The sequence below is a fragment of the Rummeliibacillus suwonensis genome, assembly GCF_007896435.1.
In the GTDB taxonomy this organism is placed as follows: Bacteria; Bacillota; Bacilli; order Bacillales_A; family Planococcaceae; genus Rummeliibacillus; species Rummeliibacillus suwonensis.
In genome coordinates this window covers 1-57,671 of sequence record NZ_VCBL01000006.1, presented here as the reverse complement: position 1 = coordinate 57,671, position 57,671 = coordinate 1, and the positions used below count along the sequence as shown (strand labels likewise).

Genomic DNA, 57,671 nt, shown 5'->3' with positions numbered 1-57,671 from the left:
TTCAGAAGCATGGCAGTTTGAAGAATTAGAAAAAGAAACATATGACTAGATTAAAACACTGAAGAGGGCGAAACAACAGAAAACAAAGAATAGGGGAGGGGCATACCACAATGGTAAATGAAAAAACAAGAGTTGGATATATCCAAGAAAAAATACTAGATTTATGCCCTTCTGATAAGGTTACGCTTATTTTAAACCAACCTGTTTTTTATTAGTAAGGGTAATGAAGATCACATTAAAAGCGAGCACCCCACTGAATACAATCAATATTTTACTGAATTAAGTAATATTCTTGCCAATCCAGATTATTTAGGTATTCATCCAAGTGGTCGTTCCGTTCAATACTTTAAATTTTTTGGTAATAGACCAGATAGAATATTAGTTGCAGTCAGAGCAACGAACGGGGAAACACTTCTTGTTCGCTCACTCTATTCGGTAACTGAAGAAAAGTGGTTCTGTGCCAAATGTTGGGGTTAGGTTATTTAAATATCTAACCAATATAAACTTCGATATCCTTATATTTACTTGATAATAATATTTTTGCTCTAAAACGTTCAAAACTGCGGAATCCAAATGCATTCCGTTTTAATACTTTTGTGCAATTATTAATTCCTTCTAAAAAGTCATTTGAATCTCTTTGGTCTTACTCATTTCAGTAGGATCGTTTTAAACCATTGACGGAAGGATTCTTTTAGTTCATAAGCTTTATGAAGTCCAGATAGAAATGTTCAATAATGTTCTAAATACCAACGTTGCTTTTCATTTAATTTTGTACGGCCTTTATAGAATACATGACGCATTTTCTTAAATTTCTTTCGATCATAGGGGTGCCAATCATTTTGAATCTGTTGGCGTACTTGATCCATTGCTCAATAAATAGAACGACAAAAATGAAAATGATCGGCAACAATGACAGGTCCACCTAAGGCCTCATAAACGGTCGATTTAAACAATGGATTCAATATCCATTACAACTAGCTGTACCTGTGAACCATGGTGTTGTCAATGATGTTTAATGGTGATTTTTCTACGATTTGGTAAGATATCAGTGGGTTCATGCGTTTTTGCATTTACGATAATGAGCTGATACGTTCCTTCGTTTGTATCTCCTTTGTGTTCATCTATCGCCGCTATAGCTGGTGGGTGGCAGTTCTTTGACGGGTTCCATCGTCTTCTGAGCCAATTGATGGAATCGACGTATAACAGTCGAACTAGAAGTCCCCGATAATTCCGCCACTTTCTTAAAGGTTTTCCCTTTACACTACGTACAGAAACCATTTGATTCCATTTCCTCGAGAACCGTTGATAGCGATTCGCAAAAGAGTACTTTTCATCAAATCTTTTATGACAATGCACACATTCATATCGACATTTTCGATACATCAGAATCGTAATTCGCTCAAACCACTTTAAATACTTGATCTTTTGTATTCGATCATTATGTACTTTCTTTGTTTTCTCACCACAATATGGACAAGAGTGAATCACTATTGGAAGTTCTACATGAAGCACTACTTGTTCTTCTATCTTAGTAATCCTTACATTTTTTAATCCTGGCATATTTATGTTAGAATTTCTTTGCACGATACTCGCTTCCTTGTTTCTAGTCAATTCAAGTATATAAGAAATTGCAGGTATCTGTTTTATTATGATTTAAATTGTTTCAAAACCCTAATATTTAGTATAGAGCCTTTCTTTCGTGCGGGTGTATACTCAGTGGAGCAAATTCAATGTCCCGCAGGAAAGCGAGCAAGCCGTAGCGGAAATCAACAAATTCTCCCCCTTTTTATGGACAAAATTGGATAATCAGCATAACTGGCAAAAAATATTGAAATCATTTTGAACAATTCTTTTTTATGATAAAATTCGTCTATTTTTTATACATAATCATTGTCTCAGAGCACAAGCTAATAGAAAAAGAAAGGAAGTAAAAAATGGAAGAAAACAAATATGCTAAACTGGATGATGAACAGCTAAAAGAACTACAAGAGTTAGAAGAAAAGTTTGGTTATACATTGATCGCATTTGATACAGGGAATGATCAAGGAGTCAATCAAGACGGTATATCATAAAGTGAAACTCCATCAGTGGGGTTTTCTTCATCCTCCACTGAGCTAGAGGAACTTAAGTGAAAAGCGCCACGTCCTGTGGCAACACCTGAGGGACCAACATCTTGTTCGCCCAAACCAATCGGGCGCATGCGGCAGTTGATCCCCTACCTATCTTTCTCATTTCTCTCTAAATCTTGAGATGGGGTCTTACTGCCCGTTAAAAGCGGGATAAAAGATCCATTGAAGCCTTGCAGGTATGCAGGGTTTTACTTTTGAGCATGAATGTGATTTACCTTGAAGTTATTAAAAGTGAAACTTCATCCGGTAGGGAGTTCCTTATTCCACACTAGGTGTTTGTTTCATCAATTTGGTTTTTACAGATAGGCAGGATCTCCAGCTTATTATCTACAATCACGAAAGTAGGGGTTCTATTACGCATCAATATGAGATAAAGGAAGTGGGATGCTTTGTTGAAAGATTTTTATACAGATTTACATATTCACATCGGACGTACGTGGAAAGGAAAGCCTGTTAAGATAACAGGTAGTAAAACATTAACACTTGAAAATATTTTGCATACAGCATCAGTGAAAAAAGGATTGGATATTGTCGGTGTTATTGATTGTCATTCTCCTGAGGTTTTGGAAGAAATGGCTTCTTTAATACAAGAACAAAAATTGATACAGCTAGATGGTGGAGGATTACGTTATAAAAACACTACACTTATTCCGGGTGTAGAAATCGAAGTGAATGATGATCATTGTTTAGGGCCTATACATGTTCTGGCATTTTTTAGATCTTGGCAAGCAATGCGAGAGTTTTCTGCATGGATGCAACATTATGTGAAGAATATGAACCTGAGCACACAAAGGATAAGGTGTGATGCAGTCACATTACAACATAAAGTACATGCGCTTAGTGGGATTTTTATCCCTGCACATGTTTTTACACCATTTAAAAGTGCATATGGTAAAGGAGTAAAAAAGAGCTTATCAGAAGTTTTTGATATGGAACAAATCGATGCGATCGAATTAGGATTAAGCTCGGATACAGATATGGTAAAGGGAATTAGCGAACTAGCAAAGTACACATTTGTCACAAATTCAGATGCACACTCACTTGGAAAAATGGCTCGTGAATATCAAAAAATCCACATGCAAGCGCCTACTTTTGATGAATTGCAAAAAGCTTTGAAGGAAGAAGAAGGACGTGAGATTCTCACTAATTATGGGCTTAATCCGCTTTTAGGAAAATATCATGAAACGGCCTGTGCAGATTGTGGATATCGTACTTCTCTATCGCCATGCCCAAATTGTGGTGGCAAGCATCTTGTAAAAGGTGTAGCGGTGAGGGTAAAGGAGCTAACAGACACTCATCAAAATTTACGAAAACGCCCTCCTTATATTCACCAAGTTCCTCTCGACTTTATACCTAGTATCGGTAAGAAAACGATCGAAAAACTATTACTGACTTTTGGTACGGAAATGAGGATTTTACATGAAGTGTCGAAAGAGGACTTAGAGGAAGTAGTCCCAACGAAAATTGCTGCATTGATCGACAAAGGTAGGAATGGACAGCTCTCACTCATTACTGGTGGCGGTGGAGTATATGGCAAGGTGAAAACGGAATAGAGGGGATGCCGAGAAGTGGCTCAAGCCCCTCTATCATTTATTTTCTATTCTACATAGCAGACATTAAGATCTCGCTAGATGAGGGCTTCATTTCATGAAAGCGGGATTTTTTTATGACAATATAGTGCAAGATAAATACAACTAATACCTATGAAAATAATAGCTGAAAGTAATAATGACATATGCCAAGGTACTAAAAAGGTACCGATAATCAGTGCACCGTGGCTGATTAACGTGGAGCCATTATAAGAAAAAGAGGAAAATGCGAGATAAGCCCCTCTTCTGTCCTCTGGAATTCGATTCGCTTGTTCCGTATAGTAAACTGGCGAATACATTAGTTCACCTAGGGTAGCAATAGCCCCAAGTATCAATAAATAATAAAATTCGTTACCGCTCATCATTAAACTATAACCAATGCCATAAATGAATAATCCACCGATTAAAGCTGTCTTATTATTTATCCGGTTGGTCATTTTGGAAACAAGAAAAGTTGTACATACCACAAGAAGTGTGTTTTCAAGGCTTAAAATACTGAACATTCTTACACCTTCAATGGTAAAGCCTAAAATTGTAATAGGTTCAAACGTGTCGGACAGTCGGACACTAATATAGCTCGATAGCATAGATTCTGCGGAAGAAACACACATTGCACCGATTATTAAGATAACAAAGTGTGAATCTTGAATCGCAATTTTATAGCTATTCCATAAATCCTTGAACATGTTCTTATGTACTGGGCCCTTTGTTTTTTGTCCATCATCTTTTAATAAGAAAATATAGCAAAATGCTAAACTCCAATTGATCAATGCTAATAGGATAAATAATGCAAATTGATGTTTTAAATAGAGAATTCCTCCAAGAATTGAGCCGATACTAAAGGACATATTGACCAGCCAATATTCCAATGCGTAAATATTTTTTCGATTTTCGGGTGTTGTGGAATCTAATACAATTGCCTCCATGGCGGGCATACCAAAATCACTTGAAAAAACGAAAAATAAATAGAAAACAGTGAAGAGAGTAATAGGTGTGTGAAGTGGTATTAAACAGAAAGTCATACCTGTTACCATGAAAGCGGCCGATCCGGCACTCATGATTAATACATGTTTACGTAACCATCGATCTGCAGCATATCCACCAAAGATATTTGCCAAAATACTGATCCCAACTGAAATCATTAATATCGTGCCAGCATAGATCTTCCCTTTTTCATGAGTAAAGAATAATGCCATAAAAGGGAGCACAGCATGCAAGGCTATACGATTGAAAAATGATGAAATCAGTCGGACTCTTAAATTTTGTGGGAGTTGAGTAAATGTCAAATAGTCACCTTCTTTGGCTATGCTAGAAGTAAATAGTATCATATAGTTATGAGAAATACAGGAAAAATGGAGTTCTTATGTTTCTGTATTATAAGGGATAAAAAGTATAGTTTGCTTAATGGTTTCACGACATTGGTAACTTGTGATTCTTTCTAAATTCCTGCACAATAGAATATGTGACAATTGAACGAGTTTTGTCAAAATAAGCTATATTTTCAGGTGTGTTGATGATAATAGTATTTTTGAAACTAAATTTGTAAAAGAAAGTCGTATGAAATTAGTAGATTTTCTTTTTTTAAATTATATGAATGAAAAAAGTTTGTTTAAAAAGATTCAGAAAAATTCTCTCACTTCGAGCGACAGCTAAGTGGAGAGAGTTAACATCTAATAGGATGGATCTATAGATAAGCTTTTTGTTGCAAGTAGGAGGGTATCTTTTATGCCGGAACCGGTGAAAAAAGATCACAGATACATAAGTGGCTTAGACGGTCTGAGGGCTGTATCGGTAATTGCAGTTATATTATATCATTTGCATGTTAGTGGAATGGTAGGAGGCTATTTAGGAGTTACCGTATTTTTTGTATTATCAGGTTATTTGATTACAGATTTGTTGATCAATGAATATGAAAAGTATGGAACCATTGATTTGAAAAATTTCTGGATACGGAGATTTAGAAGATTAATCCCTGCCTTATTCATTATGTTGATATTAATAGGCTTTTGGATTACGTTATTTCAACGATCATTTCTAACGGGACTGCGGTCAGAAATATTGGCTGCTGCTTGTTATGTTAGCAACTGGTTTTATGTTGTACAAGATCATTCTTATTTTACGAAGTTTTCAACGCCATCTCCTTTACAACATCTGTGGTCATTAGCAGTAGAGGAACAATTCTATATTATATGGCCTCTTATCCTTATTATTTCTTTCTATTTTGTCCGTCAAAAGGGAAAATTCGCATTGTGGATTCTTGGAGGAGCATTCCTGTCGGCTATCGTGATGGCCATTATGTTTACGCCTAATGAAGATCCAAGCCGTGTTTACTATGGTACAGATACGCGGGTGTTTTCTTTACTGATAGGAGCGGCATTGGCATTAGTATGGTCAAGTAAAAAGCTTAAAGCAAATGTCACGGATGAAGCAAAGCAATTATTGAATGGTGTTGGGGCAGTTAGTTTCTTCCTCCTTTTGCTGATGTTTGTTTTCATGCACGAGGAAGGACCGTTTTTATATTATGGTGGTATGTTTTTAGCCTCCATTGTGTCGGCTATCTTGATTGCAACGATTGTACATCCTGCAAGTCGTATAGGGGATGTGTTGAGTTTTAAGCCGCTATTATGGATCGGCGTACGATCATATGGCATATATATTTGGCATTTTCCAATAGTTGTATTACTGGGAGCAGGTATAGATGGAGTGGATGTTCCACTTTGGAAATCCTTTTTAATCATTGCCTTAACACTTTTGTTAGCTGAACTTTCTTGGCGATTTGTCGAAGACCCTGTTCGAAGAGGCGAATGGAGGATTTGGTTCCATAAGTTCCAAACTCACGAATGGTCCTGGAATTGGAAAGAATGGGCATTACCTTATCGAATTGGTTCTGCATTTGTGGGTTGTATTATTATAATTTTTGTGATGGGTATGGTGTTTACTCCTACTGAAAAGCAGTCCAGTAGTGGTGCACTAGAAGAACATCTGAAAGAAGAACAAAAAAAATTAGACACAGCAAAAGAAGTAGCATCGAGCACTAAATCAGAGAAGGTAGAAAAGGAAGATGTAACTAAAAAGGGTGAAGTTACGAAACAACAACAACCAAAAGCTACAGCTGAGGCGGCAACTAAACAGAAAAAAACACGACAAGAGATTGAAGCGATGAAAGTGCCTTCATCGATTAGTGTTACAGCAATTGGAGATTCTGTTATGTTGAGTGCGGCTACTGCTCTCAAGCAGCAAATACCACAAATCGTCGTAGATGCAAAAGTGGGGCGTCAAGTATATGAGGCAACTGCTACTGTCAACAAGTTAAAGCAAAAAGGCCAGCTAGGGAGAGTTGTCGTTCTAGGATTAGGATCTAATGGAGATTTCAGTGGAACACAACTGAATGATTTACTGAAAGCCATAGGGAATGACCGTCATATTTATCTTGTGAATACACGTGTCCCACGCAATTGGCAGAATAATGTCAATCGTAAAATAGCCATAGCAGTCAAGCATCATAAAAATGTGAAGCTTATCGATTGGTATAGTGTGACGGATGGGCAAGATGATTTATTCTATGACGATCATATTCATCCAGACAAAGAGGGCGGAGAATACTATACAGCTTTGATTAGTAGAGAGATTGTCAAAGGTGAAAAATAATTCGGAGATTTTATGAGAATTACCATTACAAAAAATAAGAATAGTACAGTAAAAATTTGATATTTGAAATTGAATAAACAGAGAACCATTCAAAAAAGCCTTTTATGGTTAAAAAGGGATATGATATAGGTGAAGACCATATATATCATATCCCTTAAATTTTGAGGTTGAAATCTCATAAAGCTAAGTTTCGACCTATCTATCAGCATGTTCAACTCATTTTGTCTGTAGAAAATGCTTTTCTGTAGTAAAATCAAATGTATATCAACTATATGATGAAATAGAATAGTCCATTCTACTTTAAAATTCACATATTTCTTATAAACGTTGTGACCAAAATCATGGCGTCTATTTTTATGAAAGATTATACTGAAAAATGTCAAAAAGCGCATGATGTCGCTAAATGAAGGAGTTGAGCAACTTGAAAACAGTTGTCGTTGTCGGTGGAGGTATTACGGGTCTTTGTACGATGCATTATTTACAAAAGCAAAAAAAAGAAAAAAATTTAGATATAAGGCTTGTATTAGTTGAAAAAAATGAATTTCTCGGCGGTAAAATACATTCAGAACATGATCAAGGTTTCATCATGGAAACAGGTGCCGACTCCATTGTTGCTCGCCACCAAAGTGTTATGCCGCTTGTTCAAGAATTAGGTTTAGAAAATGACCTAGTTTACAATGGAACAGGTATTTCATATATATATACAAATAATACTCTGCATGCTATTCCAGCCGATAGTGTGTTTGGTATTCCAACAAGCATTGAATCGCTTAACAGTAGTACACTTGTATCACCGCAAGGCAAAAAAGAGGCTTTAAAAGACCTAGAGCTGCCTAATGACCGTTTTACAAAAGATAGCTCCATTGGTGAATTTCTTGAATATTTTTTAGGCAAAGAATTAGTGGAAAAGCAAATTGCACCAGTATTATCTGGCGTGTACTCAGGTGATTTATACAAATTAACGATGGCTTCCACACTACCATATCTACTTGACTATAAGGAACAATATGGCAGCATTATCAAAGGCTTCGGTGCAAATCGCGAGCAGTTCCAAAAGTCAGCCAATAAAAAGTTCATCTCTTTTAAAAATGGTTTGTCACAATTGATTGATCGTTTAGAGGAAACGTTAACGGATGTAGAATTCATCAAAGGTGTTGCAACGACAAATATAGAAAAACAAGGTGAACAATATATCTGTTCATTTGATAAGCATGAAGATATTGTTGCGGATTTTGTTGTGTTATCCACACCACATGCCGTGACGAGTGAAATTTTGAAGGATAAAGCAATAGATCAAGATTTAAATACGATCCATAATGCGTCTATTATAGCCGTCTATGTTGGTTTTGATATACCGGATGAAAACCTACCGGCGGATGGTACAGGTTATATTGTTTCTGAAAATAATGATGTAAAATGTAATGCCTGTACGTGGACAAGTCGTAAATGGAAGCATACATCGGAATCAGGCAACTTGTTAATTCGTGTATTTTATAAAAGTGCTAACCCCTTATTTAAAGATTTAAAACATTTAAGCAAAGAAGAAATAACAGCGATCGTATTGGATGATATCAAGAAATCATTAAAATTAAATGGAAAGCCAACTGTTGTAAATATTACAAAGTGGAATGATTTAATGCCGATTTATGGCATGGAACATGCGGCAATGGTCAAATCTTTAAATGCTCAATTAGAAGAAAAATATCCTAATATCCTTTTAGCTGGCTGCTCATACTATGGCGTTGGTATTGGTAGCTGTATCCAAAATGGTCAAGATACAGCACAGAAAATCGCTAGCCAACTAGTATAGAAAATTTATCACAAAAATATTCATATATGACAAAGTTCAAATGAACCAAGAGGGGATTTTCCATTCTTGGTTTTTTGTTTGTCAAAATAGATGCGGGTATGTAAGATGAAAAGACAGAGAAGATGAAAGAGGTTCATAAGATGATCAGAAAATTATGGCTAGTGCTTGGGATCTTATTCCTTTTTATTGGATTCGTATTCATTTTTCAGAAACCAATAATGGGCTATCTAGTGGACAATATGTCTGAAGAAACCATTCAAAAGTCGAATATGAAAGAAATAGAAACATCACCTGATACAACATTTGATTTTAAAAAAGTGAAAAATATCAGTTTACAAGATGTCATCAATGCCCAAACAAAAAAGAAAGATGTTCATGCAATTGGAGCAATTAGTGTTCCAGATGTTCACCTACAGCTACCCATTGTTTATGGTATTTCGAATATCAATCTTACTATTGGCGCAGGAACGATGAAACGAGATCAAGTAATGGGACAGGGCAACTACGCTTTAGCTGGACATAACATGAATAATGGAAAAACTCTATTCAGCCCATTAACAAAAGCAAAAAAAGGTATGATGGTTTATATCACGGACTTTAAGAATATATATGAATATCAAATTTCAACGATGTTCATCGTTACACCTACACAAGTAGAAGTGATTGAAGATCAACAAGATGAAAAGTTGCTCACATTAGTGACATGTAATTATAATGGTGAAAAACGTATGATTATTAGAGGAAAACTGATTAATAAACAAGCATACACAGATGATACAAAATATTTCAAGATAAGCAAATGAGTTAAGTGTGCTGATGGAGGAAAAATGTGCAATTATAACTCTATTTTTCATATTGTCTTGACGAAAATAATATAAAGAGGTATGATTCTTTTAATTATTCTAACAATTAGATAACATTTCTTATCAAGAGAAGCTGAGGGACTGGCCCGAAGAAGCTTCAGCAACCAGCCAAATGGTCAGGTGCTAATTCCAGTGGAGTAATCCTGCAGATAAGAAGGGAATTAATAAATGACCATTCTAAAACCTTCTTATTTTGTAAGAAGGTTTTTTATTTTATTCTGCATAAATAGGTAGTAAGCTTTGCCACTCAGGGCTGCAAATAACAGCCGAGTATGTGGGGATTCTCTGCCTGTAAAATGCCTGATCCGTCAACAAATATTCATTGGGATAGAGATACATCTCCCATTGTGGAAAGTTGTGCTTTATAGTGACGGACTATTTAGAAAAAGAAAGGATGGACTATATGGGACTTTTAGAGAAACTTCAATCCCAAGTGTTAACTGCAGATGGTGCAATGGGGACATTATTATATTCGTATGGTATCGACTATTGTTATGAGGAATTAAATGTTACAAAGCCAGAAGTTATTGAAAATATCCATCAGCAATACATTGATGCAGGTGCAGATATTATTCAGACGAACACTTATACGGCGAATGGCATCAAATTAGAGCGTTATGGACTAGAAAATTCAGTGAAAGAGATTAACGAGGGTGCCATTCAAATTGCCAAAAGAGCAGCTTCAAAGGGTGGACAGTTTGTCTTAGGTACAATCGGTGGTATTCGAGGAATACGAAAAAGTGATGCAACTTTAGAAGAAATTATTCGATGTTTGGATGAACAAGCAGGTTATTTATTAGCGGGTAATCCAGATGGACTATTGCTCGAAACTTATTATGATTTTGATGAACTTGCAGCATCCGTTAAGCATTTACGTAAAATAACGGATATTCCTATCATTTCTCAAGTATCTATGCATGAACCAGGGATATTGCAAAACGGTTTGTCTTTAAACGACGCACTCCATCAATTAGAAGCGATTGGTGCAGATATCGTTGGAGTCAACTGTCGCCTTGGTCCCCACCATACCATTCAAGCGTTCGAAGATGTAGAGCTCCCTACAGAGGCTTTTCTTTCGGCTTATCCAAATGCAAGTTTACTGGATGTTGAAGATGGAAAAATTGTTTATGAGTCTGAGGCAGATTATTTCGGACGTTCTGCAGTTTTGCTAAGAGATCAAGGTGTACGCCTAATCGGCGGATGTTGTGGAACAACGCCTAAACATATAGCTGCCATGAAACATCGATTAGCAGATCTACCACCCATTTATCACAAGGTAGTCAAACATAAAGAAGTTATTCAAATTAAAGAGGCAGCAAAAGATCCCTATAAACCACTTCATGAAAAGGCCAAAAACGAACGTTCCATCATTGTAGAGCTCGATACACCTAAAAATTTAGAAATCGAGAAATTTATAAAGGGTTCAAAGGCTTTATACGAAGCTGGAGCAGATGCGATCACAATGGCGGATAACTCGCTTGCTTCACCGCGCATTAGCAATATAGCGATGGGCTCCATCTTAAAAATGAGCCATCATATTCGTCCGCTTGCTCATATTACTTGCCGTGACCGAAATTTAATTGGGTTGCAATCACATTTAATGGGGTTAAATGCTTTGGGGATTCATGATATTTTAGCTGTTACGGGAGATCCATCAAAAATTGGAGATTTTCCAGGTGCAACCAGTGTTTATGATGTATCAAGTATTGAACTTATTCAATTGATCAAACAATTAAACGAAGGTATTTCATTTTCAGGAAAGCCATTGCGGAAAAAAGCGAATTTTTCCATTGCTGCGGCATTCAATCCAAATGTTCGTGTCGTTGAGCGTGCAGTGGGTCGCTTGGAGAAAAAAATTGAAGCGGGGGCAGATTACTTCATCACACAGCCTGTTTATAGCAAGGAAAAAATAATCGAAGTATATGAAGCAACGAAGCATTTAGATACACCTATTTTCATTGGCATTATGCCCCTTACTAGTTTAAGAAACTCTGAATTCCTTCATCATGAGGTACCGGGCATCAAACTTTCAGAAAGTGTATTAGAACGTATGAGGGTAACAGGAGAAGATAAAGAAGCTGCAAAGGTAGAGGGAATCGCTATTGCAAAAGAGTTGATCGATACAGCGGCCGAATTGTTCAATGGTATTTATTTGATCACACCATTTATGCATTATGATATGTCAATTGAATTAATAAATTACATTCGCGAACTAGATTACAAGAGAGAGGAAGAAAGCAACTATGTCAAAGCATCTCATTGAGGAACGACTTAAAAATCATATTTTAGTATTAGATGGTGCTATGGGAACAATGTTGCAAAATGCAAATTTAACAGCAGCGGATTTTGGCGGAGAAGAGTATGAAGGCTGTAACGAATATTTGAACATCACACGCCCTGACGTTGTTGAATCGATTCACCGCGCATATCTTGAAGCAGGATCAGATGTTATTAGCACCAATACATTTGGTGGTACACCAGTTGTTTTAAACGAATATCATTTAGGAGACCGAGCAGAGGAAATCAATAAAAAAGCCGTTGAAATTGCGAAGAAGGCGGCAAATGAGTTTTCAACTCCAGAATGGCCACGTTTTGTTGCAGGCTCTATGGGGCCCACAACCAAAACATTGTCTGTAACAGGTGGCATTACCTTTGATGAGCTACAACATGATTTTTATATACAAGCAAAAGGGTTGATCGAAGGTGGAGCGGATGTTTTATTACTTGAAACAAGTCAAGATATGCTAAATGTAAAAGCTGGTACGCTTGGTATTAAGCAAGCTTTTGACGAGCTACATAAAACAATTCCTGTGATGATTTCGGGTACGATTGAGCCAATGGGGACAACGCTTGCTGGTCAGGGAATTGAAGCATTTTATATTTCCATTGAACATATTAAACCACTATCTGTTGGCTTGAACTGTGCGACGGGACCAGAATTTATGACGGACCATTTACGATCACTATCAGAGATTGCGGCAAGCTATATTAGTTGTTATCCGAACGCGGGATTACCTGATGAAGAAGGACATTATCATGAGACACCTGAAACTTTATCTAAAAAACTTGCTGGTTTTGCAGATAAAGGTTGGCTAAATTTAGTAGGCGGATGTTGTGGCACAACGCCTGCTCATATTCGAGCAATACGCGAAGTAGTAAAGGACCGTAAGCCACGCAAAAAGCCGGATCACGAACATGGTCATGTGGTTTCTGGTATTGACCCATTGATCTACGATGATTCTATGCGTCCATTATTTGTGGGTGAACGGACGAACGTCATTGGTTCTCGTAAATTTAAAAGGCTTATTGTGGAGGAAAAGTATGAAGAGGCCTCTGAAATTGCACGTGCGCAAGTAAAAAATGGTGCGCATGTTTTAGATATTTGTCTAGCGAATCCAGATCGTGATGAGTTGGAAGATATGAAAGAATTTATGAAAGAGGTTGTAAAAAAAGTAAAAGTGCCTTTTGTCATCGATTCAACCGATGAAAAGGTGATTGAAGAGGCCTTGAAATATTCACAAGGTAAAGCGATTATTAACTCGATTAACCTTGAAGATGGGGAAGAACGTTTCGAAAAAGTACTACCAATCGTTAAAAAATACGGTGCTTCTGTCGTAGTCGGAACTATTGATGAAAAAGGAATGGCAGTTGATCGTCATCGTAAGTTAGAAATCGCTGAACGTTCTTATGAATTATTGGTTCACAAATGGGGTATTTCACCAGAAGATATTATCTTTGATCCACTTGTTTTTCCAGTTGGAACAGGTGATCAACAATATATAGGATCAGCTATTGAGACCGTTGAAGGAATTCGTCTCATTAAAGAAAAATTGCCAAGAGCTTTGACCATACTTGGTGTAAGTAATGTTTCATTTGGATTGCCCCCAGTAGGACGTGAAGTATTAAATGCCGTTTATCTTTATAATTGTACACAAGCTGGTCTCGACTACGCGATTGTAAATACAGAAAAGATTGAGCGTTATGCTTCTATTCCTGAAAACGAAATCAAACTAGCGAATGATTTGTTATTTCATACAAATGATAAAACATTGGCTGTATTTACAGACTTTTATCGTGATAAAAAGAAAGAAAAAACAGAAGCAGACATTCCAAAAACTGTTCTAGAACGATTATCTTATTATATTGTTGAAGGAACAAAGGAAGGTCTCATCCCTGATCTACAAGCGGCCTTGGAAATGTATGATACACCGTTAGAGATTATTAATGGGCCGCTAATGGCTGGTATGGCTACGGTTGGTAAGCTTTTTAATGACAATCAATTGATTGTTGCGGAAGTACTACAATCTGCAGGGGTTATGAAAGCTGCGGTCTCATTCCTTGAAGATTTCATGGAAAAAAAGGAAGATGATACAGGAAAGGGAAAAGTAATTCTTGCAACTGTAAAAGGCGATGTCCATGATATTGGGAAAAACCTTGTGGATATTATTTTAAGTAATAATGGCTATAAAGTGATTGATTTAGGTATTAAGGTATCGCCTCAAGAACTTATAGAGGTCATTCGTACTGAAAAACCAGATATCGTTGGGCTATCAGGGTTACTTGTAAAATCTGCTCAGCAAATGGTTGTTACTGCACAAGATTTCAAAGAAGCGCAGATCAAGACACCTATTCTCGTGGGTGGTGCAGCATTATCTCGGAAATTTGCGGATACAAAGATTGCTAAAGAATACGATGGTCCTGTGTTATATGCTAAAGATGCTATGCAAGGGCTTGAAATAGCAAACCGCCTGCAAAGTGCTGATAAAGAAAATCTATTATCCGAGTTGCATGCAGCACAGGAAAAACGAATGGCACAAGAAGCAAAAAGAGGAGAAAGAACAGCGGTTGCTGTAGCACCAAAACCAACTAAAACAGTACGCACAGATGTGCCAGTTTTTGTGCCACAGGATTTAACAAGACATATATTAAGAGATTATTCTGTTGCTTATCTACAACCATATGTGAATATGAGAACATTGATTGGCCACCACCTTGGTTTGAAAGGCTTTAACGAATCGATGCTTGAAAAAGGTGATGAAAGAGCCACTGAGTTATATGAATTGGTGACAGGATACTTGAATTCAAATATTTTAAGTCCTTCAGGCATATATCAATTCTTCCCTGCACAATCAGATGGGGATGATGTTATTATTTATGACCCTGCGGATGCTAAAACGGAAATAGAACGTTTCACATTTCCTCGTCAGCAAAAGGCACCATTCTTATGTTTAGCCGATTTCTTGAAATCAGTGGATAGTGGAGAAATGGATTATGTAGGATTTATGCAGGTGACAGCGGGACATGGTGTTCGAGAAGCAGCTACACGTTTAAAAGAACAAGGAAAATTCTTAGAGAGCCATGCATTACAAGCAACAGCTTTGGAACTTGCAGAAGGCTTTGCTGAACGCCTTCACCAAGAAATGCGTGACTTCTGGGGATTCCCTGACGACACCGATTTTACGATGCGAGACCGATTTGCAGCAAAGTATCAAGGGCAACGTTTCTCATTTGGTTATCCAGCCTGTCCAAATTTGGAGGATCAAGAGAAATTATTTAAATTGATTAGACCAGAGGATATTGGTGTCCATTTGACAGAGGGTTATATGATGTCACCAGAAGCATCTGTTAGTGCTATTGTCTTTGCACATCCAGATGCACGATACTTTAATGTAGAATAAAGTGAAGCTTCCATCAGTGGGGGTTTTCTTCATCCCCCACTGAACTAGAAGAACGGAAGTGTAAAACGCCACGTCCTGTGGCAACACCTGAGTGACCAACATCTTGTTGGCACGAACCAATCGGACTTTTACGAGCAGACCTATCTTTCTTGTTTCTCTCTAAACCTTGAGGTGGGGGTCTTACTGCCCGTTAACGCAGGATAAAATAAGGCAAAAACATATTAGCAGGAGTAGTACAAACTGGGGTTTGTGCTACTCTTTTTTGATCTCGTTTTATGACAAGTTACTGCCATTTCCTCCGCATACTTGCTGTTGGGATTTTCAATTCCTCACGATATTTACTGACGGTTCTCCTAGCTATTCGTATCGCATATTCAGTATTTAAATACTCTGAGATTTTTTGATCTGAATAGGGTTGATGTTTGTTTTCCTTTTGAATAATTTGTTTTACTAATGTTTTCACTTTTTCTTGCGAAATTTGCTTCCCATCATTTGTTAAGACTTTAGATGTAAACAAAGCTTTCATTTCAAATGTTCCAGCAGGTGTTTGGACATATTTGTTCGATGTAGCTCGGCTGACAGTCGATTCATGCATCCCGATTTCATCAGCAACCTCCTTCAAAGTCAAAGGCACTAGGCTAGATAGTCCGTTTCTAAAGAAAGGTAGCTGTTTTTTGATTAGGACATGCATAATTTGAGTGATCGTATGTCGACGTTGTTCAATACTGCTTACTAGCCATCGATAGTTTTTGTAATGATTATGGATATAGTGTTTATCTTCAAGATTTGTAAATGAAGTATTTAAGTAGTACTCATTTAGATGAATCTTTGGAAGATAATGCTCATTTAAATAAAAAATAAGTTCATCTTCTTGGTTTTCCACAATAATATCAGGATGTACATATTCAGTGGTTTCGGAATTTGATAGGATGCATGGTCTTGGATTGAGCCTTTGAATGAGATCATTATATTTTTGGATCTGTGCGACTGAACAGTTCATCTTTCTAGCAATAATTTTCCACTTGTTTTCGGCAAGGAGCGGTAAATAATGGCCGATGAGTTCTTTCAGCATAGGATATTCAGGATCATGGCTGTTGATCTGCAATAGCAGACATTCTGCAATGCTCCGTGCCCCGATTCCTGCTGGGCAAATTTGTTGAAGAAGTTTGATACCTTTAGTGAGTTGCTCCGTCGAGTAAGGTGATTCTATCCCATCTATTTCTAAATAGCCCTTGTAATCTAAATGACTAATAATATATTCTAATAATTTTTTGATCTCATTTTCTTTAAACGATAAATGTACCAGTTGTATCAATTGATCTCTAAAATTTATAGTAGTAGCTTGAAATAATGGTGCTGAATTTCTTGCGGATTGAAAAGAAGGTAGCTTTTCAATTTGTGCCCATCTATCAGACTCTTGAAGCTCAATTAATGGATTTTCTAATTCTTGTTGGCGGATCAATTGTTCTAGATCATTTGTTGAATATTGGAGTAATTCAATAGATTGTCTAAGCTGAGATGTCATTAACAATTTAAGTTCTTGTCGTTGTTGAAGAATAAGGTCCATACAATATCCTCCTTCATGAATCCTCTATCCTTTTGAAACACATAAATGGATTCTTGCCAATCTAATTTTCATAGTGCAGTGCATTTTTCGTAGGAATAATCATCTCTGTCTTTTCGTTAAAAAACAGTAAAAGAATTTCTTTGTATGTTTTTACCATAATCATTGCAGATAAGAATAGGGTGGAGATTTCCGCCACAGAAAATGTTTTTCGTGAGCACAGAGCTCCTGCAGGTTGAAAAATCGCCACCTATGACAGTCCCTATATATTCCATTATTATACTTTAAGCATTGCCTAAAAGAAATGCTAGAGGGTCTTGGCTTGAACGATGCTTTATTATTTAATGTATGAATGAGCCGCTTTTATTTTTCCATAATTAGTAGAAGTTTGAAATCGCTTTTTATGATGAAATTCTTAGGCGTTGAACTTTCTACTATGTGGGTTTCACATTGTTTCATCATTCATGTTGAGGTGATGGATCTGCTTTTGTCATTTGCTGAGAATCCATTATTACCTGTTTTTAATATTGGGTAATATGATAGTTGTCATATGATCATCATGACATCTATCTCTATTGGAAAGATAAAAAGGAAATTATGATAAGCGTAGCTATAAAAAGGCTAGGAGGGTTTTTTTGACAAATCACGAAAAAACAAAACAGTTGAAAAAAGCGGTTATGACATATGCAACTTCTGATACGAGAAAAAGTATCATGCAAATAATTAATACAATATTGCCAATGCTTCTATTGTGGGTCGCTGCTTATTGGATCATCCCTTATACAGTACTAGGTGCTATTGGACTTAGTATATTAGCAGCGGGCTTTGTAGTACGTACATTTATCATTTTCCATGATTGTACACATGGATCTTTCTTTAAAAATAAAAGAGCCAATAATATTGTCGGATTTTTAACGGGCGTTCTGACATTCTTTTCATACGAAAAATGGAAGAGAGAGCATATGATTCATCATGCAACAAGCTCCAATTTAGATAAACGAGGTATAGGCGATATTTGGGTGATGACGGTTGATGAATATATAAATGCTTCTAAGTGGAAACGCTTTTATTATAGGATTTATCGTAATCCATTCGTAATGTTCGGATTGGGCCCATTATATTTAGTATTAGTTTCAAACAGACTTAATCGCAAAGATGCGAGAAAGAAAGAACGTTTGAACACTTATTTATCTAACATCATTATCGTGGCGATTATTTCAGGAGTAATTTTATTAACCAATATTCAGTCGTTTTTAATCATCCACGGTACGACAATGTTTGTTGCCGGATCACTCGGCATTTGGCTATTCTTTATCCAGCATACATTTGAGGATTCTTATTTTGAAAATGAGTCAGAATGGGATTATGTAAAAGCGGCTGTTGAGGGAAGTTCTTACTATAAGTTACCATTTATTCTCCAATGGATAACGGGTAGTATTGGCTTTCATCATGTGCATCATTTGGCACCAAGGATTCCTAATTATAAGCTAGAAGAAGCGCACGAACAAACACCTCCATTACAACGTGCAACAACGATTACACTTAAGACAAGTTTGCAATCATTACGATACAAATTGTATGATGCACCACGTAAACATTTTGTTGCGTTTGAAGATGTGAAGAGGCTTAAGACAACATATGATTACAAAATAAAATCATCTTTAAAATCAATGAAAAAGTCTATTAACCCTGCAAACAAAGTTTAATAAGTCGTATGTAAAGGATAAATTGATTTATAATATGATGGAAAGAGACGTGCATTACTAAGAATTTTAGTGTGTACGTTTTTTTAATCCTGCATTAACGGACAGTATGCCCCACTTCAAGAATCCAATTTTCATGAGCGATTGATTCCCAATCTGTATATGAAAAAGTTTAAGAGGATAGGAGGGGGATCACTATAAAATCCAGCTTGGTTTAACTCATACCCAGTAGAATGAGAAAGCTTTGGGTGAGATTTCATTTAAGTTCGATCTCATGTTATCCAAGCGTTGAATGATCACCTCAGTTCTTCACATTTGTTATAATAAATGTAACTAGAGTCGGATAAGTTCTGCAAAGGAAGTGGACAAGATGATTAAGATCGTAATTGCTGAAGATCAAGGAATGCTTCTAGGCGCTTTGCAATCATTGATCAATATGGAAGAGGATATGGAGGTTGTTGGCGTAGGGCATAATGGCGTGGATGCATTAAAACTTGTCGATCAATATCAACCAGATATCGTTATCATGGATATTGAAATGCCTGAAAAAACAGGTTTGGACGCTGCAGAAGAATTGAAAGAAAAAGATGTAAAGGTCATTATTTTAACGACATTTGCTAGACCGGGCTACTTTGAAAGAGCTAGAAAAGCGGGAGTCAGAGGCTATTTGTTAAAAGATAGTCCTATCGAAGAATTAGTAAATGCTATTCGAGTCATCATGGATGGTCGTAGAATCTATGCTCCTGAGTTGATCGATATTGTATACGAAGAGGAAACAGAAAATCCATTAACAGATCGTGAAAGTGAAGTATTGGGACTTGTAGCAAAAGGAAGAACTACGAAAGAAATTGCCAATGAATTATACCTATCACCCGGAACCGTTCGTAATTATATCTCGGTCATTTTAGATAAACTAGAAGTGAGCAATCGTATTGAAGCCATTGCAAGATTTAAAGAAAAAGGTTGGAATAAATAAAGATAGAATCTGATTAAGATCTATGAGTGCCATGTATCCCCTTTGTCTTGCATGATGAATTGCTATTTTAGATGGTCGTCAACTTATCTTCATAGAAAAATAGTATGCTAGCATTATTCTACTAGCATACTATTTCACTTTAAAAAATTGCTTTTATCCCACTTTAATGGGCAGTAAGACCCCCATCTCAAGATTTAGAGAGAAACGAGAAAGATAATGGGGAATCAACTGCCCGTAAAACTCCCATTGGTTTGGGCCAACAAGATGTTAGTCACTCAGGTGTTGCCACAGGACGTGGCGCTTTACACTTCCGTTCTTCTAGCTCAGTGGGGGATGAAGAAAACCCTCACTGATGGAAGCTTCACTTTATTTTTTTCGCTTTGTTAGGCGACCTATTGTAAAACCAGCGGCTGCGACACCAATGAGGGCATTTGTACGCTTATTGAATATTTGTTTTACAACAAGCTCGATATTTTGTGGGCGTTCCGCTAAGCGACGCATAAAGTAACCATACCAGTCTTGTCCAAATGGTACATATGTGCAGAAATTATAGCCTTCTTTTGCCAGTTCAATCTGCATATCACGACGAAAACCGTATAGCATTTGAAATTCATATTTTTCTTTTGGAATCTGATGATCGGCGATAAATTTTTTAATATGGTTGATGATGTTGTGATCATGTGTTGCGATGGAAGTAAATTTCCCATTCAATAAATGGTACTCTACTAAGTCTATGTAATTGCGGTCGATTTCCTCTTTCGTTTGATAAGCGATGTCGCTAGGTTCTTTATATGCGCCTTTCACGATACGTAAACGGTAGTTTTTGTATTTTTCGATATCTTCTTTTGCACGGAAAAAATAAGCTTGAATTACCGTACCGACATTTTGGTAATCCTGAGATAATTCTTCAAGTAGATCAAATGAAGGTTGTAAACGATCATAGTTTTCCATATCAAAATTGACGAAAATATGATATTGATCTGCTAAGGCTATTATTTCCTTCAAATTTTCATAGCAAAAGTCATAGTCAATATCTAAACCTAATTGAGAAGGCTTTACAGAAATATGTGCATTCACACCATTTTGATGGATCGCTTCAATCAAATCTAAAATTTGTTCCTTTGCTACAGTCGCCTCAGATTTATCATGAACAAATTCCCCCAAATTGTCCACTGTACATGAGATGCCATGAGAATTTAATTCCTTAATACTTTCGATGACTTCTGGAATATTCGTTCCAGCAACAACGCTAGCTGCTCCCATTTTCAGTCCATACTTTTTAGCATTGTTATTTAAAAATTGATTTTCGGATAAAGCGATAAAGAAATCTTTAAGTGACATATGCTATTTCCCCTTTGTTATGAAGTTGTATTTTTAACGATTATATCATAATTGTTAGAAAAAACATTCTTTTTAAATATTTCTGAATAAATCTATCGCGCGTGTTGATTTTACAAAAATTAGGGATGTTTGTTTGGCGTAATTTTGGATAATCAACACACCAATAAATCTATGTTATTTTTAAAATGCGAACGTTTAAAGTATAATGATAGCTTATTATTCAGATTTGTATGTTTCGCTCCAGTACGAACATTAATAAGCTGGAAGTAAATGAAAATATTGAATAGATTAAAATTGGAATATAGGATATTGAGTGTTAAAGTAAAATGGAAATTCAGATAGCATGTATACCATAGGCTTATTTGTGTTGAATTTTGTCGCTTTTATGAAAATAAGTTGCATTCGGTATTTAAAATCTGTAAGTTAGTACGTAGGTACAAAATTAATATTATGACGCAAAAAACGTTTTCCCAACATGGAAGGGAAAACGTTTTTTTGCATATTCGAACAGCTTCGTAAAATACTCATTCAATACTAAAACTACATGATAATATTTAGATTACTAATTTCTCAAACAAAAGGTTTTCTGATTTTCAAGTCTAATCTAACCATTTAAGTGCTAAAATTTATCTTTTAACATTTGCATGCGGTCATTAAAAAGAGTCGGATACGATAAAAATCCTAGTATACTGCTGGAAATAGCTGCAGAGGTCAGCAGTACGAATAAGATCATTAATTGAAACTGGACAGCTTGAACGGGACTAGCGCCAGCAATGATTTGACCACTCATCATCCCTGGTAATTGCACTAAACCAATGGTCTTTTGACTTTCAATGGTCGGAATCATACTGGCTTTGATCGCTGTGATCAATTGCCGATGTATAGCTTGTTTTGGTGTACCACCAAGTGACAAAATAAGCTCTACTTCATCTCTATGAGACTCTAATTCACCTTGAAAACGATTCAAAAATAGAATGGATAATATCATAGAGTTTCCGATAGCCATCCCGCTAATAGGGATAATATATTGCGCGGTAGCAGGGACAACATGAAATCCTAGTAAAATAGATTGCACGATGACTTCAACGACTATCACTGTAATAGCCACTTTCCATGTGATCCCTTTAATATTCTTTCCCTTTTTTCGAGCATTGAAAGTAGCCGTTATAATCATTAGTGCGATCATTAGAAGGACATATACCATACTGTCTGATTCAAAAACAAACTTTAAAATATAACCAATGGCAAGTAATTGAATAATGGAGCGAATTGTTGCGATCAATGTATCTTTTTCTAATCCAAGATGCAGCGTTTTGGACAGAATAAGTGGTATCAGCACAAACAGTAAGGTTAAAGAAAGTGTGGTGTAGCTCATTCTAAACACCCCTCTACAAATTGTTGGACAACGTCTTTGGTTGGATGATTCAATAACGTACTTTTTCCGGTTTCAACTACACGGCCATTCATCATTACCCATGTATAGTGGCCTATTTTAATGGCTTGCTCTAAATTATGGGTAATCCAAATAATCGTGACATTGTATTTTTGATTGATGTTGACAATAAGCTCTTCAACTTCTTTTACAGAAGTTCGGTCAAGGGCGGAAGTAATTTCATCTAATAGCAGAATATCTGATCTATTGACAAGTGTCCTCGCAATTGAAACTCGTTGACGTTGCCCACCAGATAATTCAGTCACATTTTGTTCAAGAAAGGATGGATCTAATCCAACATCTCCTAAAAAAGAAATAGCCTCTTCCCGTGATAATGACATTCCTTGTAATGTTTTAGGTAAAGATAAATTGGTATAAACTGTACCCTTTATCATAGGTGCAGACTGTAATGCGATACCTACATGGCGACGTAACGCTACGGGATTTATAGAGTTGATGGGTTTATTATGAATGAAAATTTCTCCTGAAGTGGGGGAGATCAAGCCATTACATAGTTTAAGTAATGTTGTTTTACCAGCTCCTGAAGGGCCTACGAGCGTCGTAATATTTCCTGTTGGAAAAGAGCCCGTAACCTGTTGTAAAATTCTTTGCTCCCCCACTTCAAAGCAAACATTATGAAAATGAATAGCAGGTTGATAGATTGTATTCATATACACACTCCTGTAAATGAAATCTCTTCATTAACTGTATAATAAATTAAAATTATATACTAGAAAGATGAATCTATTTCACAAGTATTCTATAATATTGTAAAAAATAATGTTGAATCGTGGAGGGGCAATCATGGAAACAATCTATTGGACTTCATTCGATCAAAAAGAATGGGAAATATTTATAGCAGCCTCTGAAAAAGGAATAGGCTATGTAGGAATATCGATGGAAGATGTGCAAGCTTGGTGTCAGAAGTATTATAAGGATTTTGTATTAATAGAAAACCAAGAGAAAATGGGTGAATACCAACAACAATACGAAGAATATTTTGCTGGTGAAAGGTCTATTTTTGATTTTCCATTGGATTTGCAAGGAACTCCATTTCAAAAACAAGTGTGGCAGGCATTGCTTCAAATTCCTTATGGTAAAACCACTTGCTATTCAGAAATAGCGAATAGTATTGATCGTCCAAAAGCCGTAAGAGCCGTTGGTGGAGCAATTGGTGCAAATCCAGTATTAATCGCTGTTCCATGCCATCGTATCATCGGTAAAAATGGAAAATTGACAGGCTTTAGTGCGGGTATCCCATTAAAAAAAGTATTATTAGAAATAGAAAGTGTACCTTATAAAGAATAGCAGGCTTGTCATAAGTAAAATGTGAGATAATGAGATGACAGTTGTCATGACACTATTGGTTTTTCTCAAGATATATTTAAATGTAAATAGTGTATACTATGATTTATGAAGAAACAGTGGAAGAAGGGACTAAGTATGAAATCAAAATATCCTGATGATAGCTTAGCGCTACATACAGATTTATATCAAATCAATATGGCAGAATCCTATTGGGCGGATGGAATACATAATCGTAAAGCCGTGTTCGAGGTGTATTTTCGAAAGTTACCATTTGGAAATGGCTACGCTATTTTTGCTGGCTTAGAGAGAGTGTTGGAGTACTTGCGCGATTTTCATTTTAGTGAGTCAGATATCCAATATCTTAAAGAAGTAGTGGGATATGATTCGGATTTTATTGAATACTTAAAAAATCTTCGTTTTACAGGTAGCATTTACTCTATGATTGAAGGAGAACTTGTTTTTGGAAATGAACCAATTATGAGGATTGAGGCTCCTTTAGGTGAAGCACAAATAGTAGAAACAGCTATTCTTAATATTGTTAATTTTCAAACGCTTATTGCCACAAAAGCAAGCCGTATCAAACAAATCGTAAAGGACGATGTGATTATGGAGTTTGGTTCACGTCGCGCACAAGAAATGGACGCGGCTATCTGGGGAACTAGAGCATCCATTATTGGTGGCTTTGATGCGACGAGTAATGTTCGGGCTGGAAAGCTATTTAATATACCTGTTGCTGGAACACATGCCCATTCATTAGTACAAGCGTATAAAAATGATTATGAAGCTTTTCATGCATATGCTCGGCGCCATAAAGATTGTGTTTTTCTCGTTGATACGTATGATACATTAAAATCTGGTGTACCAACTGCGATCAAAGTAGCAAAAGAGCTAGGGGATAAGATCAATTTTATAGGTATTCGCTTAGATAGTGGAGATATTGCTTTCTTATCCAAAGCTGCTCGTAAAATGTTAGATGAGGCAGGTTTTACAAAAGCAAAGATCGTAGTTTCAAACGATTTAGATGAATATACAATTTTAAACTTATTGGCTCAAGGCGCTAAAGTGGATCAGTGGGGTATTGGGACGAAGTTGATCACTGCATACGATCAACCAGCATTAGGTGCAGTTTATAAACTTGTTTCTCTTGAAGATGAAAAAGGTCAAATGCAAGATCGTATTAAAATTTCTGCCAATGCTGAAAAAGTGACGACACCAGGATTGAAAAAATTATATCGTATTATTGACCTTGAAAACGGCAAAGCAGAGGGCGATTATATTACGATGTTTGATGAAAATCCTGAATCCGAAGAGCGTATTAAAATGTTCCATCCTATTCATACATTCATCTCAAAATTTGTCACAAACTTTACAGCAAAAAATCTTCATACGAAAGTAATTGAAGATGGCCGTATTATTTATGAAAGTCCATCTGTACAAGATATGAGAGCTTATGCAAATGAAAATCTAGAATTGTTATGGGATGAATATAAACGTTCTTTGAATCCAGAGGAGTATCCAGTCGATTTAAGCCAAAAATGCTGGGATAATAGAATGAAGAATATAGAAGCTGTCAAAGACATGGTGAGAGAAATGGATACTAATTTAGGGAGGGATTTTTAATGACTTTGCAACAACAAATTATTGAAGAATTACATGTACTCCCCAAAATTGATGCGAAAGAAGAAATCCGCAAATCGATCGACTTTCTAAAAGAATATGCGAAAAAGAATACCTTTGTTAGAGGATTTGTACTTGCTTTATCAGGTGGTCAGGATTCTACTTTAGCAGGAAAACTAACGCAGATTGCAGTAGATGAGTTAAATGCAGAAGCTGGAGAAAATCGCTATTCCTTTTGGGCAGTCCGTTTGCCATATGGAGTACAAGCAGATGAACAAGATTGTCAGGATGCTATCCAATTTATCCAACCAACACAAGTGTACACGGTCAATATTAAACCGGCAGTGGATGTAAGTGTTCAGTCATTAAAAGAAATAGGTATCGAACTTTCTGATTTTGTAAAGGGAAATGAAAAAGCTCGTGAGCGTATGAAGGTTCAATATGCGATCGCGGCTCATCATCATGCGGTCGTACTTGGCACAGACCATGCTGCAGAAGCAGTGACAGGTTTCTTTACAAAGTTTGGAGATGGTGGAGCTGACCTTACGCCAATCTTCCGTTTAAACAAACGTCAAGGAAAAATACTACTGGCTGAACTTAATTGTCCAAAACATTTATATGAAAAAACACCAACCGCAGATTTGGAAGAACATCGTCCAGCTTTACCAGATGAAGTCGTGCTTGGTGTAACATACGATCAAATTGATGACTATTTGGAAGGCAAAGAGATCTCAGAAGAGGCTCGTCAAAAAATTGAGGGACATTACTTGCGCTCCCAACATAAACGCCACTTACCAATCACTATTTTTGATGATTTTTGGAAATGATCAATTATATGTATATGCTACACCTATCCCGCTTTAACGGGCAGTAAGACCCCCATCTCAAGATTTAGAGAGAAATGAGAAAGATAGGTGGGGGAACAACTGCCCGTAAAAGTCCGATTGGTTCGGGCCAACAAGATGTTGGTCCCTCAGGTGTTGTCACAGGACGTGGCGCTTTTAACCTGAGTTCCTCTATTTCAGTGAGAGGTGAAGAAAGCCCCCACTGATGGAGTTTCACTTTATCGTAAGCCATTGAAGAAGAAAATAACATTAAAATATGCTCTATAGAGTAGAAAATGAAAAAATCTACTTTATAGAGCATTTTTATTTATAAAAATTCCATCATAAGAGCACCATAACATCAATAAGTCAAAATATAGACATATGAATTTTGAACTTTTTTCACAACTAATCATTAAAGTAATAATTAGTAAGAAGGGAGAGAAAATGATGAAAAGACAACTAGGGTTAATCGTTATTTCGGCAGCGCTATTACTTGCAGCATGTGGACAAGACAATGCCAAAACAACAGATTCTAAAAAAACAACAGCAGAAAAAACAGAACAAACTACAAAAACAGCGACTTATAATAAGGTGAATTCTAAATTACAGGAGCCAACAGAAGATACGAAGTGTGCATTCTGTAATATGAAAGTCTATGAAGCTAATCATGAAATGGGGGCATTCTCGGCACAAGCTATTAAAGAGGATGGATCCACTATTTTCTTTGACGATATTGGCTGTATGCTCAACCAAGAACGCAAGGATAAAGTTCAATATGACAAATATGTTCGTGACTATGATTCGAAAGAATGGTTAAAACTTGGGGATGCTGTTATTGTCAAAGCAGCTATCAAAACACCAATGAATTATGGCTATGCATTTTTCAAAGATGAAGAAAGCGCTAATTCGTTCATCAAAAAACATGATGGTGCTAAAATTGTCAAAATTTCAGATGTAGACGGAGTAGCTAATGAACGATATAAAAAGAAAATGCAAAAAATGAAAAACAATGACTCTGGTGAAAAAATGGACATGGATATGAATAACTAGTCATCATCACTAAAGATCCTTAGAAGGGCTGGGGTTACCTATGCCCTTTTTGTCGTATTATTTTCAATGAATGTTGTTATGTAAGCAGGAAAGATAAGTAGTGATTTCTCGTTAAATCTTTCTGGGTACTGAAAAATAATGATACAACGATGTCACTATTTTACTTACTTTATGAAGAAACAGCCATAAGAAAACTCAACCAAAAGCCTTATCGTAGAACGGAGGAGGGCTTATGAAACGTATTTGGATTTTCATCATTTTTTTGATCGTTTCGATGTGGTCGATGCCACAAGGACAGGCAAAAACAAAAACATTGCAACAACTGATCGACCAAACACCTGAAAATGGAATATTACAGCTCCCAGATACTATATACAAAGAAAATGTAGTGATTCGTAAATCACTAACGATTAAAGGATCTAAGCACACCATTTTGCAAAGCGCGAACCAAAAGCCTGCTATAAAAATAGAAAATGCTGAGCAGGTAACAGTTGAAAACATAACAGTGCAAAATGCTCATATAGGAATAGTAGGGAAGAAATCGCAGCACCTGCATTTTAAGCACCTTCATTTCAAAAATGTATGGAGTGGAATCCAACTTTATAATACGCAAGACATTACACTAAAGCATCTAGAAATTGCAGGAATTCATGGGCATTATGCCGATAAGGGAAATGGATTAGCTATTTATAATAGTGCCAATGTGACAGTGCAGGAAAATAATATTCAAAATGTTCAAGATGGTGTTTATATAGAAGCGGTGAATCAAATTTCACTTTCAAAAAATAAAATTCAAAATGGGCGTTATGCGCTCCATTTTATGTATACCAAAAACGGACAAGCAACCGATAATACTTTTCAGAAGAATGTGACCGGTATTATGTTGATGATGTCTGAAAATGCAAAGCTCAGTCATAATCGACTATTTGAACAAAATGGATTAAACGCCTCCGGTATGACTTTATTTCAATCAAAAAATATTAATGTTTTCAACAATCTATTTCAAAACAATCGAACGGCGATTTCAGCACAGAATTTAACCAATTCATCGATGAAAAAAAATACATTTTTGATGAACCAATCAGCAATGGAACTAATCCGATCGAATGAACAAAACAAAATAAATAAGAATGATTTTATCGGCAACATTGTGAATCTTCGTTCGGATGGAAGCGGTAGTGATATTGCACAAAATTATTATGATGATTATGCAGGAATTGATGTGGATGATAATGGGATTGGTGATCGAAGTTATGTGGCACTCCAAAGCTTCGGACAATGGATGGTTAGACAGCCTGCTTATCAATATTTTATCGAATCACCGAGTGTTGTACTGCTGAACATGATGGATCGCCAAACAAATGCAATTGAAAAAAAGCAATTAGTTGACAAGGAACCGATGATGCGAAGTGCCATAATAGTGGAAAGTAAAAGTGTGCGGACTGTTTGGAAAATAATATTAGGATTTGGAATGGTGCTTGCAATACTATGGTTTTGGAGAAAGGAAATACAATGATGAAAAAGAGATGGTTAGTAGGTATCTTTGCTGCTGTTTTATGTTTACAAGCTTGTGGCGATAAAGAATATAAACCGAGAGAAATCGATAGTGAAACAGATATTTGCAAAATATGTAATATGACTATCGTTCATAAAGAATATGCTGGAGAAATTGCTTTAAAGAATGGAGATTATGAAATATTCGATGATTTAGGTTGTTTAATTGAATATATGAAAGGCATGGATGAGGATGATCTAGGCAAGGCTTTTATCAAAGATGAAAGTGGTAAGAAATGGCTAGATGTCAAAACAGCTTCTTACGTATATGACAAAGATATTTGGACACCTATGTCTTATGGTGTAATCGCCTTTCAAACAAAAGAAGAAGCAAAAAAATATATTGAAAAAGAAGGTAAGGGAAAATTATTAAGTTTTTCTGATCTAGATACCTTTGAATGGGGTGTACACCATTGAGTAATCGCCTGTTTATCCGATTAGAGTGGAGACAAATGCTACGAAGCCGATGGATGCAATTAGTAGCATTACTTTTTGTTTTTGTCTTTGCTACGATTTCTCTTATACAACAAATTGCGCTGCCTGATGTTAATGGTTTTACAAGACAAACTGCCAGCTTTTTAAACTTACTTTTGTTTTTACTGCCATTATTCATCTTAACGATAGGTAGCATGGGGATCGCTAGTGACTTAGAATCAGGTTGGTTTTCATTGTTGAAAACATATCCTATAACAGTTGCCCAATATATTTGGGGTAAATATATCGCCTTGCTATTATCGTTCATGCTTATTTTATTATTAGCTTTTGCAGTCGTGCTTGGTATGAATGGAATATCAGGTCAAGTACATTTACCAATCCTGTTCGTAGGACTGTCGATCATGACAGTACTTATATTCTCTGCCATTGCCATACTTTGCGGTACTTTTGCTAAAAGTCGTTTACATGCATTAGCTTTGTCACTAGTCGTATGGGCGGTATCATTATTGCTTTTATCCTATGCACTAATGGCAATTGGTACAGTTGTTGCAGGGCATGTTTTGCAAAAATTGACGATTATTATGATCCACCTAAACCCTGCTGAATGGATTCGTTTTGGCTATTTTCTTTTCTCCGGGCAAACATCTGTATTAGGACCATCCTTCCATCATTTTACCGAATTTTATAGCTCAACGATGGGATACGTATTGTATGCAATTGTCACAATTTTATGGATTGTATTACCGATATTATTGGCAAAATGGCTGCTAGTGAAAAGAGGGCGTCAAGTATGATGGTAGAAGGAAAAAATCTTGTTAAGAAGTATTCAGAAGCCCAAGGAATCATTGATGTTTCATTTCTCTTACAAGAGAGGCGAATCATTGCTTTGGCTGGTGGAAATGGGGCTGGTAAGAGTACTCTGATCCGCTTATTAATTGGAGAAGAAAAACCAGATAGTGGTGAATTGAAATGGGCTACGAAACCTTCGATTCGTTACATGCCTGATGATGTCAATTTTCCACCAACTTTGACGGCACTGGAAATTTTGCAGTTACTTGCAGGATTGAAAAAGATCCAGTCAAGCGAAATCGACAAGGCTTTAAAGCGAGTAGGTTTATGGGAATATCGCAAACAACGCGTCCGTCAATTTTCAAAAGGGATGCGTCAACGATTAAACTTAGCACAAGCATTATTAGGAGAAGAACAATTACTGATTTTAGATGAACCAACAAATGGTTTAGATATTCGCTGGATCGCCGAACTTAAAACAATCTTAAAGGAACAAAAGGAAAGTGGTAAAACGATTCTATTTTCAACACATTTACTTTCTTTTGCAGAAGAGCTGGCAGATGATGTTCTTTTACTACATGATGGTCATGTGTTAAGGCATGGAAATATTCAATCTGTATTGCAAGAAACAAAAACAATGCATTTAGAAGAACTTTTTATGCATGAAATCGTGAAAAAATAGAAATATATGTAATAACATGAAAACACGACTAATCAGTAAGTCGTGTTTTTTGGGTTCTATATTATATGTAATTGAAATATCAGCGTCGGAACAAATTAAGGTTACTGGAAAACCAGCTTTCAAGAGATTATACAAAGAGCCTTTGTAAACGGAGAGATTCGTCGGTTATTTAGGGAAAAGAGAACTGAAAATTTATCCCGCTTTAACGGGCAGTAAGACCCACGTCTCAAGATTTGGAGAGAAACGAGAAAGATAGGTGGGGGAACAACTGCCCGTAAAAGTCCGATTGATTCGGGCCAACAGGATGTTGGTCACTCAGGTGTTACCACAGGACGTGGCGTTATTAACCTGAGTTCCTCTAGTTCAGTGGGGGATGAAGAAAACCCCCACTGATGGAAGCTTCACTTTATAGCATCATCATTTTTGTCAGGCGTGTTGATTATCCAATTTAATCCATGGAAATAGGGGAATTTGTTGATTTCCGCTCCGGCTTGCTCGCTTTCCTGCGGGCGAATGCTGAGCCTCCTCGCTACGCTGCGGGGTCTCATCTATTCGCTTTTCCCGCGGGAGTCGAGCAAGCCTCCGCTCCAATCTATATAAATGGTCCTAAGAATACAGGGTTTTTCAAAAATTACGTCAAACAGACACGCCTAATTTTTGTCAAATCAACATGCGTGATAAAATATAGTGTACTTGCTGATTTCCGCTCCGGCTTGCTTACTTTCCTATGGGCGAAAGCTGAGTCGGTTGGGGCAGCCGGCTTCTTCAATGGTCTTTTAGCGAAGAGGGAGGGGGTATACCGAATCAGAATCATCCGTTTTTTCTAAGTTCCTTCCCTCAACATTTAAGATAGAGCCTTTTTTATAAGCTTTAAAAACAATCATGCTATAATAATGCTAATTGAGAAAATGAACACATAAAAGGAAAAAATGACAGGGGGCCAATAAATGGAAACACACGACAAGCTACAATCCATTATTCAAAATATAGAAAAAGTGATGATTGGCAAAAAACATATTGCGGAGTTGAGCGTTGTAGCGTTATTGGCAGAAGGGCATGTTTTACTTGAAGATGTGCCTGGTGTAGGGAAAACAATGATGGTCCGCGCACTTGCTAAATCAGTAAGCGCTAATTTTAAACGAATTCAATTCACTCCGGATTTGCTTCCTTCAGATGTAATTGGTGTATCCATTTATAATCCAAAAGATATGGAATTCCATTTTCGACCTGGTCCAATAATGGGGAATATTGTGTTAGCCGACGAGATTAATCGTACATCTCCAAAAACACAATCTGCTCTATTAGAAGGAATGGAAGAAGCAGCGGTGACGATTGATGGAGAGACAGTGCAAATTCCAAAGCCCTTTTTTGTAATGGCTACCCAAAATCCGATTGAATATGAGGGCACATATCCGCTACCTGAGGCGCAGCTGGACCGCTTTTTATTGAAATTGAAAATGGGTTATCCAAGTCGTGATGATGAAATCGAGGTATTAAGAAGAGCAGAAGGAATCCGTCCAATTGAAGCTTTAACAGCTGTCGTTACAATTGATGAATTGAAGGCTTTGCAGCAAGAAGTGAAAACCGTCCACGTTGACGAGTTAGTGAAAAGCTATATTGTTGAACTAGCAAGAGCTACGCGTGAGCATCAATACGTATATCTTGGTGCAAGTCCACGTGGTTCCATTGCCTTGATGAAAGCATCACAGGCGTATGCATTGCTGAAAGGTCGTAGATATGTAACGCCAGATGATGTTCAATTTTTAGCACCATTTGTTTTTGCACATCGCATCATTTTGAAACCAGAAGCACGCTATGAAGGGATCACACCTGAAGAAATCATTGGTCGTGTTATTATTCATACAGCTGTGCCGATTAAAAGGGCTTCCAGATGATGAAAAAATATAAAGTAAGCTGGCTGTCGCAAGCGATTATACGTTTTGTAATGGTTGTTCTATTGGTAGCCATTTCTCTTTGTTTTGCATTGATGCAAGGGGGATTTGTTAGTTGGTTCGTTTTCTTCATGTTTATTCCTTTTGCTCTCTATTCGATGATATTGTTTTTTGTACCAGTAAGGAATTTTTCAATTGAAAGAACGATGTTATCCGAGTATTTGAAACAAGGAGATTCTCTACGAATGACGATAACACTAAGGAGAAAATCACGATTTCCATTACTTTATATGGTCATTCAAGAAAGTGTGCCGAGTGAGATCTTTGAAAAAGCAGCGGCAGATCAGACACGCCATTTTTTTATGGTGGGGTTGAAAAAACAAATAGCTTGGAATTATGAAATTCCTAATATGCCACGTGGACATCATCAACTAGTAGGAATCGAATTGACGATTGCGGATTTTTTTGGTTGGGTAAAAAAGACCACCTTCATACCGGCCAATCGTTCTGTTGTTGTATATCCAAATATAACCAATATGATTTATACACCATTACAAGTAACACGAAATAGTGGAATAGGCACAGCACATAATGCTATTGTACGTGATACAACAATGGTCTCTGGTATTCGAGAGTATCAGCCAGGGGATCGTATGGCATGGATTCATTGGAAAACATTTGCGAAAACCCAAAGCCTGCAAACGAAAGAATTTGAAGATCAACAATCCCAGGATATTTGTCTTGTATTAGATGAATCACCTTCAGATGTATTTGAAGAACAAGTCGAATTATGTGCTTCGATTTTAACGGCAGTTGTTCATCAGCATTTTACAATGTCCTTTTTATCCGCGGGTACAAAACCAGCCTTTTTTGATCAAATTCAAACAGAGGAACAGTTGCAAAAAGCACTTTATTATTTAGCAGCTGTACAACCAAATGCAACAGAAGAAGTTGCACGTAAGTATGATCAAAATCGTCTGCTCATTCATGCAGCCATGCTATATTTTGTGACAGGTGCATTGACGATTCAATGGATTACGATCTTAAAAAAGGTTTCTACAAAATCGCAACAAGTTATTTGTTTTATTGTGCGAGACCCTAAAACAAGCGTTTCAGAACATGAGGAAAAAGTGGAAATGATGGCAAAGGAAAATGGAATCCTCGTCTTTCCAATTTCATATAAACAATTTCCGAATGCCTTTACGGAGGTGTTGAAATAATGACTTCACCTGTAATGAGATGGATAAGTTTAATAGGTCTTTATCTCATAATTTTCTTAATGTTAGTAGAGTGGCTTGTGCCAGTAGTACAACTTACGGGTACAGGACATATTGGTTTATTTCTTGCTTTTGTCATACTTTGTTTAGGTAGTAATATTCTTGAGCTTAATGGGGCACTATCCTTTTTGATGAAGTTTGTCTATGTCGTATGGTTTTTAATGTATGTTTATATGGGAACGAAATTCTTCTCTGTAGAAAGTTTTATGAAAATTGCGGAAGAATTTGTAGTAAGTATACGCGCTTTAATAGAGGGAGATTGGAATGGCATAACAGATTCATTTCGTAGTATCTTATTTTTCGTTTTACTATGGATGACTGTCTATTTAATCCATCACTGGTTAACAATCAAGCATTCTGTATTCTATTTCTTTTTAACAACGATTATTTTCTTATGCTTAATAGATACACTGACAAATTACAATGCAGATTTTGCAATCATACGTGTGATGATTTTAGGTATTTTACTAATGGGTGTGTTATTTATAAACCGCTTATTTAAAAATAGTCAGGTGAAATGGCAGCCACAGTACTATAGTATGTTAATGATCCCGCTGATCATTATGATTATTGGCAGCGCGCTTTTTGCCTACTTTATGCCTAAAAAGCAAGCACTGATTCGTACACCGAATGCTATTGCCCATTTGATGGATTGGAAGAGTGGTCAAAGTTCGGGGATTGGAAAAATTGGCTATGTGGAAGATGATAGTAAACTAGGAGGCCCATTTGAGGAAGATAATCGTCCAGTATTTGAAGTAGCCACGAAAACGAACCAGTATTGGCGTATCGAAACAAAGAATATCTACACCGGTAAAGGATGGGAAAGAAAAGAAGGGGACATTTATGTACATACCTTCGGATATGGTGAAGAAATCCCACTGACGCTTAAGCCTGGTAAAAAGAAATATGAGGATAAGGCTACGATTACTCTAAAGAAAAACTATAAGTTTATCATGCAACCATATGGTTTAGAGACGATCGATCAGCCGAATGATGAAAAATCATTTTATATTGAAATCGATGGGGAAAAAATTCGCCCAACCATCAATGAGCAAAAGGTTTTTCTACCACAATACTCAATGACATACTCAACACCTGAGTATAGTCTAAAGGCATTAGAAAAGACGAGAAATTCAGATTTGAAGAAACTTTCTAAGGATTATAATCAGTATTTGCAACTCCCAGCATCTTTACCAAAACGGGTACAAGACTTAGCAGTAGAGATAACAAAAGATGAAAAAAATCTATATGATAAAGCAAACGCCATTGTTTCTTATTTCCAATACAATGGTTATAGGTATTCACGTACAGATGTAGCGGTTCCTTCGAAAAATCAAGACTATGTTGACCAATTCCTTTTTGAAACAAAATCAGGTTATTGCGATAATTTTTCGACTTCTATGGTTGTGATGCTTCGTACATTAGGTATTCCGGCGCGTTGGGTAAAGGGTTTTTCGGAGGGGGATGAAGTTGCCTCTGACGATGACACGAGCCATTTTATCGTGACAAACAACAATGCCCACTCATGGGTAGAGGCATATCTACCAGGAGTAGGGTGGATGTCGTTTGAACCGACGATTGGTTTTGACGGATTCGATAATGTATTAAATGATGTCAAAGATGAACAAAATGAAGCGACGATCAATCCAAAGAAAAAAGAAAATGCTCAAGCAAAAGCAGCAGAGCAAAAGAAAAAAGAAAAACAACAGCAAGAAAAAGCCAAAAAAGAAGAAAAGAAACAACAACAGCAAGAGAAAAAACAAAGTCAGGGTAAAGATAAAGCAGCAACCAGCCAGCTTGGTAAGATAGTGAGCATCATCGTACTGATCATTATTTTGGTAATCATTCTATTCTATTTGACGCGTAAAAAGTGGATGCCAAAATGGTTATTGATAAAATATCGATGGAAGGGAAAAAATAATATCCTGATCGAGCCACTTTATAATGATTTACTGAAGCAGCTTTCTTTAAACGGGTTATCAAAAGCACATGGACAAACTCTACGCGATTTTGCTAAACAAGTTGATGAAAAGTTCGGCACAGAACATATGAGTATTTTGACGCAGGCCTATGAGGAGACGCTTTATAGTAAAGAGGAACCAACAATAGATAAGGATAAAATGATCGAATGTTGGGAATATTTAATCAATCATTTAGGCGGTTGATTTTACCTCGTATAAACTGTAAGATTAAGAAAAATTATAAATATTGAACTACCCTCATATATGTTCGGAAATATGGTTCGAATGTTTCTACCAAGCTACCGTAAATAGTTTGACTATGAAGGCATAAAGGGCTGTGTTTTCGACATGGTTCCTTTTGCCTTTGAGAGAAACGAGAAACCGAACGCGGAGGAAGAACAAAACTTTCAACGCGTTCTTTTCATATTAGTGTACTATATAAGTAAGTAGTCATTTACAAAGTGGCTTTGTTATAGGAAATTGTGATTTTTGAATGTGAGCAAGGAACGCTGACTCCTGCTAGAAAGTGAAAGATAGGATTCTATAGTAAGCGTATAGCTGAGCGAGTAGTCTTTGATTCACCAGTGTAGGCGCCGATTTGCAGAAAAAGCATACAAATATACAGTATTCTAAACAGAGTCTATAAAATATAGAAGAGGTGGAACTGTTGTCAGTTAGTACAATTTTAAAAGATCAAGAAAAGATCATCGTTCTTGATTTTGGTAGCCAATACAATCAGCTTATTACACGTCGAATTCGTGAATTTGGTGTCTATAGTGAATTGCATCCCCATACAATTACGGCAGAAGAATTAAAAGGGATGAATGCTACTGGTGTCATTTTCTCTGGAGGTCCAAACTCCGTATACGATGAAAATGCATTCCATATTGATGAAAAAATCTTCGACATGGGATTACCAATTTTAGGTATTTGCTATGGTATGCAATTAATGACACATTCTCTAGGTGGTAAAGTCGAAGCGGCTGGACATCGCGAATATGGTAAGGCTGAAATTAAAGTATTAGAAGACAATGCCTTATTCGGCGATCTTCCTAAAGAACAAGTTGTTTGGATGAGCCATGGCGATCTAGTAACAGAAACACCAGAAGGTTTCATTACGATTGCTACGAGTGAATCATGTCCGATCGCAGGGATGGCAAATGCAGAACGTAAATTCTATGCAGTACAATTCCATCCAGAAGTTCGCCACTCCGTATATGGCAATGACATTTTACGTCAATTTGTATTCGATATTTGTGGGGCAAAAGGCGATTGGTCTATGGATAGCTTCATCGATATGCAAATTGAAAAAATTCGCGAACAAGTTGGCGACAAAAAAGTTCTTTGTGCACTGTCTGGCGGTGTCGACTCTTCCGTTGTTGCGGTTTTAATCCATAAAGCAATTGGTGACCAATTAACATGTATGTTTGTGGACCATAATTTATTGCGTAAAGGCGAAGCAGAAAGTGTTATGCAAACATTTGAAGGTAAATTTGGTATCCATATGATTAAAATCGATGCACGCAAACGATTCATGGACAAGCTTGCCGGCGTAAGCGATCCTGAGAAAAAACGCAAAATCATCGGCAACGAATTTATCTATGTATTTGACGACGAGGCTTCCAAACTGAAAGGAATGGACTTCCTTGCACAAGGTACACTATACACAGATATTATCGAAAGTGGCACAACAACTGCCCAAACGATCAAATCTCACCACAATGTAGGCGGACTTCCTGAAGATATGCAGTTCGAGCTAATCGAACCATTAAAAACATTATTTAAAGATGAAGTACGTGCATTAGGTACTGAACTAGGTATTCCAGATGAAATCGTATGGCGCCAACCATTCCCAGGCCCAGGTCTTGCTATCCGTGTACTTGGTGAAGTAACAGAAGAAAAACTTGCAATCGTCCGTGAATCAGATGCCATCCTACGTGAAGAAATCGCAAAAGCAGGCTTGGATCGCGATATTTGGCAATACTTCACGGTACTACCCGATATCAAATCCGTAGGCGTCATGGGCGACCAACGCACATACGACTACGCCATCGGTATCCGTGCCGTAACATCCATCGACGGCATGACATCAGACTGGGCACGCATCCCATACGATATACTCGAAAAAATCTCTGTACGTATCGTCAACGAAGTACCACACATCAACCGTGTGCTGCTAGATATTACATCTAAGCCACCAGCTACTATTGAGTGGGAATAAGATTTAACAGCTTGGAATGCTTATGTATTAGGCATTCTAAGCTGTTTTTGTTTGTAGAGATACCAGTTTTGATACCAATTTCATTAATGATATTTAATTTGCTTTGAGATTTTGGAAGTCTTCGGAGACTCATCAAATTATTCTTTCTTAATAGCTAAATGTGGAAATTACACCACCATTAATGTCAGGATATATTTACAAATGGGTTAAGTGAATGTAATATAAGTGTTAAATAAAATATAATTAAAGAGTGACATTATGAAATTTAGAAAAACTGAGAAGAATCTTCGTATAGATGTTTTTTCTAAGCTAGTGGAAATTTTTAATGATAAGTCTTGGGAAATTGAAGATGGTCCAAATGAAGTTAGTCTTTTTAATAGATTTTGCAGTACTCTTTCTGAGTTATCTGATGATCAGCAAATGTTAATCTTAGAAATGACAGAAAGATTTACAAGAATTAAGTTTGAGGAATATTTAATCTATATTAAAAAAGTATTGGATAGTCTTGTCAATGACAAAACGATAGATATAACAAGTATAAATAATATCTATATTGCTCCTTTAATTTCTCCAGATGATTTTGGGAAAAGTAAAAGTTCAACTATGGTTCAATACTCGATTAGAGGTATTATCCAGAATATACCAGAGATTGCTTTTAAAAGAATTATATATACAGATGGACTAAAAGTAGATAGTGAACATATTAATAAGGAAGATAGCATTTTATTGCTGGTTGATGATTTCGTAGGAACTGGAGAAACGGCTTATGCTGCGATTGACCATTTAAATAATGTTGAGAAAATTGATAAAAAGAGAATTGTAATCTTGACAATAGCTGCATTAGAAGCTGGTATATCCTATTTAGAAAGCTTAGAGATCATTATTTTTACTGCATTGGTTTTTAAAAAAGGTATAACTGATTTTTATCCATCAGAAATAGTCTCTGAAAAGATTACATTAATGGAATCAATTGAAAAAAAGATTAAAGTACATAAAAATGAAAGATTAGGTTTTAAAGGCTCTGAAGCACTAATCACTCTTATTAGAACTCCTAATAATACTTTTCCTGTATTTTGGAAGGAGAAAAATAATAGAATAGCTCCATTTCCGAGGTGAACTTTTTGGATCATGAAATCATATTACTTTTACAGTTGATTAAAAAGAATGGGAATATAGAAAATCTAACTAAACAAGGTTATCAATACTCTCAAGTTGCTTTTATGATTAACACTATTGTTGAAAATGGGTTCTTAGAATTTTCAAGCCAAGGAATGATTCTAACTGATAGTGGAGAAGATATATTAGCAGCATATAATAAAAAACTTAATAGAAAAAATTCAGAGGCAATAATAAGCCCTCAAAAAGAGTATATTTTGGAAGAACAAAAAAGTATTTATGATATATATTTACCTAGTGATATTAATAGCTTAAAATAGTCCAATTAGACTTTGTGTGATACTTATATCACACGTTTGGCGAGTCGCCAAGCGAAGAAGAACAGTATTTTCTAGCCTTTTGTTAATAACTTCTCCATTTCCCGGAGGTCAATTCCAAAGTTATTAACAACACTCCGGCTAACGCCTCCGTGGTCATACTGAACATTAAAGGAAGTTCACCTTTAATGTTCAGTATGAGGAAGATATATAGATTGAATTGGTAATTGGACGGATACAAATGGTGATTTTATGGAATGGGAAGAATATAAGTCAAAGTTTTACCACTATGCTAGTTTTGAAGGAAAGGACCCCGATTATATAGATAACTGTTTGAATTATGCTGAAAAACTCTTTAATAAAGGACTTCCAGTTATATATGATCAATTACATCTTTCCTTACTAGTTGGTTATGAAGAGATATACTTAATAAAGGTTTCAAATTCACAAGATTCATTCTATAGGAAATTCGATATTTTAAAGAAAAATAAAAGAGATTATAGAACTATTTCAGAACCTCTACCTAATCTTAAAAATATTCAAAGATGGATTTTAAGTGAAATATTATCTAAATTAAAGCCAAGTGAATATTCAAAAGCTTTTAGACCTGGTTTATCAATCAAAGATAATGCAAGGTTTCATAGAAAACAAAAAAAGTTACTTACTGTTGATATAAAAGATTATTTTGGATCAATAGATTTCAAGAAAGTATTTATTTTCTTTAGGAATTTAGGGTATAGTAAGCAGGTTTCAGTCATGTTAGCTAATATTTGTACACTAAATAATGGACTACCACAAGGGGCACCAACTAGTCCTATGCTGTCAAATTTGATTACGAAAAATTTAGATCAGAGAATAGCAGGTTTTTCTAAGAAAAATAATCTTAGGTATACTAGATATGCTGATGATTTAACCTTTTCTGGCGATTTTAATGAAGGCCATGTAATTGAATTTGTAAAAGAAGTATTTAAGTCAGAAGGTTTTACAATTAACGATTCCAAAACAAGAGTTCGTAAAAGAAACCAGAGACAAGAAGTAACTGGAATAGTAGTTAACGAAAAGATGCAAGCATCCAGAAGTTATAGACGAGATTTTAGACAACAAATGTACTATATTAAAAAATATGGGCTTGATTCACATGTTAATAATATTGAGGGGGGAGATACCCTGAAATATTTGTATCACTTATTAGGGATGGCTAACTTTATTATTAACATTAATCCAAATAATCAAGAAACTAAAGAAGATTATCATTATCTTAAGGATTTACTACAAAAGTTAAAATAAATATTAATATTAGAAAAACAGCAGTTCCCCAAAATGGGGACTGCTGTTTTTCTTAGTTAACTAAATAGTATTTCTTAGATTTCATCTTTCTTGTATTTGAAGGACTGATTACCTTGAAACTTAGCTTTCTTTTCATGCGAAGTTGTGTAATTAATTGAACCAGTCATACTATTAGCAATTTCGAAATTAACATTAGGATATAAGTGCGAATAGGAACTTAAAGTTGTTTTAATATCCTCATGCCCTAGGCGATCTTTAATAATAAGAGGGTTAGCATTAATTAAGAATGAAGCGTGTGAATGGCGTAATCCTTTTGCTTGAATAGGCTTTACAGCAGCTAGTTTAGCATGTCTTCTGATTATCCTTGATATAGTCGATTTCCATGTTGGTCTGCCATCATAAGAGAAAACAAAATCAATCTTTCCAAACCCTTCTTGTCTATCTTTCCAAACTTTTAAAATTTCTATTGTATCAGTATCTAATGCAATTGTACGCATACCTGCTTTTGTTTTTGTGGGTCCAAGTGTCCAATTATCACTATTTTTCAAACGCAGCGAATTACAAACTGTCAAAGTTCGATTTTCTAAATCAATATCTTGTTTCCAACGTAATGCAGTTGCTTCATTTACTCGTAGACCTGTCATAAAATACAACCAAATTATTATAAAGGAGTAATGCTCATAATAATCATCAAGATTAAAAGTTGATAGAACTTTTTGGAATTCTTCTTTTGTCCAAAATTCAACTTTCACTTTTTCTTTTGGAATTGCACCAACTTGTTTTGCTCGATTTGTTTTAATCATACCTAGGTTGACAGCTTTTTCTAATGTTTGTGAAAATAGCCCTTAAACCATTCGAGCGTAATTCTGTGAAAATTTCTCAGTTAAACTATTTTTCCAAATTTGAATATCAATATTTGAAATATTATCTATCTTTTTCTTACCAAACTGATTTATCAATTTCTTGAATACTGGTAAACGGGCTTCATAAGTTGTGATTTGTACACCTGATTTATAGTCGGGGAGAAAAAGTTTCTCCATATAAGAATCATAATCTAGACCGCTATTCGTAATTTGTCCCATATCTTGTGCTATTTTTAATTCAGTTGTTTTTGCTTCATATGCTTCTTTTTGTGAATTAAACCCTCTGCGAACCTTTCTAATACGTTTCCCAGTGATTGTATCAAAACCTAGCGAAACTGAGTAATACCATTTTCCAGTTTTCTTATCTTTATAGATACCAGTTAGTTTTGCCATCTAATCATTCCCATCTATCTGTATAGAAAAGGGACTTACTTGAAGTCCCCTTGTAACATCTAAAATATAATTCCAGTGATCTGTTCAACAACTTCTTTAGGTACACGTCCTAATCGTTTATTGTTGTAAAAATTATAACCACGCTGCACCATCAAAGCTTTAGCTTCACGAATAATGCTTTGTGCGGTACATTTTGTATAACCAATTTCTATTAATTCGTCTTTACTAACTACATTCAAAAAAATACCTCCTAAATTTCATCTTTTCCTAACAGTTCGTTTACTCGTTGTGTAATTATAGTTCTGTCTAAATCGGTCAGTTTAGAATGTCCCAAATTAAGTTCTTTACGTAAATAGGCATCTGCATATTCTATACCGAATGCTTGTTTATGAACTTCATAAATCATTGCTCTAGATTTTGTTGTAGATTTTTCAATCCAATTCTTTTTTTCTTTTAATGTGATTTTGGCCTTTGCTGATCGTAAAGAAATTTTTGGAATGTCATGAATGAAATTATCCCACCACTTCATATTTTTCCAACGAGATTTATTATGAAAATCTCTTTTTCCTTTTGGTTGTGTTTTAAAAGAATAATGACTGGCTAGAATTCCTTTAATAATAATATTTAAAGGTTTTCCTTCAGAAATAAGTTTAAAAACTTCTTTAGCTTTAGAGTCTCCAAGTTCTAATTCCCATCGAACCCATTTTTTAATATCTAAAATTTCGTCAGTATTATCTCTTACTTCTTGTTTTTTATCGTATATTCTAAGAACTTGAGGATGACTACCTATATATATAGTGAATCCGGTTAGAATACCATCTAAAATTCTGCCGCTATTTATTTCTTTAAAAGTTTGAGATTGTGATGATAATTGACCGCGTTTTACATAATCTTGAATTTTACTAACATGGGGTGTAGTTTTATCGAAAATATCTAAAGCTAAGTCGATTCTCGATGAATTACCATTGAAAGAAATAATGGTTTTAATAAATGAGTGCCAATGCCAGCCTGTGATTTGTGACATATATTCTTCGTATTGTCTACAAGCTTTACCAGATAAATTCACTAATACATTTGAGTGCTTGTCACTCAGATGTATTTCTATATTTGCAAAGCAGTGACGTATATCATAAGAGGGGAAAGGGCTTCTTTTCCCATCCATATCAAACTCAGTAATAGGTATTCCTAAAATGTGTTCTGCAACGAATGTAAAATCAGAATCGGGTATTGAAAATCTTAGCCAATCAATTAAGCAGTTATTATCCATTGATTTTAAAGTTAGTAGCAGAAATTTTTAATTCAGCAATTTGCCAGTTATCTTGAAAAGAACCGTTAATTTTAGACTTGATTATTGCCTTTTTCGGTAACACGGAAAGATTTTCGAAAGTAATTGGAATGAATTCGTCTGCTTCAAATTTATCGAAGATAGGTAGAGAATCCAAATTCGCTACTTCTATACTAATTGCAGCTCCAAATTCATTTAATTGATTAGCGATAGCGAGTTCAACTAATGTGCGATCATAAGCTTTAAATATAACAGTTAGTTTACCTGTTTCTATTTTCTCGCCAAGTGGGGTAGTTTTTTTCTCTGCTTTTGTAGTAACTTGACTAGCCAAAATAACATAATTTTGGGGTAATTTAAACTGACTTAAATCGAATTTCATATTTACTAAGTCATGTTTAGTCCCATCTGTAAGTGAAATTTTATTTGTTGAAGCTAATTTTAATTTTGCCAATTTTAATGCTCCTTTAATAGCTGATTTCCTGGAAACTCGGGATTTTAAAATGCTGTTAACGCTAGTTGTATCAAAGGTTTGAAGTAAACCGATTGAGTTTATTTCCCGTGTTACCAACGGGGTGCCCAAGTTTAAAACCTTCCACTCCGCTTTGCTTCGTGGTTGCACTCAACAGATAACAATTAAACCGGCTCCGCCTATTCTTTGCTTACGCAAGAATTTTAATTATTATCAGTAGAGCACTTGAATAGGGTGTTTCTTACTTACAAGTTTCGTCCGTAAATTCCTGTGACTTATCGTACAGGAATTTTTTTAATAAACTTCTAACATCAATTTCCTCTGTTTTTAAAATAGGCGCTTGAAATGCACGAGGTGTACTCCAACCTAATCCATCTAAGAATATGTAACCTTTGCCAATTCCTTTTTCAGCAGAAGGTAATTCATCGTAGGAATCACCGAAAACCATTCTGTAACTATCTTTAGACATTCTTCCTAGTGCGACTCTCATTCCGGCATTCTCACGAATAGTAGTTGATAAAACTTCAGCAGAGAATCGTTGAGAAGATAAAATAGCGAATATCCCAGATTGCCGACCTTTCAACATTATTTGTAAAAGAAAGGATTCAATCTCTTTAGCTAGTTTCTTGTCCTCTCCCATAGTTGCTATTAGTTCATCAAAAAATAGAAAAATAGAGCGTAGTTTATAGGTTGAAAAATTTGATCCAACAATTGCTGATTCGGAAGAAAAGTAATTATTATATCTAATATTCATACGATCATTTAATTCACGTAATAATCTACATGCCTGGTTAGGTGTTGATGCAACATGAGTTGCACGTTGTTCTTCTTAAAATGCGAATCTTAATGCAAATAAATCGGCTCTTTTGCCATCGATTAAATAAATGTCTGAACCTATTTAGCTGCGGAAAGTATTAAATAAGTTAAAAGTCTAGTTTTACCTTGTCTAGTAGGGGCTTGAATTATCGCACCTATTTGCTTATTTGAAAACTCGAAATGTTTATCCTTGTCTAGTTTTATGAATTCGTTCATTATTAACTCCATGCATCATTCGCATCTATTGGATTTAAGTTTGTAGTTGTTAAAATATAAGTCGTATGATCTGCAAAATCATCTTGCACTGATAATACAGTCATGTTTAAAGCTGTTTCGAAAATAGATGTTAATTCATTCATCTGTTTAGTGAATTTACCCCCGTTTGGGTAAACCTCTACATAAAGATAATCATCTTTCCAACAAAATTGGATCTTCATAGAGAGTATAATTTTGTTTAGTTCTTTATTTTCATAGTAGAAGTTATTAACTTCAATAATTTTACGCAACAAGTTCTTAATTCGCTGGTGCTTTGAAAATGAAATTGGACTTATATATAATATATAGAGTGAATTTAAGACTAAAAGTCCGTAACTGATAATGTATAACTCGTTAGGTAAATCAATAAATACTCCAACTTCCCTAAATATTAAAAGAACTTTTTGGATTAGATACATACAAAGAAGTGGTAAGGAACCTAAGAATAATTTTATTAGGTATGCAACTAAATCTAGTTGTTTTGTTTTGAGATATACCGTATGCTTTAATTGAGTTTTTTTCATAAAAGTTCCCCTTGTAGAATTTTTTTGAACAGCCAGTGTTTGCCGACACTGGTTTTATAATTATATATCTCCTTTCAATTTTATACGACGAAAATACGACGATATAATCAAATTAAACTATTTTAGTCTATTTTGCAAGATGTTAATTCAATTTTAAGAAAAATTTTTAATTTAAGGATGTGAACAAAGTTGAAACCAGATAAAAAAGAAGTTGGTAAAAGAATAAGGTTTATTAAAGAACATCATAATCCTCCAATAAGCTTAACTGAATTTGGACAACTCCTTAAAGATGAAAATGGAAATTCTATCTCAAAAGGTACAGTTGATTCATGGATTAGAGGGCTTGGTATACCTTCAAACTCTACAATAGAAAAAATAGCTGCAATAGGTAGTACCACAGCAGATTGGATTTATTGGGGTGGTTTAAAAAAATATATAGAAAGCTACCTTAAATCAAAACAAGAAGATGCTTTTTTAGAAAGATTTCCTGATGCTTTAGACAGTTTGGAAGAAACATTTAAAGATGGAGGATATGATGATGAAAGATTACCTTCAGTTAAATATATAGATGAATACTTCATGAAATTATATAAATTTAAATTTAAAAAGCATATTGAGGATACAATAGATCCTTATACAATTCAAATTCCAAAGTATTTGTTTACTGGAATGTATAGTGAAGGCTCAAAAGAACTTCAAATGATGAAGTTTAAAGAATCTGTTACTTTGGAAGTTAAATTAAGACAGAAGAATGAAAAAATAGATTTTGAAGATACTGATTTAATTCTACAAATAGCAAAAGAAAAATTTGAAGCGTGGGTAATACAGTATAAACACAATCATGTAGTAGGAAATCCTACAGAAGAAAATGGTTATAAATACTTTATTAAGTATACAGAGAATGAAGAAGGTATTAGAAAAATATTTTCTGACCTAGGTTTAAATACAAATGAACTCAGCAATAAAAAGCTTATAAAAGCTTTTGTAGATTTAGGTAAGAAACTTAAAAAGTTATAATTAAGATCAATTAGCTTGATACCATTTATGATACCAATCTAAATCTATTCTTTAAGAAATACATTTAATGAAATGATACTAGCCCTTGTTTTTAAAGCTTTTTGATATAACATTTCATAATATATTTATTGAGTGGGAATAGGAAGAAATTCCTAATTAAATTAGAAGGCTTAAAATGTTGATATAACAATGCTTGTTAGGGTTATTAAGAAGAATAACTTAAAATAGTACAACAATTGAGATTCAAAAAAACACTCTCTTTTATTTGCCTAATGCAGATAGAAGGGAGTATTTTTTATGACAAAAATTATTGAATTAATGGATGATTTAATCAACAAATCCAATCAAGAAAAAAAGCATATATTGAAGCTTGTTCATTGCGATTAAAAATATTTGCAAAATTTATGAAGGATAAATTTAAAATTGTTGAAGCTGAAGAAGTAAAACCACTACATATCAAAAGTATATTGTAAGCCCGTAATCAAACAACGCATATAAATCTCCAGCGCTTCCCGGTATGATGAATCTATCAAATCAAAAGGAGGTGCTTTCTATGTCCACCAACCAACAGACGATCGTTCCTGTGACACTCAATCCCATTCCTGAACCTGAACAAACTCCTTCCTCACAACCAAGTTGTATGATTACCATTCATGGTGCAGAAATTGCGCTCTTTCCTGGTGTAGAGGAGCACATCATTCAAACGATCATGAGGGAGTTGAACAAGCGATGAAGCAGGACTTCACACACGTGAAAAACATTTACATCATTTGTGGCAAAACCGATATGCGAAAAGGCATTGATGGCTTAGCAACACTTATCCAAGATACCTTTGAGCTGGATCCCTATAGTGACGCCATTTTCTTATTTTCAGGGTGGAGTAAGGATCGCTATAAATGTTTATATTTTGATGGCGATGGCTTCGCCATGCTTTATAAACGGCTGGATCAAGGAAAGCTGCAATGGCCCAGAAATGAGAAGGAGGTTCGAAAGCTCACCCAGCAGGAACTTCGATGGTTGTTAGAAGGTTTGTCTATTCAACAGCCTAAAGCCATTTCAACCGCGAAAAAAAGTGTCTTTTAAACGTGTTCCTTCCAATGGTATAATCTTTCTATCGAATAAAGAACGGAAATGGGGTGAACGGTTTGGACCACACTTCTACCAACGAAAAAGTCATTCAATTACTGGAACAGCAATTAGCTCATACCCATCAGCAGAATATGGAACTGACAAGAAAGCTAGATCAATCGCTCCAACAAATTGAAGGATTGACGGAACAAATTCACTACCTGACAAAAGCTCTCTATGGCTCCAAATCGGAGAAATCAAAATACCAATCGCCAGATGGACAGATTTCTCTCTTTGATGATGACTCATCTTTTAACGAATCTGAGCACACAGAAGAACAAAGCACAACGGTGATGACGTATACCGTTGTTCGCAAAGCTAAAAATAAAAAGCGCAACGATTCCTTTTTGGATACGGTGGAGATGGAAGAAGTGCATCATCACCCTGATCATATACAATGCGACAGATGTCAATCGGACATGCGTGAAATCGGTAGTCAAATGATCCGTGAGGAAGCGAAATTCATCCCGGCTAAAATGAAGCGTGTGCAGCATTTTGAACATGCCTATGAATGTTTACATTGTAAAAAGAATGCCACCCAAAAAGCACAAATCAAACGGGGGCAAGCTCCGCAAGCCGTCATTCAGCGAAGTATTGCAGGACCTACTGTTTTAGCCAAACTGATTTATGATAAATTTATCCAGTACTTACCTCTTTACCGTCAGGTGAAAGAATGGGAACGATATGGGCTACTCACTAATGATAAGAACTTATCGAATTGGGTCATTCGTGTTGCAGAAGATTGGCTTTTTCCTGTATATGAACAGATGAAGCAGATTCTCCTAGCGAAATCCGTTTTACACGTAGATGAAACCTATTCGCAAATCATCCATCGTTCGGATGGAAAATCCGGTCAAACGAATGCCTACAATTGGGTATTTAAAAGTATCCCGAGTCAGGGGCCCATCCTCGTTCTGTTTCAAAGTGCGCTCTCTCGAAGTCGTGCTGCCTTAGCTGATTTTACAGCAGGCTTTAAAGGAACGATCATTTGTGATGGTTATTCGGCCTATCGTCATTTACCAGATGTCCAATTCGCCAACTGTTGGGCTCATTTGCGACGTTATTGGTTAAAAGCCGATAGTCAAAATGGTCAAATCGGAGTGGATTATTGTGATCGCTTATTCCAATTAGAACGCAAGTTCAAGCAGTTTTCACCGAGTGAACGTCGAAAAGCCAGACAAAAACACTCGAAGCCCATCGTTGAAAAGTTTTTCAAATGGGTAGACGAATCCCCTTTCTTCGGGAAAAATGCCTTAGCCAAAGCGGCAGAATACACTTTAAATCGTGTCCAAGGATTAAAAGCGTTTCTATTCGATGGTCGCATTGAAATCGACAATAATCCAGCCGAAAATGCGATTCGTCCAAATGTCATCGGGCGCAAGAACTGGTTATTCTCTGTGAGTGAGGCAGGTGCCAAGGCGAACGCCATCTGCTTAAGCTTAGCGGAAACAGCCAAAGCAAATGGCATTGATTTTTATCAATACCTTGTGAAGCTTTTGACGGATCTCCCCAATTTACGGATTCATCAGCAACCAGAAATTTTACAACTATATATGCCTTGGTCGAAGAATATTCAAGCGACCTGTGCAAAATAGCCAACTATCTGAAAAAAATACTCAGCTAGTTGGCTATTCGTCGTGCGTACCATGAAGGTGCGCTTATTTTTTATATTTCGGGCTTACAGTATATTCAATATCGACAAGAATTAGGTAGAGAACAAAATATTACTATTAATAATCATTTAGCAACATTGAAAGTATTTTTAACTATTTAATTGATGAAGAATTTATAAAAGAAAATGAAAATCCAATGAGAAGAATTAAGAGTTTGAAAAAGAAAAGAAGATAAACATGACTTTTAATGATGCTGAAGTCACTCGAATAATCAATGACATTAAAGAAGAAACGTATTAACTAATTAATATAAAAAATCAAGATATTACCGGGAAATCTATAAAAATTCATGGGAAAGGTTCAAAACAACGATTAGTTTACATTAGCAAAATAATGCGAAGATATATGAAAAAATTTGAAGAAAAGAAAATTGAACACTTCAAACATAAAAATCCTGATGAACTAGAAGATTATTTTTTTAGACCAAATAGGAGAACAATTACACCGTTCACGACTTAATAAAATTTTACGTGAACATGGACGCAATGTGGGGGTTAGAAAAGAAATAAGATGTTCTCCGCATGATTGCCGCCATTATTTTGCACAAAAGCAATTAAGGAATGGTATAGATGTATATAGTTTAAGTCGTTTGGTGGGACATTATGATACACAAATTACATCTGAATATTTAAGATTCCTGATTGGTTCAAAAAAGATAATACAGCATCAACAATGGATTATGAAGCTAAATTAAAAGAAATAATGGCAAGATTAGGCTAATAAATTATAAAAATTAGCATAGTATATTATTCCTTAATATCTATTTTTTGTATAGTTAAATTGAGAGTTTAAATATAAAAATGGTATACTTTAATTGTAAATAAAGTTAAACGTTTTTATTTTAAAAAGAAGAAGGCAGGTAATAAGATGTTAAAGATAATTTTTTCTAATCGAAATTTAGCAAGTTCATCATTATTTTTAGGGTTGCTAATATTATATGATGTGTATTCTGATTTTAAAATAAATATAATAGTGGCACTGATTTTTTTCCTATTATTTCTATTTTTAAATGCTTTTTCTATCAAAAGAGATAATGATCCTAAATAATTACATTTATTTATATTTATACTAATATTTACTTATTTCTACTAAAAACCCTTTATTTCCTAATATAATTGTATTATTTTAGGAAATAAGGAGGTGATTTCATGAAGTTACTAAAAAAGTAATAGTTTCTTTGATGTTATCTGTAATTGTATTTTCATCTGTAAGTCCATTTCTTTCAAATGATGAACCAAAAATAGTTGAAGCAAAAACAAAGTATAAATACACTGGTTGGAAATACCATTCTACACTTTTCTATAACAAAAAAGTGAGAAATTTAACTGTTGCAGCTTTAAATATTTATTTTATAAGTATATTACCTAATTATTTTGAAAAAGCGAAAGCGCCATTGCAAATAGCTAATTTAGTTTATCAAGCTAATGCTTCAACAACGTACAGTAAAATAGTGACATATAGAAAATATGTTAAAACTAAGAAAACTTTTAAACCACTTGCTGGTGAAAGAACAACAATTTATGTTTATAAAGATAAATCAAAAAAGAAATTAATAACTAAAAAGACTAAATACAAGTATACCAGTTTTTATAAAAAATAGTTGCTTGTGCAGTATTCAAAAGAACGAAAAAACGAGAGGTTCAAAAAATTATTTTGAGTCTTTTCAATATTATAATAGACATGGTATACGAAAAAACAGCCTAAAATTAGGCTGTTTTATAAGTATTAGCTTTATATTTGATTGTGATATTGTTTTTATCTACATTTTTTTCAACTTTACTAAACCATTTTTCTTCAGCATTTATATGTTGCAGGTTCTTTTATAAGTACATATAAGAATACCCCTTTTTCCAGTGGAATTGTTTTAATATCATATCCTTCTTTGTATAATTGCCCCCAATATGCGCCATATCTTAAAGAAGTTTTAGATAACTGTACATCAGTAACGCCATTTTGATTGTATTTTAATAGATTTAGAATTTATTTTTTTTTACTCATAATTTTTAATCTGGTATTTTAGATAAAAACGTAAAAGAGTTTTATCAATTTCTTATTAGTTATTTATATAAAATTATCTAAAATTTTTAAAATATTCCAATTAAGTCCATCTAAAATTTCGCGCTATTTTTGGAAACAAAGACCATATATTTATTATTTTGTGCTAGTTATTGTTATAACTACTTTTTTTAACCGATATATTATTAATATGTTAACCTATTAGGAGGTGATTTTGTGAAAAGTTCAAATAAATCTTATGTTTATTGTAAGTATTGGTCTTTTCATTATTGTAGCAATGATGATGTTAAAACATTTCTCAACAAACCTACCTGATTTTATCTATGGGTTTATTTATGGGATTGCATTTGCTTTTGAATTAATTGGTATTTTTGCTATGACACAAGATGTTTCCAAATTAAGGAGTATCAAAATGAATCTGTTTAAGAAAAGTTTTTTAAGAAATGATCCAACAACTCATAAAAAGCGATGTGAATTGAAATCTGAATTCCATTGCTTTTTTTGTGTAAATATATAGGAATTCACCACAAGTGGCAAAAGATTTTTGCAACATCATGCGAATATTTTTCCCAACAAGATGGAAAAGAAAATTGGATATTAATGTATCTCCACGAGTGGAGAAATCCTTTATAAATCCACCGTTTCATTATGAAAAGTGATAAAATTGTAATCATTTATATGAAAAAACAAAAACCGTGAATCCTTTGATAAACAAGGGTTTCACGGTTTTTTTAATTTTGCAAGGATTAGAAACTATTCAGTACTTTATTTTTTACACAAAGCTCTCTAAAAAAATCAAACACTTAAATGCTCATGACATAATCTCCAGGTATTTTGTTTTTTCTCAAACACATTTGTTGCTTTGCCGCTTCCAGGTACTTCTTTTCCATTAATTATGCCTTTATAAAACTATGGATAGATACATACTGCGTGATAGTCACTGGCAGATATCCATTTTACAGATCTTGCTTCATAAGATTCATTTGACCAAAATAAAAATCATGCCAATAGGAGCTAAGTAAGAATAAAAATACATGTCCACAGAAAGCCTTTATTCATAAATTACTCCATATCGAGCACATTAAGTCTAGGAGGTGAATGGTATGGCGAATAAAGGCAACAAAAACAACAAACAGACGATAAACGTAAGAACACACAATCCTTTTGATGTTTATAAAAGCACTGATGATGGGAAAAGTAATAGCAATAACAATAATCCTAATGATAATCTAAACGAAGAATTTGCAGCAGAATGGGATGCAAAAGCGAAAAATAAAAACAATCAGCCAAATCATGAGAAAAGTCAGCAATCGAACCGAAAAAAGAAAAAGTCCTAGAGGAACAGTAGTTATTAATAGCGTAGTTACTTTTCATGGAAAGTAATCTTACATGTTTTGTTCATATGGACTGAATAGTTTCTTATATAAAATCAATATGAAAAGCTCACTGATCGATAGATGAGTGGGCTTTTAAGTTAAGAGTTAATCCTTGATAATAACGCCAAGCATTGCGGCAATAGCAGCGGCTTGATCGTAGCGTATAGCCATTCCATCTGCTAAGCTTGGTGTCAATTTTATATCAATAAAATCAGAGGTAGAAAAATCAATACCATTCAGTTTACTTTCTGTGAAATCTGCCATTTGCAATTGACATTTCAAAAAATCTACTTGATCCAAGTGAACATTTTGGAAAAATGCTTCCTCTAATTGGCAATCCTTAAAACAAACATGTTTGAACGTGCTTTCAGAAAAAATAGCGTAATTCATCAAGCAATCTTGCCAGTACACATCTTTCAATTTACTATGAATGAATTGCGAGCCGATCAATTTACAAGAGTGAAAATGGCAGCGATAAAAGATGGATTTAGTGAAATTAAAATTAGATAAATCGCATTTTTTGAAGGTAATATCTAAAAATTCCATTTGCGAATAATCATTCAATAAGAATCTGCAATTTTCAAATTGTACTTCTTGTAGTTGTTTTCTGCCAAAGCGACAATCAATATCACAATCAATCAAATGCATATTTTCTTCGATTTCTTCTAGCATAATATTTCCATGCTGAAGTGTTTGTAAATAGTTTTTTGAGGGTGCTATTATTTTGTTCATTTCAGTCACCACGCTAATTAGATTTAATAAATAGAGTATCTCATATTTTAGATCGAATAAAGAAGTAATCATGATTAACCTTGTCAGTATTCTAAGTGTGTTAGACTTAATCACGAACTATTTATATATGATAGCTAAAAATGTTCGGAAAAAGTATTGAAATGGTTTAAAAAGCGTGCTATATTATCAAAGTAAATTAAATCACGTCGTCGTATAATGTTGGGAATATGGCCCGAAAGTTTCTACCGAGTTACCGTAAATGACTTGACTACGATTTTAGTAAAGGAGAAAATATTTTCTTCTATAGCTTTAAAAGGATCGTAGACAGTCAACCTATTTCTATAGTTGATTGTCTTTTTTATTCTCGCGACGTATAAGACGACACACGGAGGATTAATCATGAAAAAGTATTTCCAATTTGAAGAGCTTGGCACAAATTATCGCCGAGAGATAATTGGTGGATTAACGACATTCTTAGCAATGGCATATATTTTAGCGCTAAATCCATTGATTTTAACGCTAGCAGATGTAAAAGATTTACCAGATGCATTGCGTATGGATCACGGTTCAGTGTTTGTAGCTACTGCTTTAGCTGCAGCAGTTGGTTCATTTATCATGGGCTTTATCGCAAAATATCCTATTGGTTTAGCACCAGGTATGGGATTAAATGCTTTCTTTGCTTACACAGTTATTTTAACTTACCATATTCCATGGCAAACAGGTTTAACGGGTGTATTCTTCTCTGGTGTAATCTTTATTATTCTTTCTTTAACAGGTATTCGCGAAACCATTATTAATGCAATTCCTGTTCAACTAAAATACGCTGTTTCTGCAGGTATTGGTTTATTTATCACTTTTGTTGGTTTAAAAAATGCGGGCATTGTTGTTGCTAGTGATAGTACATTCGTTACTTTGGGCGACTTCACAGATCACAACGTTTTATTAGCCATTGCAGGTACCTTTATAACAGTTATTTTATTAGCACGTAAAGTAAAAGCTGGTATCTTCTACGGTATGATTATTACATCGATTCTTGGTATGATTTTTGGTTTAGTAGAAGTTCCAAAAGCGGTTGTTTCATCAATTCCGAGTGTTGCTCCAACTTTCGGTGTTGCATTGGATCCAATTATCCACGATCCAGCATCATTATTTAATGTGAAATTCTTGATAGTTGTATTAACATTCTTATTTGTTGATTTCTTTGATACAGCTGGTACCTTGATGGCTGTCGCAAACCAAGCAGGATTAGTAAAAGATAATAAACTACCACGTGCTGGTAAAGCTCTATTAGCAGATGCTTTAGGTACTACAGTTGGTTCTATTTTTGGTACATCAACTACTACTGCATATGTTGAATCTACAGCTGGTGTTGGTGCAGGTGCACGTTCTGGTTTTGCCGCAGTTGTAATCGGTATTTTATTCTTATTATCACTATTCTTCTCACCATTGTTAAGTGTGGTTACCACAGCTGTAACTACTCCAGCACTTGTGATTGTAGGGGTAATGATGGCATCATCTTTACGTTTAATTGAATGGGATAAATTTGAAATTGCTGTACCAGCATTTATGACAATGTTTATGATGCCAATGGGCTATAGCATTGCAACTGGTATCGCAGTTGGTTTTATCTTCTATCCAGTAACCATGTTACTTGCAGGACGTAAAAAAGAAGTTCATCCATTAATGTATGCTCTATTCTTTGTATTCTTGGCTTACTTTATTTGGGTAAGATAACTACTCTGAAATAACAGATGAAATCGTCGTCAAAGTCATTATTTAATTGACTTTGGCGACTTTTTTTATATTGTCCAATTGGAATGAAAAATTCTCTTTAGAATGTATTGATTTACCTTACTATACAAACGAGCAGTAAAATCCACCATCTCAAGATATAGAGAGAAACAAGAGAGATAGATGGGGACTAACTGCCACATGTGTCAGACTGGTTCGGACGGGTAAGATGTTGACCACCCAGGTGTTGTCATAGGACGTGGCACTTTTTACTTCCACTGTGGGGATGAAGAAAATCCTACTGATGGAAGCTTTACTTCATTAAATGCTTGCTAGAAAAATTGTGTGGCTGAATGAAATTTAAATAAAAATATGACATTATGAGTGGTAGAGTGTTAATGTAAGCTATGCTGTATGAAAAGGACTAACGCGATTTCAGTAATACTGTAATATGGAAAATTTCTATTTGGTTCATTAAACTTTAGAAGTAAAAGGAAGAAGCTTAAACTACTTTCGTGGAAAACATCTTTCGTAGTAAAGTGTTCTAAAAATACGAAGTGTATGATAAATGGTTATTCTATTAGGAAAAGTGCTGAAATAATGGGCATTAACATAGCAACAAGTTTCTTCTGGAGACATGAGACTACATAAGAGTATTTTTCGCATAGGCTCTGTTGAAGGTATTATTGAGGCTGATGAAGTGTTTATTGCTGAAAGCTTTAAGGATACAAAACCCTCTAAAATGCCAAGAAAATCTTGTGAAAGAGGTAAGCTAGTTAAAAGAGAGCTAACGAATAAGTACAGGCGGTAACTACTATTAATAGGCAGGTAATTCAATCATGGAACTATTATGTAAGATGTAAGAATTTTATGATTCAATGTAATGTAGCCTATGCCTACACAAAAACAGCAGATTAAAAAAGAGAGCTAATATTTGTAAAGGAGCTTGAGGTATGACAGAATTTTGGGAATCAAGTTTTATGAAAAATCAAATGATGTGGGGATTCGAACCTTCAGATTCCGCAATCTTGACAAAGGACTTTTTTCTTGAAAAGCAAGTTAAGGATATATTGATCCCTGGTATTGGATATGGTAGAAACGCAAAGGTTTTTATTGACAATGGAATAGATGTAACAGGTATTGAGATTTCAAAAACAGCGATTGAATTGGCAAGGGAAAATGGGCTTAATATTAATATTTTTCATGGTTCAGTAACCGATATGCCTTTTGATAACAAGCTTTATGATGGCATATTTTGTTATGCACTTATTCACTTATTGAATAAGCGTGAAAGAGATAAGTTTATTAAAGATTGCTATGATCAGTTAAAGCCAAACGGATATATGATTTTCACTACTATTTCCAAAGAAGCCCCAATGTTTGGAAAGGGTAAGCAGCTGGGCAAGGACTATTTCGAGATAATGGAAGGAATAAAAATGTTTTTTTATGATTCCGCCTCGATAAAACAAGAATTTGGGAAATATGGACTGATAGAATCTTCGGAAATTGTTGAGCCACATAAGAATATGGAAAATAAACCTCCATTTAAATTCATAATGGTAAAGTGTCAAAGAGAGCAATAACTACAATTGCATAAAAAATCAAAAATAGTGAATTGGTCATTGTAAGGCTTATTTACCCCGCTTTAAAGGGCAGCAAGACCCCCCATCTCGAGATATAGAGAGAAACGAAAAAGATAGATGGGAGATCAACTGCCCGTAAAAGTCCGATTGGTTCAGGCCAACAGGATGTTGGTCCCTCAGGTGTTGCCACAGGACGTGGCGCTTTTAACCTGAGTTCTTCTCCATCAGTGGGGGATGAAGAAAACCTCCACTGATGGAGAAGAACTTTATAACCTATTTACTATCATCTTCAAGTGCTCATATATTATTAATAAAAAGGGATTAAGGGAAGTCACAGGGCTTCCCTTAAAAATCACTTGATTTTTGATACTATTTTAAAGCATAGTCTAAAAGAAAAAGTAAAAACTATTTTAAAATAAAAGATTGACAATTAATTAATAGGAGAGTATAGTTATCAACGTTGACTGTTGACTCGTTAAGAGATAAAACGACAGAATGTGACTTCGTTTTCCATTAAAAAAGTTCTTGACTTTAGATGATGATTGCGATAAGATATATGAGTCGTTAAAACAACGATAAGATATGAACCTTGAAAACTGAACAAGCAAGACGTTAATCAATAAAATTTGTTCACTAACCTTCGTTAGTGATAAAGACAAAATAGATATCATCTTCGGATGATACGCTAGCAAAGCAAATGAGCTTTCAAACTTAACTTTTATGGAGAGTTTGATCCTGGCTCAG

At 35.2% G+C, this 57,671-nt stretch carries 51 protein-coding genes, 2 pseudogenes and 3 riboswitches; of the genes and pseudogenes, 37 read left to right on the top strand and 16 right to left on the bottom strand.

All coding sequences use genetic code 11. The annotated features are described in order from the left end of the window. Positions 1–201: 201 nt before the first annotated feature. Entirely contained in the window at positions 202–477 is a 276-nt protein-coding gene (locus tag FEU33_RS19455) for a PBECR3 domain-containing polyvalent protein (RefSeq protein ID WP_186731483.1), read from the top strand. Between the two features lie 13 nt (positions 478–490). On the opposite strand, the pseudogene FEU33_RS17915 reads toward FEU33_RS19455, so the two are convergent. Then, positions 491–1,560: pseudogene (locus tag FEU33_RS17915) on the bottom strand (ISL3 family transposase). A gap of 374 nt (positions 1,561–1,934) precedes the next feature. Here FEU33_RS17915 and FEU33_RS18955 point away from each other — a divergent pair. Beyond that, positions 1,935–2,072 (top strand): hypothetical protein, encoded by a 138-nt coding sequence (locus FEU33_RS18955; RefSeq protein WP_186725852.1) that lies wholly within the window; start codon positions 1,935–1,937, stop codon positions 2,070–2,072. Here FEU33_RS18955 and FEU33_RS18950 read toward each other — a convergent pair. After that, positions 2,054–2,200 carry a hypothetical protein gene (locus FEU33_RS18950; protein ID WP_186731479.1) on the bottom strand — a complete coding sequence of 49 codons (147 nt, stop codon included), beginning with the start codon at positions 2,198–2,200 and terminating at the stop codon, positions 2,054–2,056. The genes FEU33_RS18955 and FEU33_RS18950 overlap by 19 nt on opposite strands. Before the next feature lie 321 nt (positions 2,201–2,521). On the opposite strand from FEU33_RS18950, the gene FEU33_RS17910 reads away from it, so the two are divergent. Next, on the top strand, positions 2,522–3,682 hold the full coding sequence (locus tag FEU33_RS17910) for an endonuclease Q family protein (protein WP_146550874.1): 1,161 nt from the start codon (positions 2,522–2,524) through the stop codon (positions 3,680–3,682). Positions 3,683–3,774: 92 nt separating this feature from the next. Here the strand turns inward: FEU33_RS17910 and FEU33_RS17905 are convergent, their stop codons facing one another. Beyond that, positions 3,775–5,004, bottom strand: a complete 1,230-nt coding sequence (locus FEU33_RS17905; protein WP_244951074.1) for an MFS transporter — start codon at positions 5,002–5,004, stop codon at positions 3,775–3,777. A 439-nt stretch (positions 5,005–5,443) separates the two neighbouring features. Here FEU33_RS17905 and FEU33_RS17900 point away from each other — a divergent pair, with 439 nt between their 5' ends. From FEU33_RS17900 to metH, 5 genes are all read left to right on the top strand, one after another. After that, positions 5,444–7,366 (top strand): acyltransferase family protein, encoded by a 1,923-nt coding sequence (locus FEU33_RS17900; RefSeq protein WP_146550843.1) that lies wholly within the window; start codon positions 5,444–5,446, stop codon positions 7,364–7,366. 421 nt (positions 7,367–7,787) lie between these two features. Continuing rightward, complete coding sequence (locus FEU33_RS17895; protein ID WP_146550842.1) at positions 7,788–9,176, top strand: protoporphyrinogen oxidase; 1,389 nt, start codon at positions 7,788–7,790, stop codon at positions 9,174–9,176. A gap of 140 nt (positions 9,177–9,316) precedes the next feature. Then, the gene (locus FEU33_RS17890; protein ID WP_186731478.1) at positions 9,317–9,979 is read left to right on the top strand and encodes a class A sortase; all 663 of its coding nucleotides are present in this window, start codon (positions 9,317–9,319) and stop codon (positions 9,977–9,979) included. Positions 9,980–10,096: 117 nt separating this feature from the next. Then, positions 10,097–10,195: riboswitch (SAM riboswitch) on the top strand. Between the two features lie 247 nt (positions 10,196–10,442). Then, positions 10,443–12,302: a bifunctional homocysteine S-methyltransferase/methylenetetrahydrofolate reductase gene (locus tag FEU33_RS17885; protein ID WP_146550840.1), complete on the top strand. Its 1,860-nt coding sequence runs from the start codon at positions 10,443–10,445 to the stop codon at positions 12,300–12,302. Then, complete coding sequence (gene metH / locus FEU33_RS17880) at positions 12,283–15,717, top strand: methionine synthase (protein WP_146550839.1); 3,435 nt, start codon at positions 12,283–12,285, stop codon at positions 15,715–15,717. Before FEU33_RS17885 ends, metH begins: the two co-directional genes overlap by 20 nt. Before the next feature lie 283 nt (positions 15,718–16,000). Here the strand turns inward: metH and rpoN are convergent, their stop codons facing one another. After that, complete coding sequence (rpoN, locus tag FEU33_RS17875; protein WP_146550838.1) at positions 16,001–17,284, bottom strand: RNA polymerase factor sigma-54; 1,284 nt, start codon at positions 17,282–17,284, stop codon at positions 16,001–16,003. Between the two features lie 632 nt (positions 17,285–17,916). On the opposite strand from rpoN, the gene desA reads away from it, so the two are divergent. Then, positions 17,917–18,987, top strand: coding sequence for a Delta(5) desaturase DesA (gene desA, locus FEU33_RS17870; protein WP_483407242.1), 1,071 nt, complete (start codon positions 17,917–17,919; stop codon positions 18,985–18,987). A 367-nt stretch (positions 18,988–19,354) separates the two neighbouring features. Continuing rightward, on the top strand, positions 19,355–19,960 hold the full coding sequence (locus FEU33_RS17865; RefSeq protein ID WP_146550837.1) for a response regulator transcription factor: 606 nt from the start codon (positions 19,355–19,357) through the stop codon (positions 19,958–19,960). Positions 19,961–20,326: 366 nt separating this feature from the next. Here FEU33_RS17865 and FEU33_RS17860 read toward each other — a convergent pair whose 3' ends face one another. From FEU33_RS17860 to FEU33_RS17850, 3 genes are all read right to left on the bottom strand, one after another. Beyond that, entirely contained in the window at positions 20,327–21,301 is a 975-nt protein-coding gene (locus tag FEU33_RS17860; RefSeq protein ID WP_146550836.1) for a proline dehydrogenase family protein, read from the bottom strand. Positions 21,302–21,920: 619 nt separating this feature from the next. Next, positions 21,921–22,676, bottom strand: a complete 756-nt coding sequence (locus FEU33_RS17855) for an ABC transporter permease (RefSeq protein ID WP_146550835.1) — start codon at positions 22,674–22,676, stop codon at positions 21,921–21,923. Continuing rightward, positions 22,673–23,404, bottom strand: coding sequence for an ABC transporter ATP-binding protein (locus FEU33_RS17850; RefSeq protein ID WP_146550834.1), 732 nt, complete (start codon positions 23,402–23,404; stop codon positions 22,673–22,675). The genes FEU33_RS17855 and FEU33_RS17850 overlap by 4 nt, the downstream gene beginning before the upstream one ends. 133 nt (positions 23,405–23,537) lie before the next feature. Between FEU33_RS17850 and FEU33_RS17845 the strand changes: the two genes are divergently transcribed. The 16 genes from FEU33_RS17845 to FEU33_RS17775 all read left to right on the top strand — a co-directional run bounded on the left by FEU33_RS17845 (position 23,538) and on the right by FEU33_RS17775 (position 41,066). After that, a complete protein-coding gene (locus tag FEU33_RS17845; RefSeq protein ID WP_208221757.1) occupies positions 23,538–24,041 on the top strand; it encodes a methylated-DNA--[protein]-cysteine S-methyltransferase in 504 nt (167 codons plus the stop codon). Positions 24,042–24,176: 135 nt separating this feature from the next. Beyond that, positions 24,177–25,661 (top strand): nicotinate phosphoribosyltransferase, encoded by a 1,485-nt coding sequence (locus FEU33_RS17840; protein WP_146550832.1) that lies wholly within the window; start codon positions 24,177–24,179, stop codon positions 25,659–25,661. Further along, complete coding sequence (gene nadE, locus FEU33_RS17835) at positions 25,661–26,485, top strand: ammonia-dependent NAD(+) synthetase (protein WP_146550831.1); 825 nt, start codon at positions 25,661–25,663, stop codon at positions 26,483–26,485. Before FEU33_RS17840 ends, nadE begins: the two co-directional genes overlap by 1 nt. Positions 26,486–26,559: 74 nt before the next feature. Next, the gene (locus FEU33_RS18945) at positions 26,560–26,709 is read left to right on the top strand and encodes a hypothetical protein (RefSeq protein WP_186731477.1); all 150 of its coding nucleotides are present in this window, start codon (positions 26,560–26,562) and stop codon (positions 26,707–26,709) included. Between the two features lie 223 nt (positions 26,710–26,932). Further along, positions 26,933–27,535, top strand: a complete 603-nt coding sequence (locus tag FEU33_RS17830; RefSeq protein ID WP_146550830.1) for a nitrous oxide reductase accessory protein NosL — start codon at positions 26,933–26,935, stop codon at positions 27,533–27,535. A gap of 232 nt (positions 27,536–27,767) precedes the next feature. Further along, entirely contained in the window at positions 27,768–29,051 is a 1,284-nt protein-coding gene (locus FEU33_RS17825) for a right-handed parallel beta-helix repeat-containing protein (protein ID WP_146550829.1), read from the top strand. After that, the gene (locus FEU33_RS17820) at positions 29,051–29,506 is read left to right on the top strand and encodes a nitrous oxide reductase accessory protein NosL (protein WP_146550828.1); all 456 of its coding nucleotides are present in this window, start codon (positions 29,051–29,053) and stop codon (positions 29,504–29,506) included. The genes FEU33_RS17825 and FEU33_RS17820 overlap by 1 nt, the downstream gene beginning before the upstream one ends. Continuing rightward, complete coding sequence (locus tag FEU33_RS17815) at positions 29,503–30,318, top strand: ABC transporter permease (RefSeq protein ID WP_244951073.1); 816 nt, start codon at positions 29,503–29,505, stop codon at positions 30,316–30,318. The genes FEU33_RS17820 and FEU33_RS17815 overlap by 4 nt, the downstream gene beginning before the upstream one ends. Continuing rightward, on the top strand, positions 30,315–30,995 hold the full coding sequence (locus tag FEU33_RS17810; protein WP_146550826.1) for an ABC transporter ATP-binding protein: 681 nt from the start codon (positions 30,315–30,317) through the stop codon (positions 30,993–30,995). Before FEU33_RS17815 ends, FEU33_RS17810 begins: the two co-directional genes overlap by 4 nt. A gap of 947 nt (positions 30,996–31,942) precedes the next feature. Further along, positions 31,943–32,890 carry an AAA family ATPase gene (locus tag FEU33_RS17805; protein WP_146550825.1) on the top strand — a complete coding sequence of 316 codons (948 nt, stop codon included), beginning with the start codon at positions 31,943–31,945 and terminating at the stop codon, positions 32,888–32,890. Continuing rightward, positions 32,887–34,107, top strand: a complete 1,221-nt coding sequence (locus FEU33_RS17800; RefSeq protein WP_146550824.1) for a DUF58 domain-containing protein — start codon at positions 32,887–32,889, stop codon at positions 34,105–34,107. The genes FEU33_RS17805 and FEU33_RS17800 overlap by 4 nt, the downstream gene beginning before the upstream one ends. Continuing rightward, a complete protein-coding gene (locus FEU33_RS17795; protein ID WP_146550823.1) occupies positions 34,107–36,329 on the top strand; it encodes a DUF4129 domain-containing transglutaminase family protein in 2,223 nt (740 codons plus the stop codon). Before FEU33_RS17800 ends, FEU33_RS17795 begins: the two co-directional genes overlap by 1 nt. 34 nt (positions 36,330–36,363) lie before the next feature. After that, positions 36,364–36,465, top strand: a riboswitch (purine riboswitch). 327 nt (positions 36,466–36,792) lie between these two features. Next, positions 36,793–38,346 carry a glutamine-hydrolyzing GMP synthase gene (gene guaA / locus FEU33_RS17790; protein WP_146550822.1) on the top strand — a complete coding sequence of 518 codons (1,554 nt, stop codon included), beginning with the start codon at positions 36,793–36,795 and terminating at the stop codon, positions 38,344–38,346. 258 nt (positions 38,347–38,604) lie between these two features. Beyond that, a complete protein-coding gene (locus tag FEU33_RS17785; protein WP_146550821.1) occupies positions 38,605–39,462 on the top strand; it encodes a phosphoribosyltransferase in 858 nt (285 codons plus the stop codon). A gap of 5 nt (positions 39,463–39,467) precedes the next feature. Beyond that, on the top strand, positions 39,468–39,782 hold the full coding sequence (locus FEU33_RS17780) for a hypothetical protein (RefSeq protein ID WP_146550820.1): 315 nt from the start codon (positions 39,468–39,470) through the stop codon (positions 39,780–39,782). Positions 39,783–40,031: 249 nt separating this feature from the next. After that, positions 40,032–41,066 (top strand): retron St85 family RNA-directed DNA polymerase, encoded by a 1,035-nt coding sequence (locus tag FEU33_RS17775; RefSeq protein ID WP_146550819.1) that lies wholly within the window; start codon positions 40,032–40,034, stop codon positions 41,064–41,066. Between the two features lie 74 nt (positions 41,067–41,140). Here the strand turns inward: FEU33_RS17775 and FEU33_RS17770 are convergent, their stop codons facing one another. The 7 genes from FEU33_RS17770 to FEU33_RS17740 form a co-directional block, all read right to left on the bottom strand. After that, a complete protein-coding gene (locus FEU33_RS17770; RefSeq protein WP_146550818.1) occupies positions 41,141–41,869 on the bottom strand; it encodes a site-specific integrase in 729 nt (242 codons plus the stop codon). A gap of 42 nt (positions 41,870–41,911) precedes the next feature. Beyond that, the gene (locus tag FEU33_RS17765) at positions 41,912–42,322 is read right to left on the bottom strand and encodes an Arm DNA-binding domain-containing protein (RefSeq protein ID WP_146550817.1); all 411 of its coding nucleotides are present in this window, start codon (positions 42,320–42,322) and stop codon (positions 41,912–41,914) included. A gap of 59 nt (positions 42,323–42,381) precedes the next feature. Next, positions 42,382–42,561, bottom strand: coding sequence for a DUF3173 domain-containing protein (locus FEU33_RS17760; protein ID WP_146550816.1), 180 nt, complete (start codon positions 42,559–42,561; stop codon positions 42,382–42,384). 11 nt (positions 42,562–42,572) lie between these two features. After that, positions 42,573–43,589 (bottom strand): replication initiation factor domain-containing protein, encoded by a 1,017-nt coding sequence (locus FEU33_RS17755; RefSeq protein ID WP_146550815.1) that lies wholly within the window; start codon positions 43,587–43,589, stop codon positions 42,573–42,575. After that, complete coding sequence (locus FEU33_RS17750; RefSeq protein WP_146550814.1) at positions 43,582–44,058, bottom strand: hypothetical protein; 477 nt, start codon at positions 44,056–44,058, stop codon at positions 43,582–43,584. The genes FEU33_RS17755 and FEU33_RS17750 overlap by 8 nt, the downstream gene beginning before the upstream one ends. A 259-nt stretch (positions 44,059–44,317) precedes the next feature. Further along, positions 44,318–44,830, bottom strand: a complete 513-nt coding sequence (locus FEU33_RS19020) for a hypothetical protein (RefSeq protein WP_222433437.1) — start codon at positions 44,828–44,830, stop codon at positions 44,318–44,320. 280 nt (positions 44,831–45,110) lie between these two features. Further along, positions 45,111–45,671 carry a hypothetical protein gene (locus FEU33_RS17740; protein WP_146550813.1) on the bottom strand — a complete coding sequence of 187 codons (561 nt, stop codon included), beginning with the start codon at positions 45,669–45,671 and terminating at the stop codon, positions 45,111–45,113. Between the two features lie 189 nt (positions 45,672–45,860). Here FEU33_RS17740 and FEU33_RS17735 point away from each other — a divergent pair, with 189 nt between their 5' ends. The 7 genes from FEU33_RS17735 to FEU33_RS17710 all read left to right on the top strand — a co-directional run bounded on the left by FEU33_RS17735 (position 45,861) and on the right by FEU33_RS17710 (position 51,089). Further along, positions 45,861–46,688: a helix-turn-helix domain-containing protein gene (locus FEU33_RS17735; RefSeq protein ID WP_146550812.1), complete on the top strand. Its 828-nt coding sequence runs from the start codon at positions 45,861–45,863 to the stop codon at positions 46,686–46,688. Positions 46,689–47,241: 553 nt separating this feature from the next. Beyond that, positions 47,242–47,421, top strand: coding sequence for a hypothetical protein (locus tag FEU33_RS17730; RefSeq protein ID WP_146548111.1), 180 nt, complete (start codon positions 47,242–47,244; stop codon positions 47,419–47,421). After that, entirely contained in the window at positions 47,418–47,771 is a 354-nt protein-coding gene (gene tnpB, locus FEU33_RS17725; protein WP_146548112.1) for an IS66 family insertion sequence element accessory protein TnpB, read from the top strand. The genes FEU33_RS17730 and tnpB overlap by 4 nt, the downstream gene beginning before the upstream one ends. Positions 47,772–47,833: 62 nt before the next feature. Continuing rightward, positions 47,834–49,411 (top strand): IS66 family transposase, encoded by a 1,578-nt coding sequence (gene tnpC / locus FEU33_RS17720; protein WP_425328574.1) that lies wholly within the window; start codon positions 47,834–47,836, stop codon positions 49,409–49,411. Positions 49,412–49,440: 29 nt separating this feature from the next. Continuing rightward, complete coding sequence (locus FEU33_RS19205; protein ID WP_244951072.1) at positions 49,441–49,590, top strand: hypothetical protein; 150 nt, start codon at positions 49,441–49,443, stop codon at positions 49,588–49,590. Between the two features lie 308 nt (positions 49,591–49,898). Further along, positions 49,899–50,183 (top strand): tyrosine-type recombinase/integrase, encoded by a 285-nt coding sequence (locus FEU33_RS19200; protein WP_342355274.1) that lies wholly within the window; start codon positions 49,899–49,901, stop codon positions 50,181–50,183. 486 nt (positions 50,184–50,669) lie between these two features. Continuing rightward, positions 50,670–51,089 (top strand): hypothetical protein, encoded by a 420-nt coding sequence (locus FEU33_RS17710; RefSeq protein WP_146550811.1) that lies wholly within the window; start codon positions 50,670–50,672, stop codon positions 51,087–51,089. Between the two features lie 1,211 nt (positions 51,090–52,300). On the opposite strand, the gene FEU33_RS19450 is transcribed toward FEU33_RS17710, so the two are convergent. Further along, on the bottom strand, positions 52,301–52,399 hold the full coding sequence (locus tag FEU33_RS19450) for a nuclear transport factor 2 family protein (RefSeq protein WP_425328623.1): 99 nt from the start codon (positions 52,397–52,399) through the stop codon (positions 52,301–52,303). Positions 52,400–52,608: 209 nt separating this feature from the next. Between FEU33_RS19450 and FEU33_RS17695 the strand changes: the two genes are divergently transcribed. Next, entirely contained in the window at positions 52,609–52,842 is a 234-nt protein-coding gene (locus FEU33_RS17695) for a hypothetical protein (protein ID WP_146550809.1), read from the top strand. 144 nt (positions 52,843–52,986) lie between these two features. Here the strand turns inward: FEU33_RS17695 and FEU33_RS17690 are convergent, their stop codons facing one another. Next, on the bottom strand, positions 52,987–53,613 hold the full coding sequence (locus tag FEU33_RS17690; protein WP_186731475.1) for a pentapeptide repeat-containing protein: 627 nt from the start codon (positions 53,611–53,613) through the stop codon (positions 52,987–52,989). A gap of 189 nt (positions 53,614–53,802) precedes the next feature. Beyond that, positions 53,803–53,904, top strand: a riboswitch (purine riboswitch). 108 nt (positions 53,905–54,012) lie between these two features. Between FEU33_RS17690 and FEU33_RS17685 the strand changes: the two genes are divergently transcribed. The 3 genes and pseudogenes from FEU33_RS17685 to FEU33_RS17680 all read left to right on the top strand — a co-directional run bounded on the left by FEU33_RS17685 (position 54,013) and on the right by FEU33_RS17680 (position 56,927). Then, on the top strand, positions 54,013–55,347 hold the full coding sequence (locus FEU33_RS17685; protein WP_146550807.1) for an NCS2 family permease: 1,335 nt from the start codon (positions 54,013–54,015) through the stop codon (positions 55,345–55,347). Positions 55,348–55,881: 534 nt separating this feature from the next. Next, a pseudogene (locus tag FEU33_RS19195) lies at positions 55,882–56,201 on the top strand (IS1595 family transposase); the annotation flags it as partial. 96 nt (positions 56,202–56,297) lie between these two features. Next, the gene (locus FEU33_RS17680) at positions 56,298–56,927 is read left to right on the top strand and encodes a class I SAM-dependent methyltransferase (protein ID WP_146550806.1); all 630 of its coding nucleotides are present in this window, start codon (positions 56,298–56,300) and stop codon (positions 56,925–56,927) included. The last annotated feature ends 744 nt before the right edge of the window (positions 56,928–57,671 follow it).

Coding starts and splice junctions, on each gene's coding strand:
- FEU33_RS18955 (WP_186725852.1), top strand. CDS start 1,935: ATGGAAGAAAACAAATATGCTAAACTGGATGATGAACAGCTAAAAGAA.
- FEU33_RS18950 (WP_186731479.1), bottom strand. CDS start 2,200: ATGCGCCCGATTGGTTTGGGCGAACAAGATGTTGGTCCCTCAGGTGTT.
- FEU33_RS17900 (WP_146550843.1), top strand. CDS start 5,444: ATGCCGGAACCGGTGAAAAAAGATCACAGATACATAAGTGGCTTAGAC.
- FEU33_RS17890 (WP_186731478.1), top strand. CDS start 9,317: ATGATCAGAAAATTATGGCTAGTGCTTGGGATCTTATTCCTTTTTATT.
- FEU33_RS17885 (WP_146550840.1), top strand. CDS start 10,443: ATGGGACTTTTAGAGAAACTTCAATCCCAAGTGTTAACTGCAGATGGT.
- metH (WP_146550839.1), top strand. CDS start 12,283: ATGTCAAAGCATCTCATTGAGGAACGACTTAAAAATCATATTTTAGTA.
- rpoN (WP_146550838.1), bottom strand. CDS start 17,284: ATGGACCTTATTCTTCAACAACGACAAGAACTTAAATTGTTAATGACA.
- FEU33_RS17865 (WP_146550837.1), top strand. CDS start 19,355: ATGATTAAGATCGTAATTGCTGAAGATCAAGGAATGCTTCTAGGCGCT.
- FEU33_RS17860 (WP_146550836.1), bottom strand. CDS start 21,301: ATGTCACTTAAAGATTTCTTTATCGCTTTATCCGAAAATCAATTTTTA.
- FEU33_RS17855 (WP_146550835.1), bottom strand. CDS start 22,676: ATGAGCTACACCACACTTTCTTTAACCTTACTGTTTGTGCTGATACCA.
- FEU33_RS17850 (WP_146550834.1), bottom strand. CDS start 23,404: ATGAATACAATCTATCAACCTGCTATTCATTTTCATAATGTTTGCTTT.
- FEU33_RS17845 (WP_208221757.1), top strand. CDS start 23,538: ATGGAAACAATCTATTGGACTTCATTCGATCAAAAAGAATGGGAAATA.
- FEU33_RS17840 (WP_146550832.1), top strand. CDS start 24,177: ATGAAATCAAAATATCCTGATGATAGCTTAGCGCTACATACAGATTTA.
- nadE (WP_146550831.1), top strand. CDS start 25,661: ATGACTTTGCAACAACAAATTATTGAAGAATTACATGTACTCCCCAAA.
- FEU33_RS18945 (WP_186731477.1), top strand. CDS start 26,560: ATGAGAAAGATAGGTGGGGGAACAACTGCCCGTAAAAGTCCGATTGGT.
- FEU33_RS17830 (WP_146550830.1), top strand. CDS start 26,933: ATGAAAAGACAACTAGGGTTAATCGTTATTTCGGCAGCGCTATTACTT.
- FEU33_RS17825 (WP_146550829.1), top strand. CDS start 27,768: ATGAAACGTATTTGGATTTTCATCATTTTTTTGATCGTTTCGATGTGG.
- FEU33_RS17820 (WP_146550828.1), top strand. CDS start 29,051: ATGAAAAAGAGATGGTTAGTAGGTATCTTTGCTGCTGTTTTATGTTTA.
- FEU33_RS17810 (WP_146550826.1), top strand. CDS start 30,315: ATGATGGTAGAAGGAAAAAATCTTGTTAAGAAGTATTCAGAAGCCCAA.
- FEU33_RS17805 (WP_146550825.1), top strand. CDS start 31,943: ATGGAAACACACGACAAGCTACAATCCATTATTCAAAATATAGAAAAA.
- FEU33_RS17800 (WP_146550824.1), top strand. CDS start 32,887: ATGATGAAAAAATATAAAGTAAGCTGGCTGTCGCAAGCGATTATACGT.
- FEU33_RS17795 (WP_146550823.1), top strand. CDS start 34,107: ATGACTTCACCTGTAATGAGATGGATAAGTTTAATAGGTCTTTATCTC.
- FEU33_RS17785 (WP_146550821.1), top strand. CDS start 38,605: ATGAAATTTAGAAAAACTGAGAAGAATCTTCGTATAGATGTTTTTTCT.
- FEU33_RS17775 (WP_146550819.1), top strand. CDS start 40,032: ATGGAATGGGAAGAATATAAGTCAAAGTTTTACCACTATGCTAGTTTT.
- FEU33_RS17770 (WP_146550818.1), bottom strand. CDS start 41,869: ATGATTAAAACAAATCGAGCAAAACAAGTTGGTGCAATTCCAAAAGAA.
- FEU33_RS17765 (WP_146550817.1), bottom strand. CDS start 42,322: ATGGCAAAACTAACTGGTATCTATAAAGATAAGAAAACTGGAAAATGG.
- FEU33_RS17755 (WP_146550815.1), bottom strand. CDS start 43,589: ATGGATAATAACTGCTTAATTGATTGGCTAAGATTTTCAATACCCGAT.
- FEU33_RS19020 (WP_222433437.1), bottom strand. CDS start 44,830: ATGAATATTAGATATAATAATTACTTTTCTTCCGAATCAGCAATTGTT.
- FEU33_RS17740 (WP_146550813.1), bottom strand. CDS start 45,671: ATGAAAAAAACTCAATTAAAGCATACGGTATATCTCAAAACAAAACAA.
- FEU33_RS17730 (WP_146548111.1), top strand. CDS start 47,242: ATGTCCACCAACCAACAGACGATCGTTCCTGTGACACTCAATCCCATT.
- tnpB (WP_146548112.1), top strand. CDS start 47,418: ATGAAGCAGGACTTCACACACGTGAAAAACATTTACATCATTTGTGGC.
- FEU33_RS17710 (WP_146550811.1), top strand. CDS start 50,670: ATGTTATCTGTAATTGTATTTTCATCTGTAAGTCCATTTCTTTCAAAT.
- FEU33_RS17695 (WP_146550809.1), top strand. CDS start 52,609: ATGGCGAATAAAGGCAACAAAAACAACAAACAGACGATAAACGTAAGA.
- FEU33_RS17690 (WP_186731475.1), bottom strand. CDS start 53,613: ATGAACAAAATAATAGCACCCTCAAAAAACTATTTACAAACACTTCAG.
- FEU33_RS17685 (WP_146550807.1), top strand. CDS start 54,013: ATGAAAAAGTATTTCCAATTTGAAGAGCTTGGCACAAATTATCGCCGA.
- FEU33_RS17680 (WP_146550806.1), top strand. CDS start 56,298: ATGACAGAATTTTGGGAATCAAGTTTTATGAAAAATCAAATGATGTGG.